The following is a 55628-nucleotide window of genomic DNA, read 5'->3' on the forward strand; positions in this document are numbered from 1 at the left end:
ACCTCCCCAGGCTCTACGGGATACCCTCCGATACCGATTGCGCACGGGCACAGAAAGAGTATGGCGACGGGGTTTACACCTCGCATTCGCCCTCTTTAAATCCTTTTCGCGTCGGTACACAAGTTTGAGGACTTGCTGTTAAGAGGGAATCTCAATTACTGCATAAATATGATGAGCAGAGCGCTCATCCAGAAAGCTTCCAGCGGATTCCCAACTTATCGGGAATCCACACATACGTCAAATGGCAATCTTATTTATACAAAAATGTGCTATACAACATCTAATATAATGATTTTTAAGAAAATAATGGCCTTTTGAATGCTGGTGAGGCGTAGGGAACGACTTGATCGAGTGTGATCTGTCTCACTATATCGACGGCACGGTATTATCGTTCTGTGCTGAACTGTTTATTTATTGCAGTTTTTTAAACTGGTTTTTGTTTAATTAAAAGTGACTAATACTGTTTTATGCCCTGGTAAAGATAATGGCAAATCAGAGGTTATATATAAGGAAAAGTCATTACCATGAAGGTGAATTAAATTGCAGTTATCTTGATTGTTTATGCAATGAGATAAGCGGCCGCGTTGACGATTGATCCAGGTCATCGCCGTCGGTAGCTAAAAATGGCAGGCTTGGCCCCTTTCTTAAGGCCGGTCTATCAGATTATGCAGTTACAAAAATTAGTCAATATGTTTGGTGGGGATCTTATGCGCCGATACGGTGAAAAGGTTCATAAACTGACGCTGCATGGTGGATTTAGCTGCCCAAATCGCGATGGCACCATTGGCCGCGGCGGCTGTACGTTCTGTAATGTCGCCTCTTTTGCTGATGAAGAACAGCAGCACAGCTCGATCGCTGAACAGCTGGCCCATCAGGCGCAGCGGGTTAATCGCGCCAAACGCTACCTGGCCTATTTCCAGGCTTATACCAGCACCTTTGCCGAGGTACAGGTGCTGCGCTCCATGTATCAGCAGGCGGTCAGCCAGGCTAATATCGTCGGGCTCTGCGTGGGCACTCGCCCGGACTGCGTCCCTGGAGCGGTATTGGATCTGCTGTCTGAATATCGGCAGCAGGGTTATGAAGTCTGGCTCGAGTTGGGTTTACAAACCGCGCACGATAAAACGCTGCGCCGAATTAATCGCGGCCACGATTTTGCCTGCTACCAGCGTACAGCCCGCCTGGCGCGCGAGCGGGGCCTCAAAGTGTGCAGCCACCTTATTGTTGGCCTGCCTGGCGAAGGGCAGAGCGAATGCCTTGAGACACTAAAACAGGTGGTAGAGACCGGCGTAGACGGCATTAAGCTACATCCACTTCATATTGTGAAGGGCAGTATTATGGCCAGGGCGTGGCAGGCCGGAAGGTTGAACGGTATTGATCTGGCGGACTATACGGTCACCGCAGGCGAGATGATCCGTCATACCCCGGCAGAGGTGATTTATCACCGTATTTCCGCCAGCGCCCGACGTCCTACGCTGCTGGCGCCGCTGTGGTGTGAGAACCGGTGGACCGGGATGGTTGAGCTGGATAAATATCTCAATGAATATGGCGTCCAGGGGTCAGCTATTGGTCGTTGCTGGAGATCTCCGGCCGCTGCCGAATAACGTCATCGCCAGCTGCATTCCGGCTAACTGCTACCCGCAGGCAGGCGCGTAACTACAATCCTTCCCGCATTTTTCGCACAACTTACAGCGTCTTGCTCAGAATTGAGTATTATTGTGCGAAGTTGTCGCGAAGGAATCCCTTATGAAGCAAATCCGTATGCTGGCGCAGTATTATGTTGATCTGATGATGAAGCTGGGTCTGGTGCGCTTTTCCATGCTGCTGGCCTTTGCGCTGGTGGTGCTGGCGATCGTCGTGCAGATGGCCGTAACTATGGTGCTGCACGGCCAGGTGGAAAGTATTGATGTGATCCGCTCTATCTTCTTTGGCTTGCTGATTACCCCGTGGGCGGTCTATTTCCTGTCGGTGGTGGTTGAGCAACTGGAAGAGTCCCGGCAGCGTCTTTCGCGGCTGGTGGAGAAACTGGAGGAGATGCGCGAGCGCGATCTCAAGCTGAATGTGCAGCTTAAGGACAATATCGCCCAGCTTAACCAGGAAATCGGCGAACGTGAAAAAGCTGAAGCGGAACGTGAAACGACGCTTGAGCAGCTGAAAGTTGAGATGAAGGAACGTGAAGAAACGCAAATTCAGCTTGAACAGCAATCTTCCTTTCTGCGCTCCTTCCTTGACGCTTCACCGGACCTGGTTTTCTATCGTAATGAAGATAAAGAGTTTTCAGGCTGTAACCGCGCCATGGAACTGCTGACCGGTAAAAGCGAAAAACAGCTTATTCATCTGAAGCCACAGGATGTCTACAGCGAAGAGGTGGCGGAGAAGGTGCTGGAGACGGATGAGAAAGTCTTCCGCCATAACGTCTCGCTCACCTACGAGCAGTGGCTGGATTATCCGGACGGGCGCAAGGCCTGCTTTGAAATTCGCAAAGTGCCCTATTATGACCGCGTCGGTAAGCGGCGCGGCCTGATGGGGTTCGGTCGTGATATTACGGAACGTAAGCGCTATCAGGACGCGTTGGAGCGGGCCAGCCGCGATAAGACCACCTTTATCTCAACGATTAGCCACGAGCTGCGTACGCCGCTTAACGGCATTGTTGGGCTGAGCCGAATCCTTCTCGATACCGACCTGACCGACGAACAGGAAAGATACCTGAAAACCATCCACGTCTCAGCGGTAACGCTGGGCAATATCTTCAATGATATTATTGAGATGGATAAGATGGAGCGGCGTAAAATTCAGTTGGATAACCAGCCGGTGGACTTTACCGGCTTCCTGGCCGACCTCGAAAACCTCTCCGGTCTGCAGGCGCAGCAGAAAGGGCTGCGCTTTGTGCTGGATCCTTCGCTTCCGCTGCCGCATAAAGTGATCACCGACGGAACGCGTTTACGCCAGATCTTGTGGAATCTTATCAGTAACGCCGTGAAGTTTACCCCGCAGGGTGGAAACGTGAATGTCCGCGTGCGCTATGACGAAGGAGACATCCTGCACTTTGAAGTGGAGGATTCAGGCATTGGCATCCCTGAAGCGGAACAGGATAAAATTTTCGCCATGTATTACCAGGTGAAAGATAGCCAGGGCGGCAAGCCAGCGACAGGTACCGGCATCGGCCTCGCCGTGTCGCGGCGTCTGGCGCGGAATATGGGCGGCGACATTAGCGTTGCCAGCCTCCCGGGTAAAGGCGCGACTTTTACGCTTACCGTACACGCTCCGGCCGTGGCTGAAGAGGTTGAAGACACGCTGGCGGAAGATGAAATGCCATTACCTGCGCTGAACGTGCTGCTGGTGGAAGATATTGAGCTCAACGTGATCGTGGCGCGCTCGGTACTGGAGAAGCTGGGCAATAGCGTGGATGTGGCGATGACCGGTAAGGCTGCGCTGGAGATGTTTGTACCCGGCGAGTACGATCTGGTTCTGCTTGATATTCAACTGCCGGATATGACTGGACTCGATATTTCTCGTCAGCTGAAACAACGCTTTGCCGCCGATGAGCTCCCGCCGCTGGTGGCGCTTACCGCTAACGTCCTGAAGAACAAGAATGAGTATCTGGAAGCGGGAATGGATGATGTTCTGAGCAAGCCGTTATCGGTTCCGGCATTAACCGCGATTATCAAAAAATTCTGGGATGCGCCGGAAGAGGAGGAGAATGAGATGCCATCTGTAGATATCAGTAAATCGGCTTCCGTACTGGATATTCCGATGCTTGAGCAGTATATCGAACTGGTAGGGCCGAAGCTGATTAATGACGGTCTGGCCGTTTTTGAAAGAATGATGCCGGGCTACCTGGCGGTCCTGGAATCCAATTTAACCGCTCGCGACCAGAAAGGCATTGTCGATGAGGGTCATAAGATTAAAGGGGCTGCGGGCTCAATCGGTTTGCGCCATATCCAGCAGTTAGGGCAGCAGATTCAAACGCCGGATTTACCTGCGTGGTCGGATAACGTGGGTGAATGGGTTGAAGAGATGAAATCAGAGTGGCAAAACGATGTCGCGGTGCTGAAAGCGTGGGTCGCGGCGGCAGATAAAAAATGACCCCGGATAAACCGGGGTGCGCGAATACTGCGCCAACACCAGGGAACTGGTCGTTACGCCAGAATCATTTGAGTGATTTTTTTACACGGCGCAACCTGAGGATTTGGCTTACTCGCTCATTAAGATAGCAAACCTTAAATAGTTTGTTACATGAAACAGTAAAATATGTGAAGCATAGCGAGTAATTCAAAATTTTTGACTGCTTTCATAAACTTGTACTAAGGGGCTGATGTGATGAAGAAAATTGGTGTGGTGCTGAGCGGCTGCGGCGTTTATGACGGAAGCGAAATTCATGAAGCCGTTATTACTCTGCTGGCTATTGCCCGCAGCGGCGCTCAGGCTATCTGCTATGCGCCTGATAAAGCGCAAACCGATGTTATCAATCACCTGACCGGCGAAGCGCAGGCGGAAAGCCGTAATGTGCTCGTGGAAGCGGCGCGTATCGCGCGCGGAGAGATTCAGCCTTTAGCAAACGCACGGGCGGATGCGCTGGACGCGCTGATTGTGCCCGGAGGTTTTGGCGCGGCAAAGAACCTCAGCAGCTTTGCTGCGCAGGGAAGTGAATGTGAAGTGGATAGCGATCTTAAGGCACTGGCGCTGGCGATGCATCAGGCGGGTAAACCGTTGGGCTTTATCTGTATCGCTCCGGCGCTGTTGCCGAAAATATTTTCTATTCCGCTACGAGTAACTATTGGTACCGATCTTGATACCGCCGATGCGGTAGAGGAGATGGGGGCCGAACATGTGCCTTGCCCGGTCGACGACATTGTGGTTGATGAAGACAACAAAGTGGTGACGACTCCCGCGTATATGCTGGCGCAGAACATCGCCGAAGCGGCGAGCGGCATTGAAAAACTCGTTTCTCGCGTATTGGTTCTGACGGCATGACATTTCGCTTTTCGCCGTTGCGCTTGATTAAACGTTTTTTCCTGAGGCTACTGCTGGCTTGCGCGGTGCTATGGGGCGGCGGGGTTGCTCTGTTTAGCATCGTCCCCGTCCCGTTTTCAGCGGTGATGCTGGAGCGGCAGCTCGGCGCATGGCTCTCAGGGAATTTTCATTACATCGCCCATTCCGATTGGGTGGGCATGGATGAAATTTCTCCGTGGATGGGGCTGGCGGTTATTGCCGCGGAAGACCAGAAATTCCCGGAGCACTGGGGGTTTGACGTCCCAGCGATTGAGAAGGCGCTGGCGCACAATGAACGCAATGAGAACCGCATCCGCGGTGCATCAACCCTGTCGCAGCAGACGGCAAAAAACCTGTTCCTGTGGGATGGTCGCAGCTGGCTAAGGAAAGGGCTGGAGGCGGGGCTGACCGTTGGCATTGAGACGGTCTGGAGCAAAAAGCGGATCCTCACCGTTTATCTGAATATTGCTGAGTTTGGTGAAGGGACGTTTGGCGTTGAAGCTGCATCGCAGCGCTATTTTCACAAACCGGCCAGTAGATTAACGGCTGCTGAAGCCGCGCTTTTAGCGGCGGTCTTGCCTAATCCCATTCGCTTTCGCGCTGACGCGCCGTCAGGTTATATTCGCAGCCGCCAGGCGTGGATCCTGCGCCAGATGAGGCAATTAGGTGGGGAAGGGTTTATGCGGGCGAATCAGCTACATTGATGATTTCACGGCTCAGTACCCCGGAAGGCGCGCTGCGACCGGGGGAGTGAAATCTAATCCTCATCAAACCCGGCGTTGAACAGCGCGATAACCGCTGCCAGCGCCTCCACTTCTTGCGGGCCGTTAGCTTCAATCTCAATCTGACGCCCTTTAGCTGAGTCAAGCATCAGCAGGGCAATTACGCTATTCGCTTCAGCTTCAGTTCCTTCATCATTGCGCAGCAGCACTTCAGCATCATAGTTCTGCATTAATTCAAACAGCTTCATCGCCGGGCGAGCGTGCATGCCCAGCTTATTGGTGATTTCAACGGTTTGCTTAACGGTCATGATTTGCGTTTTTCCAGCGTCCGATGACGAGACTGCACGTTCTTGCCGCGCGAGCGGAAGTAGTCAGCCAGCTGTTCGGCGATGTAAACCGAACGGTGTTTACCACCGGTACAACCAATGGCCACCGTCAGATAGCTGCGGTTATTGGTCTCCAGCATAGGTAACCATAGCTCAAGATAGCTGCGGGTCTGGTAGATAAAATTGTGAACTTCCGTGTGCCGGTCGAGGAAGGCGGCAACGGGTTTATCAAGGCCGGTCATGGGACGCAGTTTTGGATCCCAGTGCGGGTTCGGCAGGAAGCGCACGTCAAAAACGTAGTCGGCATCAATAGGAATACCATGCTTAAATCCAAAGGATTCAAACACCATCGTCAGCTCGCGTTCGCGCTTGCCTAACAAACGCGTGCGCAGCATTTCTGCCAGCTCATGTACCGACATTTCTGAGGTATCGACGATCAGGTCAGCGCGGGAACGCAGAGGTTCCAGCAGGTCGCTCTCTTCATCAATGGCGCTCTCCAGCGACAGGTTTTTGCTGGAGAGGGGATGCAAACGACGCGTGTCGCTGTAGCGGCGAATCAAGGTGTTACGATCGGCATCCAGGAACAGCAGCTGAGGTGAAAATTCTGCGGGCAGATTTTTCATCGCCTGCTCGAAGATTTCCGGCGACTCAGGCATGTTTCGCACGTCAATACTGACCGCGGCCGAGATGTTTCTGTCAGCGAGCGAGCGCGCCAGCTCAGGTAAGAGCACAACCGGCAGGTTATCCACGCAGTAAAAACCCATATCTTCCAGCGCTCGCAGGGCGACGGATTTCCCCGACCCTGAACGGCCGCTGACGATCATCAGTACCATGTACCGTTTCTCCTCAGTACGAAAAAGCGTAAGGTGCGGCTTTCGTTACGCCTCATTATTGCTTCCCGCTTCAGTGATGATTTCATACAGCTCTTCATCGCTTTGCGCAGCGCGCAGACGGCGGCAAATTGTTTTATCGGCCAGACGTTTCGCCACCAGCGAGAGCGTATGCAGATGCGTTTTAGTTTGATCGGCCGGGACGAGAAGGGCAAATAACAGATCGACGGGTTGGTTGTCGATAGCATCGAAAGCAATGGGAGTTTCCAGCTGGACAAACACGCCCACGGCCCGCAGCGTATCCTCTTCGAGTTTGCCGTGGGGAATTGCAATGCCGTTGCCAATCCCGGTACTGCCCATTTTCTCACGGGTAAGGATCGCCTCGAACACTATCTGGGACGATAAGCCTAACTGCTTTGCCGCCAGCTCGCTGATGATTTCCAGCGCGCGTTTCTTGCTCTGGCAGTGAACCTGGCTACGGGTACATTCCTGGTTAAGGACATTGCTCAGTTGTAGAGCCGAATCGTTATTTATCATAATTTCACCTGAGCTCTCCTTGCCAACCGCCGGCAGGCGGTTGGCGTAGGCGATTGCCCGGACAATTAGTGTTGTTTCAGTTTATCTTTATGTTTTGTTAACTGTCTTGCCAGCTTATCGATAAGTCCATCGATAGCAGCATACATATCCTGCCCTTCCGCACTGGCATGGATTTCGCCACCGTTGACATGCAGATTGGCGTCCGCAATTTGCGTCACCTTCTCCACTTTTAACACAATATAGACCTGGTTGATCCTGTCGAAAAACTGCTCCAGTTTGCTGAACTTCGTGGTAACGAAATCGCGCATGGCGGGGGTTATCTCGATGTTGTGTCCTGTAATGTTGAGCTGCATAGTGTCTTCCTTATCGGTTGGGTCAAACCAATTGCTTGCGCTGATTTGACGGCGGAATGGATAAAGACTCTCGGTACTTAGCAACGGTTCGCCGTGCCACCATAATACCCTGATCGGATAGCATGGTGGTGAGCTTACTGTCACTCAATGGTTTCGCGGGGTTTTCCGCGGCAATTAATTTCTTCACCAGCGCGCGAATAGCCGTCGACGATGCTTCGCCGCCGCCTTCAGTGTTCACATGGCTGGAGAAGAAATACTTCAGCTCAAAAATACCGCGTGGACTGTGCAGGTATTTTTGCGTAGTAACGCGTGAAATAGTGGATTCATGCATTTCGACGGCCTGAGCGATATCCGCCAGCACCATCGGTTTCATAAACTCTTCGCCTTGTTCAAAAAAAGCCTGCTGCTGTTCGACGATACAGCGGCTGACGCGCAGAAGGGTGTCGTTGCGGCTCTCCAGGCTCTTGATCAGCCAGCGCGCTTCCTGCAGGTTGCTACGGATAAACTGGCCGTCAGCGTCATTGCGCGTGCTGTTACCCATAGCGGCATAGTGCTGATTGATCTTCAGGCGCGGAAGGCTATCTGAATTGAGTTCAACCACCCAACGATCGTTCACTTTACGTACCAGAACGTCAGGAATGACATATTCTGGCTCGCCAGTTTGGATCGACTGCCCCGGGCGCGGATCCAGCGATTGGATCAAATTTACCGCTTCCTTTAACACTTCTTCTTTGAGGCGGGTTACACGCATCAGGCTGCGGAAGTCGTGGTTGGCCAGCAGATCGAGATGATCGCTGATGATCAGACGGGCTTCTTCAATCCACGGCGTCTCTTTGGCAAACTGTGAAAGCTGGACCAGCAGGCAATCGCGCAAATCTTTCGCCGCCACGCCGACGGGGTCGAAACGCTGAATGCGCTTGAGAACCGCCTCAACTTCTTCAAGTCCGATTTCATCGTCGCCAATACTTTCCACGATGTCTTCGATAGAAATCGTCAGGTAGCCGGTATCATCAACGGCATCGACGATAGAGGTCGCGATGGCGCGATCGGTATCAGTGAATGGCGTAAGTTCAACCTGCCACATCAGGTAATCCTGCAGACTTTGCGTGGTCTCACCCTGATAGACGGGCAGTTCGTCATCCTGGTAATCGACGCCGTTGCCTGATGGCGTTCCGGCGGTGTAAATCTCATCCCAGCTGGCATCAAGCGGCAGCTCTTCGGGCATCTCTTTTTGCTCAAGGGCGTCGACGGTATCCAGAGATTCGCGATCCTCAGCCTCTTTGGTTTCTACCTCATCGTGAAGATCGGTTTGCTCCAGCAACGGGTTGCTGTCCAGCGCCTGCTGGAGTTCTTGCTGGAGTTCTAACGTGGACAGCTGCAGTAGACGAATCGCCTGCTGCAGTTGTGGCGTCATGGCAAGCTGTTGGCTTAGCCTTAATTGCAAACCTTGCTTCATATTCAGGGCCAATATCTCCGGCTAAAACGTCTGTAACCTCTACCCTATCAGAGTCTGAAGTCTTCCCCAAGATACACGCGCTTAACCTGCTCGTCTTCAAGGATTTGCTGCGGCGTACCGTGGGCTATCAGGTGGCCCTGGCTGACGATATAGGCACGCTCGCAAACGGCCAGCGTTTCCCTGACGTTATGGTCGGTTATCAGGACGCCAAGGCCGCTGTCGCGCAGGTGTTCAATAATGCGTTTGATATCGATAACGGAGATGGGGTCAACGCCGGCAAAGGGTTCATCCAGCAGGATGAATTTCGGGTTAGCCGCCAACGCGCGGGCGATCTCGACGCGGCGGCGTTCACCACCGGAGAGCGCCTGGCCGAGACTATCGCGCAGGTGCTCAATGTGAAACTCCTCCATCAGCTCTTTCGCGCGATCTTCACGCTGCTCGTTGCTCAGATCGTCGCGAATCTGCAATACCGCCATCAGGTTATCGTAAACGCTGAGACGGCGGAAAATGGAGGCCTCCTGCGGCAAATAGCCGATGCCGCGACGCGCGCGCGCGTGCAGCGGCAGCAGGCTGATGTCTTCATCATCAATGATAATGTTGCCCGCGTCGCGCGGTACGATACCAACAACCATATAGAAGGTAGTGGTTTTACCGGCGCCGTTTGGGCCTAGCAGGCCAACAATCTCGCCCGAATTCACGGTCAGACTGACATCTTCCACGACGCGGCGGCCTTTATAGGCTTTCGCAAGATTCTTTGCAGTTAATGTTGCCATAACGAATTACTTACCCTTCTTTGACTGATCGCTACCTTTATCCTGCAGCTGCGAAGGAACCAGAACCGTGGTCACGCGTCCGCCTTTATTGCTAAAAGCCTGCATTTTTTGTTCTTTCACCAGGTAAGTGATTTTGTCACCCTGGATATTGCTATCGATCTGTTCCAGATGTGCATTGCCGGTCAGCACGACAAAGTCGTTTTGCAGTTCATAATGCATTTTTGACGCGCGGCCTTTTACCGGTTTGCCGTTATCCTGCATCTGGTAGAAGGTGGCCGGGTTACCATAGCCATCGATAACCTCTTTGCCTTTTTCGCCGCCCGGGCGGGTCACGACGACTTTGTCGGCGTTGATTTTGATCGTTCCCTGAGTGACGACGACATTACCCGTAAAGGTGACGACGTTGCCCTGCATATCCAGCGACTGCTGATCGGATTCAATATGAATCGGCTGATCGGTATCACCCGTCTTGGCCTGTGCCGACAGGCTGGCGGCCAGTAAGGCGCTGGCGAGCGCAATCTTAAGGCTGAGTTTGTTTGTTCTGAATTTCATATGAGGTTCTAACCTTTTCAATCAGCTCGGCATTTTTGCTGCGCAGGTTCCCGCGCATTTTCAGGCCGCTGGAATTAAATGTTGTTCCGTACAACGTCACCATGTCATCGGAGGTAACATCCTGCGTCACCAGGTTTATCTGGGCGTTATCCGTCGTAATTTTGCGCAGTTGAGAATCCGCCGTCAGCGCATTAACCTCAACGTGCCCGTAAAGATACAGCATGCGGTCATTCGTCAACTTAGCTTTATCCGCTTTGATAGACCAGGTTGGTACTTTATTCGTATCGAAGGTGGTCATCACCGGTTTTGCGAACCACGAGAGTTGCTGTTCGGAAAAATACTCTACGTGTTCCGCTATTAGCCTGTAGTTAAGCGCCCCTTCGGGACTATAAACGACGGTATCGGTATGCTCGCTGGTATACGTCGGATCGTCAGGATTGATCGCTTGCTGGGTGGCATCGTCCGTACTCGCCAGGTTCAGGCCGATCAGGATCAGCGCGACCAGCGATAGTAAAATGATAACCCAACGTCTGGTTTTACTCATATAGATTGCCCTTTGGCCTCATCCAGCTTGCCCTGCGCCAATAGTAGCAAATCGCACACTTCGCGTACCGCTCCGCGACCGCCGTTGATACGAGTAACGTAATCCGCGCGCGGGAGCAGCAACGGATGCGCATCGGCTACCGCTATGCTTAAACCCACTTCCGCCATCACCGGCCAGTCGATCAGATCGTCGCCAATATAGGCCACTTCAACTGCGCTAACGGCCAGTTTATTGAGTAGCTCATGAAACGCCAGCAGCTTATCAGACTGCCCCTGGTAGAGATGAGTGATGCCGAGCGTCTGGCAGCGATCTTCCACCAGTTTAGCGTTTCGCCCGGTAATTATCGCCACCTCAATCTCTGAAGTCAGGGCGCAGCGGATACCGTAGCCGTCGCGCACGTTAAACGCTTTCAGCTCTTCGCCGTTGTTGCCCATATAGATAAGACCGTCGGACAGAACGCCGTCCACATCAAGTATCAGTAAACGGATCTTCGCTGCCCGGTCAATAAAACCCTGGCTTACCGGACCATAGCAGGTCGCTATCAGGGCATCAGCATTATTCATTATTTTTTCCTTACTTACACTACGCCCGCGCGCAGGAGATCGTGCATATGTATCACACCTACCAGACGGTCGCCATCTGCAACCAGCACGCAGGTGATATGACGGGACTGCATCAGGTTCAGCGCATCAACGGCCAGCGTACCGGGACGGATACGGATACCGCCTCGCGTCATCACTTCGGCGATGCTGGCGTTACGCATATCAATGCCGGTATCAAAGACGCGGCGCAGATCGCCATCGGTGAAAATGCCGATGATATTCATTTCGTCGTCGCAAATAGCGGTCATGCCTAAATTTTTGCGCGTGATTTCCAGCAGCGCATCGCGCAGCGTGGCCCCCAGGCCAACATGCGGAATTTCATCGCCGGTGTGCATAATATCATTGACCCGCAGCAGTAGCTTACGGCCCAGCGCGCCGCCAGGATGCGATAGCGCAAAATCTTCAGCAGTAAAACCGCGGGCTTCCAGCAGCGCTACGGCAAGGGCATCGCCCATGACCAGCGCGGCGGTGGTGCTTGAGGTGGGGGCCAGCCCTAAGGGGCAAGCCTCTTTGGGCACTTTCACGCACAGATGAATATCCGCCGCGCGCGCCATGCTGCTTTCTGGTCGGCTGGTGATACAGATAAGCGACACCTGCAGGCGCTTGAGGACTGGAATCAGGGCGAGAATTTCATTTGATTCCCCGGAGTTAGATAGCGCGATCACTACGTCGCATGGGGTGACCATGCCCAAATCGCCGTGCGCGGCCTCGCCGGGATGGACGAAGAATGATGATGTCCCGGTGCTGGCGAAAGTTGCGGCCATCTTTCGCCCGATATGGCCGGATTTACCCATTCCCATCACCACAACTTTACCGGTACAGCGAAAAATGGTCTCACAGGCACGGGTAAAGTCTTCATTAATATATTGATCGAGCTGGGCCAGACCTTCACGTTCAATGTCCAGCACCTCACGGCCTGCCCGTTGAAAGTCAAAATCCGCTGGCAAATCTATTTGCGACATAATGTTATCCCGAATCATTCAACGAAGAGCGGCGCTGTCCAGTACAGCATCGCTAACCAAAGCATAAAACCACCCAGCAGCAGGGCACCGGCAAGGCGACCGGGCTGTTGTTTACGACGCCAGCACAGCACCGCGAAGATCAGGCTGACCAGCAGCATGACACCATAGTCGCGGCTAAAGGCCTCGGCGGCAAAGGCGCCTGGCGCAATCAGCGCGGGGAGCCCGAGAACCAGTACGATATTAAGAATATTAGCGCCAATGATATTGCCGATGGCGATGTCATTTTCGCCTTTTCGCGCTCCGGCAATGGCGGTGGCCAGCTCGGGCAGGCTGGTGCCGATGGCAACGACCGTTAAGCCGACGGTCAGTTCGCTGATGGCAAAAAAGTTTGCCAGCACCGTGGCGTTATCCACCACCATCCGCGTGGCCATCGGCATCACTATCATCGCGACGCCCAACCAGAGCAGCGCGACGGGAAGCGAGCCTTCCCGCGGCAGCTCCGCCAGCTGTTCACGGGTCAGGCTGTCGTTCCCCTGGCGTTCCGCAAGGCGGGCAATCTTAAGGGTAAACAGCAGCCACAGTACGGCCAGCGCCAGCAAAAAAAGGCCGTCTATCCGCGTGAGCTGCCCGTCATACAGAACGAATCCTGCCAGTAAACTGACCAGCAACATTAGCGGTAATTCGCGGCGCAGGATATCAGAATGCACGGTAAAAGGTTGAAACAGAGCGGTGAGGCCGAGGATCAGCAGAATATTGGTGATATTCGATCCGAGAGCGGTTCCGATCGCCAGATCGGTTTGTCCATGCAGGGAGGCGGCAGCGGAAACAATGACTTCCGGTAAACTGGTACCGATGCTGACCACCGTCATCCCTATAATAAGGGGGGGGATTCCCAGCATACGGCAGAGTATTGAAGCGGCGTAGACCAGACGATCGGCGCTGTAGACAACCAGCAATAAACCAATAATTAACAGAGCCGTCGCTAAGAGCATCTAAAGTCCTTTCTTCAGGTATAATCGTTGCCTCGCTGGCCGTCCGTAGGCAGCGTAACGAATTCTTAATTTTGACTTTATGTGTGCCAAAAGTAAAACAAATGCCAGCTTTCGCTAACCCGGGCGGGTAAGATTCTGTAAAAATGTTGGGTTTGTGGTGAAAGAAAGCGCCATGCTTAGCCCGACGGGTGTCTAGTAAGGATGATTTTATGAGCCAGAGTTCGGCGAATCTAGTCGAAGTGCGCGGTATTCGCTTCTCGAGGGGCGATCGGGTGATCTTCGATGATATCTCGCTATCGGTACCCCGCGGCAAGATCACCGCGATAATGGGGCCATCAGGGATCGGCAAAACCACCCTGTTACGTCTGATCGGCGGTCAGATCCCGCCCGACAAAGGCGAGATCCTGTTTGATGGTGAAAACGTACCGCAGATGTCGCGCTCGCGCCTGTATACCGTCCGCAAGCGTATGAGCATGCTGTTTCAGTCCGGCGCGCTGTTCACCGACCTGAACGTTTTCGATAACGTCGCTTATCCGCTGCGCGAGCATACGCGTCTGCCGGAAGCGCTGCTGCACACTACGGTGATGATGAAGCTGGAGGCCGTCGGACTACGCGGAGCCGCGAAGCTGATGCCTTCTGAGCTTTCCGGCGGCATGGCCCGCCGTGCCGCGCTGGCGAGGGCGATTGCGCTGGAACCTGATTTAATCATGTTCGATGAGCCCTTTGTCGGGCAGGACCCCATTACGATGGGGGTGCTGGTGAAGCTGATTTCTGAACTCAATAGCACCCTGGGTGTCACCTGTATCGTGGTTTCGCATGATGTGCCGGAGGTGCTCAGCATCGCGGACTTCGCATATATCGTGGCGGACAAAAAGGTGGTAGCGCACGGGAGTGCGCAGTCGCTGCGGGAAAATGCCGATCCTCGGGTTCGTCAGTTCATTGATGGTATCGCCGACGGCCCGGTGCCGTTCCGCTATCCGGCGGGTGATTATCATCATGATTTATTGGGCAAAGGGAGTTAAGCGACTCATGTTGTTAAATGCGCTAGCCGCGCTTGGGCATCGCGGTATTAAAACTATCGCGACGTTTGGGCGTGCTGGATTAATGCTCTTCAACGCGGTTGTGGGCAAGCCTGAGTTTCGCAAGCATGCGCCGCTGCTGGTGCGTCAGCTGTACAACGTTGGCGTGCTATCAATGCTGATCATCATTGTATCGGGGCTGTTTATCGGTATGGTGCTGGGTCTGCAGGGCTATCTGGTGTTGACCACCTATAGCGCCGAAACCAGTCTGGGCATGCTGGTGGCGCTATCGCTGCTGCGTGAGCTGGGGCCGGTGGTCGCTGCGCTGTTGTTTGCCGGGCGTGCCGGCTCGGCGCTGACTGCCGAAATTGGCCTTATGCGCGCAACCGAGCAGCTCTCCAGCATGGAGATGATGGCGGTCGACCCGCTTCGCCGCGTGATCTCTCCGCGCTTCTGGGCGGGGGTGATTTCACTGCCGTTGTTAACGATTATTTTTGTGGCGGTCGGCGTTTGGGGCGGCTCGCTGGTCGGTGTCAGCTGGAAGGGCATCGATGGCGGATTCTTCTGGAGCGCGATGCAAAACGCCGTTGATTGGCGGATGGATCTGGTTAACTGCCTGATTAAGAGTCTGGTTTTCGCCATTACGGTAACATGGATCGCGTTATTTAACGGTTATGACGCTATCCCCACTTCCGCCGGGATTAGCCGGGCGACGACGCGTACCGTGGTGCATGCGTCGCTGGCGGTTCTGGGGCTGGATTTTGTGCTGACTGCGCTGATGTTTGGGAATTGAGTTCATGCAAACGAGAAAAAATGAAATCTGGGTAGGGGTGTTTTTACTGGTTGCGCTGCTGGCCGCGCTGTTTGTCTGCCTGAAGGCGGCAAATGTCACCTCTTTACGTACCGAACCGACTTATCGGCTCTATGCCACTTTTGACAATATCGGCGGTCTGAAAGCGCGCTCTCCGGTGCGAATTGGCGGCGTTGTCGTTGGACGCGTGGCGGATATTACGCTTGACCCTAAAACCTACCTGCCTCGCGTCGCTCTCGATATTGATGAGCGCTACAACCATATCCCGGATACCAGCTCGCTGGCGATCCGAACTTCCGGTCTGCTGGGCGAACAGTACCTGGCGATGAACATCGGGTTTGAAGATCCTGAGCTGGGAACCACTATCCTTAAAGATGGCGGTACCATTCAGGACACCAAATCCGCAATGGTGCTGGAAGATTTGATAGGCCAGTTCCTTTATAACAGTAAAGGTAGCGACAATAAGAATTCTGGCGATGAACAGTCTGCCGGGGAGAGTCATACTGACGCTACGCCGCCAGCCGGCACGACGCACTAATTTCAGGAGAGATAAGACATGTTTAAACGCTTACTAATGGTCGCCATGCTGGTGATTGCCCCTTTGACTGCGGCAACCGCCGCGGACCAATCCAATCCTTATAAGCTGATGGACGAAGCGGCGCAGAAAACCTTCGATCGCCTGAAGAACGAGCAGCCTAAGATTCAGGCTAACCCGAACTACCTGCGCGACATCGTCGATCAGGAACTGCTGCCCTATGTTCAGGTGAAATACGCCGGCGCGTTGGTGTTAGGGCGTTATTACAAAGAAGCGACCCCGGCGCAGCGTGAAGCCTATTTCGCCGCTTTCCGCGAATATCTGAAACAGGCCTATGGCCAGGCGCTGGCAATGTATCACGGTCAGACCTATCAGATTGCCCCTGAGCAGCCTCTGGGCAGCGCGACCATTGTTCCTATTCGCGTCACCATCCTCGATCCTAATGGCCGTCCGCCGGTGCGCCTGGATTTCCAGTGGCGTAAAAATACCCAGACCGGTAACTGGCAGGCGTACGACATGATTGCTGAAGGGGTGAGCATGATCACCACTAAACAAAACGAGTGGAGCGACCTGCTGCGTACTAAAGGCGTTGATGGTCTGACGGCGCAGCTGAAGGCAAGCTCAGCGCAGCCGATTACTCTGGAACAGAAAAAATAATGACCGGGCAGCTGAGCTGGACTCGCGATGGTGAGACGCTGGCGCTGCGCGGAGAGCTGGACCAGGATCTTTTGGTCCCGCTGTGGGAAGCGCGCGCTCAGGCGACGGATGGCGTGTCCGCAATCGACCTGAGCGCCGTGACCCGCGTGGACACCGCCGGGCTGGCGCTATTAGTGCATTTTATCGCACTGGTTCGTCGGCAGGGCGGGGAAGCGAAGTTGACCGGTAAGAGTGAAAATCTGCAAACCCTGGTCAGGTTGTATAACCTTCCTGCCGATATGATCCCATAACTTTTTCAGTGCCTTAGTGCTGAAGCTATTCTGAAAGCCCCATCAAACTTTTCGATGGGGCTTTTTGCTTGTTTAAGACAGCGCCACTTTCCTCTAAGATGTTGGGCTGTTTTCACTATCAGATAAATGTAGCCCATGGAAAATCATGAAATTCAGACCGTGCTGATGAGCGCACTCTCCCTTCAGGAAATCCACGTCTCTGGCGATGGCAGCCACTTTCAGGTTATTGCTGTGGGTGAGATGTTCGACGGCATGAGTCGGGTCAAGAAGCAACAGGCTATCTATGCCCCGCTGATGGAATATATTGCCGATAACCGCATCCATGCTCTGTCGATAAAAGCGTTTACCCCGCAGGAGTGGGCGCGAGACCGCAAACTAAATGGCTTATAAGCTGTGGGGATGTTCCCCGCAGCATATGTGAATTCTTAACAGAGAACAGAATCAATGGATAAATTCCGTGTTCAGGGGCCTACTCGCCTGCAGGGCGAGGTCACTATTTCCGGCGCGAAAAACGCCGCCCTGCCAATCCTCTTTTCCGCGCTATTAGCCGAAGAGCCGATTGAGATCCAGAACGTACCGAAGCTGAAAGACATCGATACCACCATGAAACTGCTGAGCCAGCTGGGCGCGAACGTTAAGCGCAACGGCTCCGTATGGATCGATGCCGGCCCGGTCGACGTTTTCTGTGCGCCGTATGATCTCGTCAAAACCATGCGTGCTTCGATTTGGGCGCTGGGTCCGCTGGTGGCGCGTTTTGGTCAGGGACAGGTATCACTTCCCGGCGGCTGCGCCATCGGCGCGCGCCCGGTTGATTTACACATAACCGGTCTTGAGCAACTGGGTGCGGAAATCAAACTGGAAGAAGGTTATGTCAAGGCGTCGGTTAATGGACGCCTGAAAGGCGCGCATATTGTGATGGATAAGGTCAGCGTTGGCGCTACCGTCACCATCATGAGCGCTGCGACGCTGGCGGAAGGCACCACCGTTATCGAAAACGCCGCGCGCGAGCCGGAAATTGTCGATACTGCGAACTTCCTCAACACGCTGGGCGCGAAGATCAAAGGTCAGGGCACCGATCGTATCACCATCGAAGGCGTAGCGCGCCTTGGCGGCGGCGTCTACCGCGTTCTGCCGGATCGTATTGAAACCGGGACGTTCCTGGTGGCGGCGGCGATTTCTGGCGGTAAGATTCTGTGCCGCAATGCCCAGCCGGATACCCTTGATGCGGTTCTGGCCAAGCTACGCGACGCCGGCGCGGACATTGAAACGGGCGAGGACTGGATTAGCCTCGATATGCACGGCAATCGTCCGAAGGCCGTCAACGTTCGTACTGCCCCACACCCGGGTTTCCCGACCGATATGCAGGCCCAGTTCACTTTGCTGAATCTGGTTGCAGAAGGAACCGGCGTGATCACCGAAACGATTTTCGAAAACCGTTTCATGCATATCCCGGAGCTGATCCGTATGGGCGCGCATGCGGAAATCGAGAGCAATACGGCGATTTGCCACGGCGTGAAGCAGCTTTCTGGCGCCCAGGTAATGGCGACCGATCTGCGTGCGTCAGCCAGCCTGGTGCTGGCGGGCTGTATTGCGGAAGGTACGACGATTGTCGATCGTATTTACCACATTGACCGCGGCTACGAACGTATCGAAGACAAACTTCAGGCGCTTGGCGCGAATATCGAACGCGTGAAAGCCGAATAAGCCTATTGCAGCAGCCCTCTGACGTATGTCCGGGGGCTGTTGTCTGCAACCTCGCTTTATTTGTTATTCTTCCTCTGACGCATCATCTGCGTTCTGTCGATAAACTGGTGGGTATGGGGATCGTGATAGCGCGATGGCCATATTACCCAAGGATCGGTTTCCAGCGCGTGAGCGATAATCAGCTCGCCCTTGGGCCAGGGCCGACTCAGCGCATTGGCGAGCGTTGAAGAACTTAAACCATTACGCCGCGATTCAGCTGCCAGCGACGTCCCTTTTTTGCGTAATCCGGCAATAATATCCGCCGGATGCCAGTCGATGAACTTATCCATAAATTCTCCTGGTAATAAACATTCCGTTCGTCCCTTAATGGGCGACAAAATGACTATACCTTGAGTTCCAGTAATGTTCTAACAAGTTCTTTTAATGGCTTTGATATTAAGAATAAATCAAGAAGTGAGGTTGAAAATGACTTTAATGGCGCTTACTGGAACTTTCCCGCGATTCTACGCGGGAAAGTGAGAGGAGGGGTTAATGGTCGCGCTGCACGGCGATGTGGGCAAGACCAATTAGCGCTTCACGCCACGGAGAATCGGGAAGGACCTGGAGGGCGGCAATTGCTTTATCAGCCTCTTCCTCCGCGCGTTTTTGGGTCCATTCCAGCGAGCCACAGGCTGCCATGGTTTCCAGCACGGCTTCGAGTAGATGGCGGCCGTTACCCTGCTCGATCGCTCCGCGGATCATGGCGGACTGTTCTGCGCTGCCGTGTTGCATAGCGTGCAGGAGCGGAAGGGTGGGTTTGCCTTCATTCAGATCATCACCGACGTTTTTACCCAGCCGCTTACCATCCGAACTGTAGTCAAGCAGATCGTCAATCAGCTGGAAAGCGGTACCCAAATAGCGCCCATAGTCCTGTAACGCTTTCTCTTGCTTCATGGTGCAGTCGGCCAGGATCCCGGAGCACTGGGCCGCGGCTTCAAACAAACGGGCGGTCTTGCTGTAAATGACCCGCATATAGTTTTCTTCGGTGATATCCGGGTCGTTCACGTTCATGAGCTGCAGGACTTCGCCTTCAGCAATGACGTTAACGGCTTCCGACATCACTTCCAGCACTCTCAATGAGCCGAGGCTGGTCATCATCTGAAAGGCGCGGGTGTAGATGAAATCGCCAACCAGCACGCTAGCGGCATTGCCAAAAGCGGCGTTTGCGGTGGCTTTGCCCCGGCGCATATCAGACTCATCGACGACGTCATCATGTAGTAGGGTGGCGGTATGGATAAATTCGATCAGCGCAGCAATGGCGACGTGAGCGTTTCCCTGATATCCAACGGCACGCGCGGCCAGCACGGCGATCATCGGGCGAATGCGTTTACCGCCTCCGCTAACGATGTAATAGCCTAACTGGTTGATAAGCTGAACATCCGAGTCGAGTTGCTCAAGAATTGTCGCATTGACGCCCGCCATATCCTGCGCGGTTAACTCATTGATTTTTTCTAAATTCATCGCAAAAGCCGGGCCAAATGTCCTGTTCCCGCGTATCCAATAGGATCACAGAAGGATTAAGATAGAATTAAAAGAAGATGTGATTGTACTGAAAAATTGCCGCAGATAAACGCTGGAGTGAAAGTTGTGTTTTTTTTCTGCGTTGATCGCTGATCGCTCTTGTCAAAGGCTCGCGTTTTGCGTAATATTCGCGCCCTATTGTGAATATTTATAGCGCACTCTGAATCATACGAAGAGGTGCGCGGAAGCGGAGTTCTATATGTACGCGGTTTTCCAAAGTGGTGGTAAACAACACCGAGTAAGCGAAGGTCAAACCATTCGCCTGGAAAAGCTGGACATCGCAACTGGCGAAGCTGTTGAGTTCGCAGAAGTGCTGATGATCGCAAACGGTGAAGAAATTAAAATCGGCGTTCCTTTCGTTGAGGGCGGCGTAATCAAAGCTGAAGTTGTTGCACACGGTCGTGGCGAGAAAGTTAAAATCGTTAAGTTTCGTCGTCGTAAACACTACCGTAAGCAGCAGGGCCATCGTCAGTGGTTCACTGATGTGAAAATTACTGGCATCAGCGCCTAAGACCTGAGGAGAGATTTAAATGGCACATAAAAAGGCTGGCGGCTCAACTCGTAACGGTCGCGATTCAGAAGCTAAACGCCTGGGCGTTAAGCGTTTCGGTGGCGAATCCGTTCTGGCGGGTAGCATCATCGTTCGTCAACGTGGTACCAAATTCCACGCTGGCACTAACGTAGGTTGCGGTCGTGACCACACTCTGTTTGCTAAAGCAGACGGTAAAGTGAAATTCGAAGTTAAAGGCCCGAACAACCGTAAATACATCAGCATCGTTGCTGAGTAAGTTTTTCGTGGTCCGGTAACGGATTAAAGCCCCGCAACGTGTTGCGGGGCTTTTTACATTGAAAACCCGGAAAATTTTCTGCAGGGAAAACGGGCATGAAGCAGCAGGCCGGCATCGGCATTCTTTTAGCGCTCACCACGGCGATGTGTTGGGGGGCCCTGCCGATCGCAATGAAGCAGGTTCTTGAAGTGATGGAGCCGCCGACGGTGGTTTTTTATCGCTTTTTGATGGCAAGTTTTGGTCTTGGCGCCATCCTGGCCATGAAAAGAAAGCTGCCTCCGCTGCGTATTTTTCGTAAGCCGCGGTGGTTGATACTGCTGGTCATTGCGACGGGTGGTTTGTTCGGTAACTTCATTCTGTTTAGTTCTTCCTTGCAATATCTCAGCCCCACCGCTTCTCAGGTGATTGGCCAGCTGTCCCCGGTCGGCATGATGGTGGCCAGCGTTTTTGTCCTTAAAGAAAAAATGCGCGGCACTCAGGTTGTGGGAGCGCTGATGCTGGTGAGCGGTCTGGTGATGTTTTTTAACACCAGCCTGATCGAGATTTTTACTCGCCTGACGGACTACACGTGGGGGGTAATTTTCGGCGTCGGGGCGGCGACGGTATGGGTATGCTACGGCGTCGCGCAAAAGGTGTTATTGCGGCGTCTGGCGTCACAGCAAATCCTTTTTTTGCTGTACACTTTATGTACGATATCGCTATTGCCATTAGCGAAGCCTTCGCAGGTACTGGCATTAAGCGACTGGCAGCTGGCCTGCCTGGTTTTTTGCGGCCTAAACACCCTGGTAGGCTACGGTGCGCTGGCGGAAGCGATGGCGCGCTGGCAGGCAGCGCAGGTGAGCGCGTTGATTACCTTAACACCGTTGTTTACGCTGCTATTTTCAGATTTATTATCACTGGCCTGGCCCGACGTTTTCGCCAGACCGCTGTTGAACCTGATGGGTTATCTCGGTGCGTTTGTCGTGGTTGCGGGCGCGATGTATTCCGCCGTCGGTCATCGTCTTTGGGGACGATGGCGTAAGCGAGAAGCGGTTGTGCCGCTCCCCCGCTCAGGCGAATGATTTACGGAGAGTAAAATGAAGTTTGTTGATGAAGCAACGATCCTGGTCGTAGCAGGTGATGGCGGCAATGGTTGCGTTAGCTTCCGCCGCGAAAAATATATCCCGAGAGGCGGCCCGGACGGCGGTGACGGTGGTGATGGCGGTGACGTCTGGCTTGAAGCGGACGAAAACCTGAACACCCTCATCGACTATCGTTTTGAGAAGTCTTTCCGCGCCGAGCGCGGGCAAAACGGCCAGAGCCGCGACTGTACCGGTAAACGCGGTAAAGACGTGACGGTGAAAGTGCCGGTAGGGACCCGTGTAATCGACCAGGGGACCGGCGAGACGATGGGCGATATGACCAAGCATGGTCAGCGCCTGATGGTCGCCAAAGGCGGCTGGCACGGGCTGGGCAACACCCGTTTCAAATCATCCGTCAACCGTACTCCGCGTCAAAAGACGATGGGGACGCCGGGCGATAAGCGCGATCTGCAGCTGGAGTTAATGCTGCTGGCGGACGTCGGGATGCTGGGGATGCCGAATGCGGGTAAATCGACCTTTATTCGTGCCGTTTCCGCTGCCAAGCCTAAAGTCGCTGACTATCCGTTTACGACGCTGGTGCCAAGCCTCGGCGTGGTGCGTATGGATAACGAGAAGAGCTTTGTGGTGGCGGATATCCCTGGGCTGATTGAAGGCGCAGCGGAAGGCGCAGGCCTCGGTATTCGCTTCCTGAAGCACCTGGAGCGCTGTCGCGTGCTGCTGCATCTCATCGATATCGAGCCGATTGACGGATCCGATCCCGTTGAGAACGCGCGGATTATTATCGGCGAGCTGGAAAAATACAGTGAGAAACTGGCTTCTAAGCCGCGCTGGCTGGTCTTTAACAAGATTGACCTGATGGACAAAGCTGAGGCGGAAGCGAAAGCAAAAGCTATCGCGCAGGCGCTGGGCTGGGAAGATAAGTTCTACCTGATTTCGGCGGCCAGCCAGCAGGGCGTAAAAGACCTGTGCTGGGACGTGATGACCTTTATCATCGAAAACCCGATTGTCCATGCGGAAGAAGCGAAGCCGGCAGAAAAAGTCGAGTTTATGTGGGACGACTATCATCGTCAGCAGCTTGAAGAAGCTGAAGTAGAAGATGATGAAGACTGGGATGATGATTGGGACGAAGACGACGAAGAAGGCGTCGAATTCATCTACAAACGTTAATCCTGAACAAACGAAAGGGCCGCCAATGATGCGGCCCTTTTGCTTTAGTTGTTCTGATAGAGGTCTTTGTATAATCGGCTTTCGAAGCGCACTAGCGGAATGCGGCGATTACGCTGGTCGGCCGGAGGCACGGCGTAGCCAGACAGGTATTGCACGAACGCAATCTTCTGCCCGCTGGCGGTGGTGATGAAACCGGCCAGGTTATACACCCCTTGCAGTGAACCCGTTTTCGCCGAAACTTTGCCATCAACGCCGGCCTGATGCAGACCCGCTCGATATTGCAGAGAACCATCGTGGCCGGCCAGAGGCAGCATCGAAATAAAGTTGAGCTCGTTATCGTGCTGGGCGATGTACTGCAGCACCTGCATCATCGTGGCTGGCGCGATGAGGTTATGGCGCGACAGACCTGAGCCATCGGCAATAATGGTATTCCCGAGATCGACGCCGGCCTGCTGGCGCAGGATCTGCCGTACGGCATCGGATCCGGCTCGCCAGGTACCCGGTACGCTGAAGCGGGCATGTCCAATGGTGCGGAATACCGTATCGGCGATCATGTTGTCCGATTTTTTCAGCATAATACGCAGCAGATCGTGCAGCGGCGCAGATTGGGTGCTCGCCAGGACGGTACCCGGATCGTTCGCCAGCGTCTGACGCAGCAGCGTACCGCTCCAGGTGATGTCAGCATCGGTCAGCTCCGCTTTCAGAATTGCGCCGGCGTAGCTGGCGCCATCCTGGATAGCGAAAGCCAGCGGCAGCGGCTCGCTGCGCTGCGGCAGACAGCCGGTCAGGGTGTATCGGTTCAGATCGCCGGGAACCACGTCAAGCTCACAATACTGTGCTTCAGAAGAGCCGCGCGCCAGCGTTCGTACCTGGCTGAACATGGTCACCGGGTAGTAAGACGCCACGCGAATAAATGCCAGATCGCCCGGTTTTTGCGCGCTATAGAGCGAGATGGAGAAACAGTTTCGATCGACAATAGCCGCCGCCGGCGGGGCGCTAAAGCACTGCGTCATATCGTTCCATGGCCAGCCCGGCGCTTTGTCATGGCTGGCGAAGATGGAGGTATCGATCAGGACATTACCTTCAATTCGTTGGACGCCGGCTTTCTTCAGCGTGGCCACCATATTACGAATATCCTGACGCCGAAGGGTAGGATCGCCGCCAAAGCGCGCAATAAGGTCTCCTTTCAGGACACCGCCATCAAGACTGCCTTTCGTTTCCAGCGTGGTGGTGAAGCGGAAGTCCGGACCCAGCTGCAGCAGCGCAGCAAGCGCGGTTATCACCTTTTGGGTGCTGGCCGGGAGCGCCATCTGCTGGCTATGATAGTCTATCTCCGGCGTTGGGGATCCCACCTTCTGCGCCATAAAGGCAAGGTTTGCGCCCGCAGGAAGCTGGTTGATGTACTCGTCAATATTCGCTGCCTGAGCGCTAAGCGCTATACCGGCAGTCAATCCGATGATAAATCTGGAAAATCGCATAATCTCGCGCTAACAGCCTGAAACCAGTCCGTCATACTACGGTGCATCGCCCTGTAAAGTAAACGATGACCCATAGTGAACTTCAGGGTAAAATACGTATCAAATTGAAAATTGCTGCTGACCTGGGGATGACTTTCCGGGTCGGTTTTCTTTTGCTCCGGCCCTGCTCAAGTCTTGACCGGCTGCGGAGCGGTATTGTCTGCTCCATGAAGGAATGAAAAAGAGGTATAACAAATGCAAGCTATTCCGATGACCTTACGTGGCGCTGAAAAACTGCGCGAAGAACTGGATTTCCTGAAGTCCGTACGCCGCCCTGAAATCATCGCTGCCATCGCTGATGCGCGCGAGCACGGCGATCTGAAAGAAAATGCAGAGTATCATGCTGCCCGCGAACAGCAGGGCTTCTGTGAAGGCCGCATTAAGGATATTGAAGCAAAGCTGTCGAACGCGCAGGTTATCGACATCACTAAAATGCCTAACAATGGCCGGGTGATTTTTGGTTCGACGGTCAGCGTTCTGAATCTCGATACGGATGAAGAGCAAACTTACCGTATCGTCGGCGATGATGAGGCCGATTTTAAGCAAAATCTAATCTCTGTTAACTCACCGATTGCACGTGGTTTAATCGGTAAAGAGCAGGATGATGTTGTGGTAATCCGTACACCGGGCGGTGAAGTCGAATTCGAAATTCTGAAGGTTGAGTACCTTTAATCCGAATTTAACGCTACGATGTTGATGGATTGTAAAGAAAGGAAAAAGGCCGCGTAGCGGCCTTTTATCAGCGTCCGGAGCATGGCATTTTGCTCGTATACCCGCAGAAAACCCTCGATTTACACAAAGTTGTGTCGATAACCAGGATATTCTTAGCGTGGCAGCGAGATTTTACGCTCTTTAGTTGGGCGGTACAGAACCAGCGTTTTACCGATGACCTGTACATTACAGGCGCCGGTTTCGCGCACGATAGCTTCCACGATCAAGGTTTTAGTTTCGCGATCTTCCGAGGCGATCTTCACCTTGATAAGTTCATGGTGCTCTAACGCTTGTTCAATCTCGGCCAGTACCCCTTCGGTCAAACCATTGTTGCCAAGCATAACTACCGGCTTGAGCGGATGTGCCAGACCTTTCAGGTGCTGTTTTTGTTTAGTACTCAGATTCATCGTATTTTTTTGCTTACGTTGGGATTGAAAACGGTTCATTCTACCGCCATCTCCCATATATCGCCAAACTACCGCGTCGATTTTTACGTCGCGAAGTACGATGAACCCGAAATGGGAATGTTAAATGACAGGTAAAAAGCGTTCTGCCAGCTCAAGTCGTTGGCTTCAGGAACACTTTAGCGATAAATATGTTCAGCAGGCACAGAAAAAGGGGTTACGTTCCCGTGCCTGGTTTAAACTTGATGAAATACAGCAAAGTGACAAGATTTTTAAACCGGGGATGACGATAGTTGACCTCGGCGCTGCACCCGGTGGCTGGTCGCAATACGCGGTTACGCAGATCGGTAACAGCGGCCGCATCATTGCTTGCGATCTTTTACCTATGGATCCAATCGTTGGTGTGGACTTCCTTCAGGGCGACTTTCGTGATGAATTAGTCCTGAAAGCGTTACTTGAGCGTGTAGGTGACAGTAAAGTACAAGTTGTCATGTCCGATATGGCGCCAAATATGTGTGGAACACCGGCGGTGGATATTCCCCGGGCCATGTATCTGGTGGAACTGGCGCTTGGAATGGCTCGTGATGTATTAGCGCCAGGTGGTAGTTTTGTAGTGAAGGTGTTCCAGGGCGAAGGTTTCGATGAGTATCTAAGAGAGATTCGCTCCCTGTTTACGAAGGTCAAAGTTCGTAAGCCGGACTCTTCTCGCGCCCGTTCGCGTGAAGTGTATATTGTAGCGACCGGGCGTAAACCATAACCGGCAGATTTCAAACGAAAGTTTGAAAGACGCTGGATATAGAGTATCCTGACGCTGTTTTTAACACAGTTGTAATATGAGGTTAATCCCTTGAGTGACATGGCGAAAAACCTAATACTCTGGCTGGTCATTGCCGTTGTGCTGATGTCAGTATTCCAGAGCTTTGGGCCCAGCGAGTCGAATGGCCGCAAGGTGGATTATTCTACCTTCCTGCAGGAGGTCAATCAGGACCAGGTTCGCGAAGCGCGTATCAACGGACGTGAGATAAACGTTACCAAGAAAGATAGTAACCGTTACACGACCTACATCCCGGTGAACGATCCTAAGCTGCTTGATAACCTTCTGACTAAAAACGTCAAGGTGGTAGGTGAGCCGCCAGAAGAACCGAGCCTGCTGGCTTCTATCTTCATCTCCTGGTTCCCGATGCTGCTTCTTATCGGCGTCTGGATCTTCTTTATGCGCCAGATGCAGGGCGGCGGTGGCAAAGGCGCCATGTCGTTCGGTAAGAGTAAGGCGCGTATGCTGACGGAAGACCAGATCAAAACCACTTTTGCCGATGTCGCCGGTTGTGACGAAGCGAAAGAAGAAGTGGGTGAACTGGTTGAATATCTGCGTGAACCGAGCCGTTTCCAGAAGCTGGGCGGTAAAATCCCGAAAGGCGTCCTGATGGTCGGCCCTCCGGGTACCGGTAAAACCTTGCTGGCAAAAGCCATCGCGGGTGAAGCCAAGGTTCCATTCTTCACGATTTCCGGCTCTGACTTCGTTGAAATGTTCGTTGGTGTCGGTGCATCCCGCGTGCGCGACATGTTCGAACAGGCCAAGAAAGCGGCACCGTGCATCATCTTTATCGATGAAATCGACGCCGTGGGCCGTCAGCGTGGCGCTGGCCTGGGTGGTGGTCACGATGAACGTGAGCAGACGCTGAACCAGATGCTGGTAGAGATGGACGGCTTCGAAGGTAACGAAGGTATTATCGTTATCGCGGCAACCAACCGTCCGGACGTTCTTGACCCTGCGCTGCTGCGTCCAGGCCGCTTTGACCGTCAGGTTGTGGTCGGTCTGCCGGATGTCCGCGGTCGTGAACAGATTCTGAAAGTACATATGCGTCGCGTACCGCTGGCGCCGGATATCGACGCGGCAATTATCGCCCGCGGTACGCCTGGCTTCTCCGGTGCTGACCTGGCAAACCTGGTGAACGAAGCTGCGCTGTTTGCCGCTCGTGGCAACAAGCGCGTTGTATCGATGGTTGAATTCGAGAAAGCGAAAGACAAAATCATGATGGGTGCGGAACGTCGCTCCATGGTGATGACGGAAGCGCAGAAAGAGTCCACCGCGTATCACGAAGCCGGTCACGCAATTATTGGTCGCCTGGTGCCGGAACACGATCCGGTACACAAAGTGACGATTATTCCGCGCGGTCGCGCGCTGGGCGTTACCTTCTTCCTGCCTGAAGGCGACGCGATCAGCGCCAGCCGTCAGAAGCTGGAAAGCCAGATTTCTACCCTTTACGGCGGTCGTCTGGCGGAAGAGATTATCTACGGCGTAGAGCATGTTTCTACCGGTGCGTCGAACGACATCAAAGTCGCGACCAACCTGGCGCGTAACATGGTGACTCAGTGGGGCTTCTCTGACAAACTCGGCCCGCTGCTGTATGCCGAAGAAGAAGGTGAAGTTTTCCTTGGCCGCAGCGTCGCGAAAGCGAAGCATATGTCCGATGAAACGGCGCGCATTATCGACCAGGAAGTGAAGTCACTGATTGAGCGTAACTACAATCGTGCACGCCAGTTGCTGAACGATAACATGGACATCCTGCACGCGATGAAAGATGCGCTCATGAAATATGAAACCATCGACGCCCCGCAGATAGATGACCTGATGGCTCGCCGCGATGTTCGCCCGCCAGCTGGCTGGGAAGAACCGGGCTCGTCCAACAATTCTGACAACAATGGCACGCCGCGTGCGCCGCGTCCGGTCGATGAACCGCGTACGCCAAACCCGGGCAATACCATGTCAGAACAGCTGGGCGACAAATAAGTTAGCCGTTATTGACGCTGTTGTACTTTTTAAAACCCCTGAGCATATGCTCCGGGGTTTTTCTTTTTCAACCTTTCTCTGACTCAGGGATTTAGCGATGAAACTTGTAGCCCAGGGCTCAACCCTCGATCTCTCTCACCCACATGTGATGGGTATTCTTAACGTTACTCCGGATTCTTTCTCTGACGGCGGGACTCACAACACGCTGGTCGAAGCCGTTAAACACGCCAATCTGATGATCAATGCCGGGGCGACTATCATTGATATCGGTGGGGAGTCGACGCGTCCGGGGGCTGCGGATGTCAGCGTCGAGGAAGAGCTGGCGCGAGTCATTCCGACGGTGGAGGCGATTGCCCAGCGCTTTGAAGTCTGGATCTCTGTTGATACCTCAAAACCGGAAGTGATTCGCGAGTCGGCGCGTGTTGGCGCGCATATCATCAATGATATCCGTTCGCTGACCGAACCGGGAGCGCTGGAGGCTGCGGCTGAAACGGGCTTGCCGGTGTGTCTGATGCATATGCAGGGCCAGCCGAAGACAATGCAGGACGCGCCGAAGTACGCGGACGTGTTTGCTGACGTTGAGCGCTTTTTTGTCGAACATATTGTGCGCTGCGAACGTGCCGGTATCGCAAAAGATAAATTGTTGCTCGACCCGGGATTCGGTTTCGGTAAAAATCTTTCTCATAATTATGAACTGCTTGCCCGACTGGGAGAGTTCCATCATTTTGGTCTTCCGCTGCTGGTAGGTATGTCGCGTAAGTCGATGGTAGGTCAGTTGCTCAATGTCGGGCCGACGGAGCGCCTGAGTGGCAGCCTGGCCTGCGCTGTCATTGCTGCAATGCAGGGCGCGCAGATTATTCGCGTCCATGATGTCAAAGAAACGGTAGAAGCGCTGCGCGTGGTGGAAGCTACCCTGGCCGCTAAGGAAAATAAACGTTATGAGTAACCGCAAATATTTTGGTACAGATGGTATTCGTGGCCGCGTAGGCGATGCGCCAATAACGCCAGAATTTGTATTAAAGCTGGGCTGGGCAGCTGGTAAGGTGCTGGCACGTCACGGCTCACGGAAGATTATTATTGGTAAAGATACCCGTATCTCAGGCTATATGCTGGAGTCCGCGCTGGAGGCTGGCCTGGCTGCTGCGGGATTATCCGCTTCTTTTACCGGGCCGATGCCAACGCCGGCAATTGCTTATCTGACGCGCGCCTTCCGCGCGGAAGCCGGGATTGTCATTTCCGCTTCACATAATCCGTTCTATGACAACGGCATCAAATTCTTCTCTATCGAAGGCACCAAGCTGCCGGATGAGGTAGAGGAAGCCATTGAAGCCGAAATGGAAAAAGAGCTGACCTGCGTCGATTCCGCCGAGCTGGGTAAAGCCAGTCGTATCGTCGACGCCGCTGGTCGCTATATCGAGTTTTGCAAAGGCACCTTTCCGAACGAGCTTAGCCTCAATGCTTTGAAGGTGGTGGTCGACTGCGCTCACGGGGCGACTTATCACATTGCGCCGAATGTTTTCCGCGAGCTGGGCGCTCAGGTTATTGCGATGGGCTGTGAGCCTGATGGCCTCAACATCAATGAAGAGGTCGGGGCGACGGATGTTCGTGCCCTGCAGGCGCGTGTACTGGCGGAAAAAGCCGACCTGGGTATTTCTTACGATGGTGATGGCGATCGGGTCATTATGGTGGACCACGAAGGCAACAAAGTTGATGGTGACCAGATCCTCTATATCATTGCCCGTGAGGGCCTGCGTCAGGGGGGGCTGCGGGGCGGCGCTGTTGGGACGCTCATGAGCAACATGGGACTTGAACTGGCGCTTAAACAGCTGGGCATTCCATTCGTTCGCGCGAAGGTAGGCGACCGCTATGTGCTGGAGAAACTGCAGGAGAAAGGTTGGCGCATTGGCGCAGAAAACTCCGGCCATGTGATCTTATTGGATAAAACCACGACGGGGGATGGGATAGTCGCCAGCCTGCAGGTGGTGGCGGCGATGGTGCGTAACCATATGAGTCTGCACGACCTGTGCAGCGGAATGAAAATGTTCCCGCAGCTTCTGGTTAATGTTCGCTTTACTGAAGGTAGCGGCAACCCGCTGGAACATGAGCATGTAAAAGCAGTAACCGCGGAAGTAGAAGCGGCGCTGGGAAATCGGGGTCGCGTACTGCTGCGTAAATCAGGCACAGAGCCGCTGATTCGCGTTATGGTGGAAGGCGAGCATGAAGAGCAGGTGCACGAATTTGCCCATCGTATCGCCGATGCCGTCAAAAGCGTTTAATCTCTTTGTTAAGTGACTAAAAAGGCGACGGCTGCCGCCTTTTTAGTCGATAGAAATCGCTTTTTGCTGTTTTTTTCCGCACTTGATACAATGCACTGAAATTGCCCTTGCGAAGGTCATTCGCTTTGGTTAGTATTCACACCCGCTTCAGTGGGAAACGTTAAAACGTCCCGCTTTATTGGTCGAAGCACTTGGTATGCGGCAAATCCGCAAGGAACAGGTTGATTATGTACGAAGCTCTTTTAGTTGTTTTCCTTATTGTGGCAATTGGCCTTGTGGGTCTGATTATGCTGCAGCAAGGTAAAGGCGCTGATATGGGAGCCTCCTTCGGAGCAGGCGCTTCCGGCACTCTGTTTGGATCCAGCGGTTCTGGTAACTTCATGACCCGTATGACTGGTATCCTGGCTGCGCTGTTCTTCATCATCAGTCTGGCGCTGGGCAATATCAACAGCAACAAGACCAATAAAGGAAGTGAGTGGGATAATCTGAGCGCTCCGAAAACTGAGCAAACTCAGCAGACAGCGCCGGCGCAGCCGAGCAGCGACATCCCGCACTGATAAGTAGTATCCGTACCGAGGTGGTGGAATTGGTAGACACGCTACCTTGAGGTGGTAGTGCCCTAACGGGCTTGTGGGTTCGAGTCCCATCCTCGGTACCAATTTTTGAAAAAAGACGCTGAAAGCGTCTTTTTTCGTTTTTATTTCCCTATCCGTTGTTTATTTATAAACAACACTGCGCTGGTTTTGACCCCTGCTAAATCGCTAAAGTCATCCTCATCAATTTTTAGACGAGGTACAGTGACGCCATGCGTACTTTTCAAATAGTTATCATTGCCAGCATATTAGGCCTGGCTGGATGTAGTCGTCATTCATCTCCAGAAACGGTTGATACCCTGAATACTATCCTTGTACCGGTGATCGCGAATTCGGAACCCGCGCAGGCGTCGGCAAAGGTAGTCAGCTGTTTTCAGGATAACAGTATGCTAATCGGCAAGCTCAGCCAGTCGCTTAAAGACAACTATTTACAGGATGCGGATAATCGAGATATCTTTAATAAAGACGGTGAAGCGTACCAGGTCTACGGTGCGTTAACCAAACTGGAGCAAATATCTTCAATGAATGATGTCTACCGTAAAGAGAACAATATCGCGGGCTTGCAGGAGATTAACAAATTGCTGAAGTCTGTCCCTTCGGTTGCATGAACCAGGGATTGCCGATTGGCAACCCCTGGTTAAACGATTAGAAGCGGAAATTGAAACCTGCATAGGCGCCATCCGCAAGTTTATTATCGCGATGGTCATGCTTGCCTGTCATATTGATGTAGCGATAACCCGCTTCAATGTTCATAGACTTAATGATATTTATCCTGACACCGGCATTCGCTTCGAGGTAATCATTTACGCCGCTGGACATGGAATCAGGTGAATAATAAGACTCGCCGAACAGAGTAACGAAGTCGCCAAGCGGTAACTGCGCGCCTCCTCCGAGCGCGATAGCGTAGCCCTCATCCCCATCTTTCGGATTCAGGTATAGCGCTTTTCCGCCAGCGGTTAACAGAAACGGGCCGAGATTAAAATTGTAACCCAGCCCTAATCCAGCCGTATCACCATCATTATCGCTGTGCGCCCAGTTACCGCTAACGGCCATGCCGGGGTGCTCCGCGCCAAAGCTTGCCGACAGATTGGTAAACTCTGAACCGGCTTCGCCGTGGAGGTTGAGGGAGGCGAAGGCGGTACTGCTGGTACAGAGAGTAGCGATTAGCAGGATAGGCTTTGCTGTAAACATGCGCATTTTCATATTCCTTCGGGTAAAAAAATGCCCGATACGATTGTTCGGGCAAAATTAACGGGATTCTGGATTAAGCTTTTTCGCTGTTACCCAGCGCCGATGCTATACATACGGTGCAGGTATCCGCATTCAGGCCAACCGATGAATGACGCTATTGAATAATTAATTTATCCAGCTGTCGATTGACACGGACTCCCAGCATAAAAGTATTTATCGTTCGCCGTTATCGTTTATACGTTTAAATTTAAACGATAGCGGGAGACGACAAAGGAACGGGGGAAGGCGTTAAAATTTCTCAGGCAGGGAGGCGATACTTTGTAAATAACCGCCGCGGGCATACTCGATATAGGCCCCTTTTTTCAAGGCTGATAGCACATTGAGAATGCTGCTACGGGAGAGGTGTGTTCGGTCCTGAATGTATTCCAGAATAGATACCCGCAGCCGGGTTTCCTCTGATAACAGGATCATTTCCATTAAGTGATTGCGAATCACGGAATAAGTACGCTGCTGTAAGACTAGATCGTCACGATACACTAAATAAGAAGTATGATAGGCCAGCAGTCTGGTGACTTCTTCCCACATGCTGTGCTGACTGAATAACTGCATCGCGATGTCGCTGTCAATCCGCAATATCTCTGAGTCAATTTCCGCGCGTAGACCATGGCTACGGCTCGGTTGTAGCATCTCAGCCACGCCAAACAAGTGCGGTTCATACACCGTGACCATCAGTAACCTATCCGATGAACGAAAAATGGATAGCCCGCCTTTCTTGAAAAGATAGAGCTGGATTTTTCCTTTATATTCCCAGCTTAGCCTTTTGCGAGCGACAACATTCAGCGGTGTGGCATGCGGTTCCAGCATGGCCATTAGACGATCGATATGGGCTTGTGGCCTGACGGGAGGCTTAATATTCATCATGATCCTCTCGGAATAACTATAAAGGCGTTCACCAATTATAGGCTGTGATTATTGAAAGTTTCTATATCATCAGTTATAGCAATTAATTGGTTATGTTATTTAGGATTTATTGCGAGAGTAAAAAAGCCGGCGGGTTAAGGCCGGCTGGAACGTTTTTGCGGATTATTTATCGCGATTCTCCAGATTTTCCACCTGCGGTAAACCGGTGGCGGAAGAGGCGGTCAGCAGTCCGGACTGCGCGTAGCCAAACAGCTTATCGCGAGTATCGGTGATATCCAGATTGCGCATCGTCAGCTGGCCGATACGGTCCTCAGCGGAGAACATCGAGTCACCTTTTTCCATCGTCAGACGCTCTGCTTTATAGGTCAGATTATCAGAGACAGTATTCAGAATGGAGTAATCGTTGCCGCGACGCAGTTCTAACGTGACTTCGCCAGTGATTTGACTTGCTACCCAGCGCTGCAGGCCGTCGCGAAGCATCAGCGCCTGGGAATCGAACCAGCGCCCTTGATACAGCAGACGACCCAGTTGACGACCGTGCGCATGGTACTGCTCAATGGTATCTTCGTTATGAATACCGGTCAGCAGACGCTCATAGGCAATATGCAGCAGCGCCATGCCCGGGGCTTCATAAATGCCGCGGCTCTTCGCTTCGATGATACGGTTTTCGATCTGATCGCTCATACCCAGACCATGGCGGCCGCCGATGCGGTTAGCTTCCAGCATCATCTCAACGTCATCGCTAAAGATTTGTCCGTTTAACGCAACCGGGTGGCCTTGTTCAAAGCGAACGGTGACTTCTTCCGCCGGGATTTTGACGCTTTCGTCCCAGAACTTGACGCCCATAATCGGGTTCACAATCTTGACGCTGGAGTTCAGGAACTCAAGATCTTTAGCTTCGTGCGTGGCGCCCAGCATATTGGAGTCGGTTGAGTAGGCTTTTTCAACGGACATTTTATAGTCAAACCCGCAGGAGATCATAAACTCTGACATCTCCTGGCGGCCGCCTAACTCATCGATAAAGTCGCTATCCAGCCAAGGTTTGTAAATTTTCAGCTCAGCGTTGGTCAGCAGGCCGTAACGATAGAAACGTTCGATATCGTTGCCTTTATAGGTACTCCCGTCGCCCCAAATGTTAACACCGTCTTCCTTCATGGCCGCGACCAGCATGGTACCGGTCACTGCGCGGCCCAGCGGAGTGGTATTAAAGTAGGTCAATCCGCCGGTGGTGTTATGAAATGCGCCGCACTGGATCGCGGCGATGCCTTCCGCAACCAGTTGCTTACGGCAGTCGATCAGACGAGCCCCTTCAGCACCATACTCTTTGGCACGACGAGGAATGGCCTCGTAATCGTCTTCGTCTGGCTGTCCCAGATTGGCGGTATATGCATAAGGGACTGCTCCCTTTTTACGCATCCACAGCAGCGCGGCGCTGGTATCCAGCCCACCAGAAAAAGCAATACCAATACGTTGGCCAACCGGGAGATGCTTGAGAATCGTCGTCATAAAATAAAACCCTGCTAGATAGACTGTGGTGAGTTTGACTCAACAATCTTTATTGCATGTTTATGCATTAATTGTGAGTTTTCATTTAATCATTTTTTGCTGGCGACAGGAAGAGGCTGAGCCGCTTTTTGCCAAAAAACCCAGAAATACCAGCATGAACCGAAACCTGGCAATGTGAAATTCATGTTGACAAAATATATGAAGTATCAATACAATTCACTACGATTTTATGTCCCGTCTCTCGGTACCAAATCCCAGCAGTATTTGCGTCTTTTACTCAAAACGAGTAAAATATGCCACGTTTCAGGCGCGGGGTGGAGCAGCCTGGTAGCTCGTCGGGCTCATAACCCGAAGGTCGTCGGTTCAAATCCGGCCCCCGCAACCACTTTCCCATTAAGTACTTTTTCAAATATACTGTGAGGACCGGGTCCTTCGTAGATGAATTTGAAAGAATTCTTCTGGAAAGTGTTCCAGATCGCAGTTGCGATCTCAGGGTTCAGTTATCTAAAGCCCCGATTTATCGGGGTTTTTTGTTATCTGACTTCAGAATAACTGGGCTATATGCCCTTTTTTTATGTCTTGGGGGTGGGTTTGTCCACATTAGAGCAAAAATTAACAGAGATGCTCACTGCGCCAGTTGAAGCGCTTGGCTTTGAGCTGGTCGGCATCGAATTTATTCGCGGTCGCACGTCCACACTGCGCATCTATATTGATAGTGAAGATGGCATCAATGTTGATGATTGTGCTGATGTGAGCCACCAGGTCAGTGCTGTTATGGACGTAGAAGACCCAATTACAGTCGCTTATAACCTGGAAGTTTCTTCCCCTGGTCTCGATCGTCCTATGTTTACCGCCGAGCACTATGAGCGTTTCATTGGCGAAGAAGTTTCGCTGGTTTTGCGTATGGCGGTGCAGAACCGACGCAAATGGCAGGGCCTTATCAAAGCGGTAGACGGTGAGATGATCACGGTAACCGTCGAAGGCAAAGATGAAGTGTTCGCGCTGAGTAACATCCAGAAGGCGAACCTGGTTCCCCACTTTTAACAGTCTGGATTGAGGTGAAAGGCCCCGATGAACAAAGAAATTTTGGCTGTTGTTGAAGCCGTTTCCAACGAAAAGGCGCTGCCGCGTGAGAAAATTTTCGAAGCGTTGGAAAGTGCGCTAGCAACGGCTACCAAGAAAAAATATGAGCAAGAGATCGACGTTCGCGTAGAAATCGATCGTAAAAGCGGTGATTTCGACACATTCCGTCGCTGGCTGGTTGTGGAAGAAGTGACCCAGCCGACGCGCGAAATCACGCTGGAAGCTGCGCGCTACGAAGATGAAAGCATGAATCCTGGCGATTACGTCGAAGACCAGATTGAATCTGTTACCTTTGACCGTATCACTACGCAGACCGCCAAGCAGGTTATCGTACAAAAAGTACGTGAAGCCGAACGCGCGATGGTGGTCGATCAGTTCCGTGAGCACGAAGGTGAAATCATCACGGGCGTAGTGAAGAAAGTGAACCGCGACAACATTACGCTGGATCTGGGCAACAATGCTGAAGCCGTGATCCTGCGCGAAGACATGTTGCCTCGTGAGAACTTCCGTCCGGGTGACCGTATCCGCGGCGTACTGTACGCAGTTCGTCCGGAAGCGCGCGGCGCGCAGCTGTTCGTGACTCGCTCCAAGCCGGAAATGCTGGTTGAACTGTTCCGCATTGAAGTACCGGAAATTGGTGAAGAAGTTCTCGAAATTAAAGCGGCTGCACGCGATCCTGGCTCTCGTGCCAAAATCGCTGTTAAAACTAACGACAAGCGTATCGATCCGGTTGGCGCCTGCGTCGGTATGCGCGGTGCGCGCGTTCAGGCTGTCTCGACTGAACTGGGCGGCGAGCGTATTGATATTGTGCTTTGGGACGATAACCCGGCTCAGTTCGTGATTAATGCCATGGCTCCGGCTGACGTCGCATCTATCGTGGTAGATGAAGACAAGCACACCATGGATATCGCAGTAGAAGCGGGCAACCTGGCGCAGGCCATTGGCCGTAACGGTCAGAACGTACGTCTGGCATCTCAGCTCAGCGGCTGGGAGCTCAACGTCATGACCGTTGACGACCTCCAGGCTAAGCATCAGGCCGAAGCCCATGCAGCGATTGATACCTTCACTAAATATCTTGATATTGATGAAGATTTCGCCACGCTGCTGGTTGAAGAAGGTTTCGCCACTCTGGAAGAACTGGCCTATGTGCCAATGAAGGAACTGCTGGAAATCGACGGTCTGGATGAAGCGACCGTTGAAGCACTTCGTGAGCGGGCGAAAAACGCGCTGACCACGCTGGCGCTGGCCAAAGAAGAGAGCCTGGGAGATAGCAAACCTGCCGACGATCTGTTGAATCTCGAAGGTATGGATCGCGCTCTGGCATTCACCCTGGCCGCCCGTGGTGTTTGTACGCTGGAAGATCTCGCCGAGCAGGGCATTGATGATCTGGCTGATATCGAAGGCTTGACCGACGAGAAAGCCGGAGAACTTATCATGGCCGCTCGTAATATTTGTTGGTTCGGCGACGAAGCGTAATAAACTGTAGCAGGAAGGAACAGCATGACAGATGTGACCATTAAAGCGCTGGCCTCAGAGATTCAGACCTCTGTGGATCGCCTGATACAGCAGTTTGCTGATGCAGGGATCCGCAAATCGGCTGATGATTCTGTGACCGCGCAAGAGAAGCAAACCTTGTTGACGCACCTGAACCGTGAACACGGCTCGGCGCCCGACAAGCTGACGCTGCAGCGCAAAACGCGCAGCACGTTAAATATTCCGGGTACCGGTGGAAAGAGCAAATCGGTACAAATCGAAGTCCGCAAGAAACGCACCTTTGTGAAACGCGATCCGCAAGAGGCCGAACGCCTTGCCGCGGAAGAGCAGGCGCAGCGTGAAGCGGAAGAGCAAGCCCGTCGTGAAGCTGAAGAATCAGCCAAACGCGAGGCGCAATTAAAAGCTGAACGTGAGGCCGCAGAACAAGCGAAACGTGAACTCGCCGATAAAGCGAAACGTGAAGCCGCGGAAAAAGACAAAGTGAGCAATCAACAAACCGACGATATGACCAAAACCGCCCAGGCTGAAAAGCAACGCCGCGAAAACGAAGCTGCGGAGCTCAAGCGCAAATCGGAAGAAGAAGCACGCCGCAAACTTGAAGAAGAAGCGCGCCGTGTAGCGGAAGAAGCACGCCGTATGGCTCAAGAAAATGAAAAGAACTGGACTGAAGCGCCAGAAACTCCTGAAGAGACCACTGACTATCACGTAACGACTTCTCAGCATGCGCGTCAGGCTGAAGACGACAACGATCGTGAAGTTGAAGGCGGTCGTGGCCGTGGACGTAATGCGAAAGCAGCGCGCCCGGCTAAGAAAGGCAACAAACACGCTGAATCGAAAGCCGATCGTGAAGAAGCCCGTGCGGCCGTTCGCGGCGGTAAAGGCGGTAAGCATCGTAAAGGTTCTGCTCTACAGCAAGGCTTCCAGAAGCCGGCTCAGGCGGTTAACCGTGATGTTATCATCGGCGAAACCATCACCGTTGGCGATCTGGCCAACAAGATGGCCGTCAAAGGTTCTCAGGTCATCAAAGCGATGATGAAGCTGGGCGCCATGGCGACGATTAACCAGGTCATCGACCAGGAAACCGCGCAGTTGGTTGCCGAAGAGATGGGCCACAAAGTTATCCTGCGTCGTGAAAACGAGCTGGAAGAAGCGGTAATGAGTGACCGTGACACCGGCGCTGCGGCTGAACCGCGCGCACCGGTTGTGACCATCATGGGTCACGTTGACCACGGTAAAACCTCTCTGCTGGACTACATTCGTTCAACGAAAGTGGCCTCTGGCGAAGCGGGCGGCATTACCCAGCACATCGGTGCGTACCACGTTGAAACCGACAACGGTATGATCACCTTCCTGGATACCCCGGGTCACGCCGCGTTTACTTCTATGCGTGCTCGTGGTGCGCAGGCGACGGATATCGTGGTTCTGGTCGTGGCGGCAGACGACGGCGTGATGCCGCAGACTATCGAAGCTATCCAGCACGCGAAAGCGGCGCAGGTACCTCTGGTCGTTGCGGTGAACAAAATCGATAAGCCGGAAGCGGACCTTGATCGCGTTAAAAACGAGCTCTCTCAGTACGGCGTTATGCCTGAAGAGTGGGGCGGCGAAGCGCAGTTCATCCCTGTATCCGCTAAAGCCGGTACCGGTATTGACGATCTGCTGAATGCTATCCTGCTGCAGGCTGAAGTTCTGGAGCTGAAAGCGGTTCGCAACGGTATGGCGAGCGGCGCGGTGATCGAATCCTTCCTCGATAAAGGTCGTGGTCCGGTTGCAACCGTTCTGGTACGCGAAGGTACGCTGCATAAAGGCGACATCGTCCTGTGCGGTTTCGAATACGGTCGCGTTCGTGCGATGCGTAACGAACTGGGTCTGGAAGTGCTGGAAGCGGGTCCATCCATTCCGGTGGAAATCCTCGGCCTGTCTGGCGTACCGGCTGCTGGCGACGAAGTGACCGTCGTGCGTGACGAGAAGAAAGCGCGTGAAGTTGCGCTGTATCGTCAGGGCAAATTCCGTGAAGTTAAACTGGCTCGTCAGCAGAAATCTAAGCTGGAGAACATGTTCGCCAACATGACCGAAGGCGAAGTTCACGAAGTGAACATCGTCCTCAAGGCGGACGTTCAGGGTTCTGTGGAAGCGATCTCCGACTCCTTGCTGAAACTGTCTACCGACGAAGTGAAAGTGAAGATCATCGGTTCCGGCGTAGGTGGTATTACCGAAACCGACGCAACCCTGGCGGCCGCATCCAACGCGATTCTGGTTGGCTTTAACGTTCGTGCTGATGCATCTGCGCGTAAAGTTATCGACGCGGAAAGCCTGGATCTGCGCTACTACTCCGTCATTTACCATCTGATCGACGAAGTGAAAGCTGCGATGAGCGGCATGCTGTCTCCGGAACTGAAACAGCAGATCATCGGTCTGGCTGAAGTGCGTGATGTGTTCAAATCGCCGAAATTCGGCGCCATCGCGGGCTGTATGGTCACCGAAGGTACGATTAAGCGTCACAACCCAATCCGCGTTCTGCGCGACAACGTGGTTATCTATGAAGGCGAGCTGGAATCCCTGCGCCGCTTCAAAGATGACGTAAACGAAGTCCGTAACGGCATGGAATGTGGTATCGGCGTTAAGAACTACAACGACGTTCGCGTCGGCGATATGATCGAAGTGTTCGAAATCATCGAGATTCAACGTACCATCGATTAATCGTTTAGTAGGCCGGGGAAGCGCAGCGCCACCCGGTTATACAAAATTAAAGGGGGCCGCGTGGCCCCCTTATTTGTCTGGAGAATTTATTATGGCGAAAGAATTTGGTCGCCCGCAGCGCGTGGCCCAGGAGATGCAAAAAGAGATCGCAATCATCCTGCAGCGCGAAATTAAAGACCCGCGTCTGGGCATGATGACGACGGTTTCAGGCGTTGAAATGTCCCGCGACCTGGCCTATGCCAAAGTGTTTGTGACCTTCCTGAACGATAAAGACGAAGCCGCCGTGAAAGCGGGCATCAAGGCTTTGCAGGAAGCGTCTGGTTTTATTCGCTCGCTGCTGGGCAAAGCGATGCGCCTGCGTATCGTGCCGGAACTGACGTTTTTCTACGATAATTCGTTAGTCGAAGGGATGCGCATGTCGAATCTGGTGACCAGCGTGGTGAAACATGACGATGAGCGTCGTGTGAACCCGGACGACAGCAAGGAGGACTAATGAGTCGTCCTCGTCGTCGCGGCCGCGATGTGCACGGCGTTCTGTTGCTGGATAAACCGCAAGGCGCATCCAGCAATGACGTGTTGCAGAAAGTCAAACGGCTTTATAATGCCAACCGGGCAGGGCACACGGGGGCGCTGGATCCGCTGGCGACCGGTATGCTGCCGATTTGCCTCGGGGAAGCGACAAAGTTTTCCCAGTATCTGCTCGATTCTGACAAGCGCTACCGCGTGATTGCAAAGCTCGGACAGCGCACCGATACCTCTGATGCCGATGGCCAGGTGGTGGAAGAGCGTCCGCTGACTTTTAGCCCAGAGCAGCTGGCAGCCGCGCTTGACGGCTTCCGCGGCGAAACTCAGCAGATACCCTCGATGTATTCGGCGCTGAAATACCAGGGGAAAAAGCTGTACGAATATGCCCGACAGGGGATTGAAGTACCGCGTGAATCCCGGCCGATTACGGTATACGAACTGCTATTTATTCGTCATGAGGGTAGCGAGCTTGAGCTGGAAATCCACTGCTCGAAAGGCACCTACATTCGCACGATTATTGATGATTTAGGCGAGAAACTAGGATGCGGCGCGCACGTCACTTTCCTCCGTCGCCTGGCGGTCAGTAAATATCCTGTCGAACGAATGGTGACGCTGGAGCAGCTGCAGGCGCTGGTCGAACAGGCCAATGCGCAGGATATTCCCGCCGCCCAGCTGCTGGACCCGCTGCTGATGCCGATGGACAGTCCGGCTTCGGATTACCCGTTGATTAATATTCCGGAAACCTCAGCCGTCTACTTTAAATACGGTAACCCGATTCGTACATCGGGCGCGCCGCTGCAGGGACTGGTTCGCGTCACGGAAGGTGCGGAAGAGAAGTTTCTTGGTATGGGGGAAATTGATGATGAAGGCCGCGTTGCGCCTCGTCGTCTGGTGGTTGAATACCCTGCCTGAGCGCTTTCCTTGCGATAAAAGGCTGCTGCGAGTAGAATATCGCCGCTTAACGCTCGCCAAAGTGATTTAACATTTGCGGGCGTTATATCAGGGGTTGCTGAATTAGAGATCGGCACCCTTTCTTTCTTTTAATTTTGGAGTTCGAAAATGTCTCTAAGCGTTGAAGCTAAAGCAAAAATCGTTTCTGAGTTCGGTCGTGGCGAAAACGACAGTGGTTCTACTGAAGTTCAGGTTGCACTGCTGACTGCACAGATCAACCACCTGCAGGGTCACTTTGCAGAGCACAAAAAAGATCACCACAGCCGTCGTGGTCTGCTGCGCATGGTTTCTCAGCGTCGTAAACTGCTCGACTACCTGAAACGTAAAGATGTTGCACGTTACTCTGCGCTGATCGAGCGTCTGGGTCTGCGTCGCTAATTCTGCGAGTTTCAGAAGAAGGGGCCTCACGGCCCCTTTTTTCGACCGGGCGGCAGCAATTCATTAAAAACTCATGTATTGTTGCTATTAATGATCTTCATGCAGAGGTTCGCGCGGCTAATGAGAGGCTTGACTCGCAGGGGCGGGTAAAGGTTGTCATTAGTCGCGAGGATGCAGAAGATCGGGTCATACGATGTCTTATCGTGGATTTGACATCATCTATAGATATAAGGATAGAATTTTGCTTAATCCGATCGTTCGTAAATTCCAGTACGGCCAACATACCGTAACCCTGGAGACCGGCATGATGGCGCGCCAGGCAACTGCCGCCGTTATGGTTAGCATGGATGACACCGCGGTATTCGTTACCGTTGTGGGCCAGAAAAAAGCGAAACCAGGCCAGGATTTCTTCCCGCTGACCGTTAACTATCAAGAGCGTACCTACGCTGCAGGTAAAATCCCGGGTGGTTTCTTCCGTCGTGAAGGCCGTCCGAGCGAAGGCGAAACCCTGATCGCGCGTCTGATTGACCGTCCGGTTCGCCCGCTGTTCCCGGAAGGTTTTGTCAACGAAGTTCAGGTTATTGCGACCGTGGTTTCCGTTAACCCGCAGGTTAACCCGGATATCGTCGCGATGATTGGTGCTTCCGCAGCCCTGTCCCTGTCTGGTATTCCGTTCAACGGCCCAATTGGCGCCGCTCGCGTTGGTTATATTAATGACCAGTACGTGCTGAACCCGACCCAGGAAGAGCTGAAGTCCAGCAAACTGGATCTGGTTGTTGCAGGCACCGAAGCCGCAGTACTGATGGTTGAATCCGAAGCTGAACTGCTGAGCGAAGACCAGATGCTGGGCGCGGTTGTGTTTGGTCACGACCAGCAGCAGGTTGTTATTCAGAACATCAACGACCTGGTGAAAGAAGCCGGTAAACCGCGTTGGGACTGGCAGCCGGAAGTGGTTGATGCGGCGCTGAACGCGTGCGTTGCCGCGCTGGCTGAATCTCGCCTGAGCGATGCTTACCGTATCACCGACAAACAAGAGCGTTATGCTCAGGTTGACGTGATCAAATCTGAAACTATCGCAACCCTGGTTGCGGAAGATGAATCCCTGGACGCTAACGAACTGGGTGAAATCCTGCACGCAATCGAGAAAAACGTGGTTCGTAGCCGCGTACTGGCCGGTGAGCCGCGTATCGATGGTCGTGAAAAAGATATGATTCGTGGTCTGGACGTTCGTACCGGCGTTCTGCCGCGTACCCACGGTTCCGCACTGTTTACCCGTGGCGAAACTCAGGCGCTGGTTACCGCGACGCTGGGTACCGCACGTGATGCGCAGAACATCGATGAGCTGATGGGCGAGCGCACGGATTCCTTCCTGTTCCACTATAACTTCCCTCCGTACTCCGTAGGCGAAACGGGAATGGTTGGTTCTCCGAAGCGTCGTGAAATCGGTCACGGTCGTCTGGCTAAACGCGGCGTCCTGGCCGTTATGCCGACTATCGAAGAGTTCCCGTATACCGTTCGCGTGGTTTCTGAAATCACCGAATCTAACGGATCCTCCTCCATGGCTTCCGTCTGTGGCGCTTCTCTGGCGCTGATGGACGCAGGCGTGCCGGTGAAAGCCGCCGTTGCGGGTATCGCAATGGGTCTGGTGAAGGAAGGCGACAACTTCGTCGTACTGTCTGACATTCTGGGCGATGAAGATCACCTGGGCGATATGGACTTCAAAGTAGCGGGTTCCCGCGAAGGTATCTCTGCTCTGCAGATGGATATCAAAATTGAAGGTATCACCAAAGAGATCATGCAGGTTGCTCTGAACCAGGCTAAAGGTGCGCGTCTGCACATCCTGGGCGTGATGGAACAGGCGATTAACGCGCCGCGCGGCGATATCTCTGAATTCGCACCGCGTATCCACACGATCAAAATCAGCCCGGACAAAATTAAAGACGTCATCGGTAAGGGCGGTTCCGTTATTCGTGCGCTGACCGAAGAAACCGGCACCACTATCGAAATCGAAGACGACGGTACCGTGAAGATCGCGGCAACCGACGGCGACAAAGCGCAGCACGCGATTCGTCGTATCGAAGAGATCACCGCTGAGATCGAAGTTGGCCGTATCTATAACGGTAAAGTGACCCGCATCGTTGACTTTGGTGCGTTTGTTGCCATTGGCGGCGGTAAAGAAGGTCTGGTCCACATCTCTCAAATCGCCGACAAGCGCGTTGAGAAAGTGACCGACTATCTGCAGATGGGTCAGGAAGTGCCGGTTAAGGTACTGGAAGTTGACCGTCAGGGCCGTGTCCGTCTGAGCATCAAAGAAGCAACTGAACAAACTCAGCCTGCGGCTGCGCCGGAAGCTCCGGCTGCCGAACAGCAGGGCGAGTAAGGTTGCCGTTTGCCCTCCGCATAGCGGAGGGCGCATTACGGGCAGGACGCCCTGTTTGCAGCCGGGGAACTGGACGTTCATCCAATCGTTGTCTTCGGGAGTGGGAAATGAAGCCTTTTTTGCGCTGGTGTTTCGTGGCGACAGCTCTCACGCTGGCAGGATGCAGCAACTCTGCCTGGCGTAAGGACGCAGTCCTCGCGGTGCCATTGCAACCGACTTTGCAGCAAGAAGTGATTCTGGCGCGCATGGAACAAATTCTTGCCAGTCGGGCTTTAACCGATGACGAACGCGCACAGCTTTTATATGAGCGCGGAGTGTTGTATGATAGTCTCGGTCTGAGGGCATTAGCGCGAAATGATTTTTCACAAGCGCTGGCAATCCGACCGGATATGCCTGAAGTATTCAACTACTTAGGCATTTATTTAACGCAGGCAGGCAATTTTGATGCTGCCTATGAAGCGTTTGATTCTGTACTTGAGCTTGATCCAACTTACAACTACGCGCACTTAAATCGCGGCATCGCCCTGTATTACGGCGGTCGTGCTAAGTTAGCGCAAGATGATCTGCTGGCGTTTTATCAAGACGATCCCAATGATCCTTTCCGAAGCCTGTGGCTTTATCTCGCTGAGCGTCAGCTCAATGAGAAGCAGGCGCTTGAAGCACTGAGACAGCGCTTAGACAAGTCGGATAAAGAACAATGGGGATGGAACATTGTCGGGTTCTACCTTGGCGACATTAGCGAAAAAGAGCTAATGACCCGCCTGAAGGCAGACGCAACGGATAACACCTCGCTCGCTGAGCATCTCAGTGAAACCAACTTCTATTTAGGTAAGTACTACCTAAGTCTGGGGGACAAGGACAGCGCTACGGCACTGTTCAAACTGGCGGTCGCAAACAACGTTCATAACTACGTTGAGCACCGATACGCATTGTTGGAATTATCGCTCTTGGGCCAGGAGCAAGATGACCTGGCAGAATCGGACCAGCAATAGCTGACGAACACATCAGCCCTTTTTTGATTGCCATCACCTTTGCGGGTGAGGGCGTTGTTGTTCGTTAATACACCTACTTTGAGCCGGTTCACACTTTTCAATGAAAATTACCGTAAATTTTCACGATGAGTTATGTAGACTGGCCGCCATTAATTTTGAGGCACACGTACTACATGGCTGAATTCGAAACCACTTTTGCAGATCTGGGCCTGAAGGCTCCCATCCTTGAAGCGCTTAACGATCTGGGTTACGAAAAACCATCTCCGATCCAGGCTGAGTGCATTCCGCATCTGCTGGGCGGCCGCGACGTTCTGGGTATGGCCCAGACGGGTAGCGGTAAAACCGCAGCGTTCTCTTTACCGCTGCTGAACAACATTGATCCTGAGCTGAGAGCACCGCAGATTCTGGTGCTGGCGCCGACCCGCGAACTGGCGGTACAGGTTGCTGAAGCAATGACGGAATTTTCTAAACATATGCGCGGCGTAAACGTGGTTGCCCTCTACGGCGGCCAGCGTTATGACGTGCAGCTGCGCGCGCTGCGTCAGGGACCGCAAATTGTTGTCGGTACCCCGGGTCGTCTGCTGGACCACCTGAAACGCGGTACGCTGGATCTCTCTAAGCTGAGCGGTCTGGTTCTGGATGAAGCTGACGAAATGCTGCGCATGGGCTTCATCGAAGACGTAGAAACGATTATGGCGCAGATCCCGGAAGGTCATCAGACCGCTCTGTTCTCCGCTACCATGCCGGAAGCGATTCGTCGTATTACCCGCCGCTTTATGAAAGAGCCGCAGGAAGTGCGCATCCAGTCGAGCGTAACGACTCGCCCGGACATCAGCCAGAGCTACTGGACTGCTTACGGTATGCGTAAAAACGAAGCGCTGGTGCGTTTCCTGGAAGCGGAAGATTTTGATGCGGCGATTATCTTCGTTCGTACCAAAAACGCGACCCTGGAAGTTGCCGAAGCGCTGGAGCGTAGCGGCTATAGCAGCGCTGCGCTGAATGGCGACATGAACCAGTCCCTGCGTGAGCAGACCCTGGAGCGTCTGAAAGACGGTCGTCTGGATATCCTGATTGCGACCGACGTTGCGGCCCGTGGCCTGGACGTTGAGCGTATCAGCCTGGTGGTTAACTACGATATCCCGATGGATTCTGAGTCTTACGTTCACCGTATCGGCCGTACCGGTCGTGCGGGTCGTGCTGGCCGCGCGCTGCTGTTCGTTGAGAACCGCGAGCGTCGTCTGCTGCGCAACATCGAACGCACGATGAAGCTGACCATTCCGGAAGTTGAACTGCCGAACGCAGAACTGCTGGGCAAACGTCGCCTGGAAAAATTTGCCGCGAAAGTTCAGCAGCAGCTGGAAAGCAGCGATCTGGATCAGTACCGTGCGCTGCTGGCGAAAATCCAGCCGTCTGCCGAAGGTGAAGAGCTGGACGTGGAAACGCTGGCCGCAGCGCTGCTGAAAATGGCTCAGGGCGAACGTCCGCTGATCCTGCCGCCGGATGCGCCTATGCGTCCTAAGCGCGAGTTCCGCGACCGTGACGATCGTTTTGAGCGTCGTGGCGACCGTAACGACCGTGGCCCGCGCGGCGATCGTCCTGAACGCAGCGGCGAAGATCGTCCTAAGCGTGAACGTCGTGACGTTGGCGATATGGAACTGTACCGGATTGAAGTGGGCCGTGATGACGGTGTTGAAGTTCGTCATATCGTTGGCGCAATCGCCAACGAAGGCGACATCAGCAGCCGTTACATCGGTAACATCAAACTGTTTGGTTCTCACTCCACCATCGAACTGCCGAAAGGTATGCCGGGCGAAGTGCTGCAGCACTTTACTCGTACCCGCATCCTGAACAAGCCGATGAACATGCAGCTGCTGGGTGATGCTCAGCCGCGTCCTGAGCGCAGCGGCGAACGTCGTGGCGGCGGAGAGCGTCGTGAAGGCGGTCGTAGCTTCGGCGGCGGTGAACGTCGTGAAGGCCGTGGTTTTGGCGGCGAGCGTCGCGAAGGCGGTCGTAGTGAAGGTCGTCGTTTCAGCGGCGAACGTCGTGAAGGCGGCCGCGCGCCGCGCCGCGATGATGCTTCAGCTCCGCGTCGCGATGACTCCGCAGGTCGTCGTCGTTTCGGTGGCGATGCATAATTAGCGTTTCCGCTAACGTAAAGTAAACGATACAGCCCCGATCTCAACGATTGGGGCTTTTTTTATTTTCTTTGTACTCGTGTACTGGTACAGTGCGTCACGTTGATAACAACAAAAGTATTTTCGACTGGAGATTTCGGCAAATGGCGACACTTACCACTACGGCAACCCGACCGTCCTTGTTTGGCGGCGTAGTGATTATTGGCGGGACGATTATTGGGGCGGGTATGTTCTCACTGCCGGTTGTGATGTCCGGCGCGTGGTTCTTCTGGTCTCTGGCTGCGCTGGTTTTTACCTGGTTTTGTATGCTTCACTCCGGGTTAATGATCCTCGAAGCGAACCTGAATTACCGGATTGGCTCGAGCTTCGATACCATTACGAAAGATCTGCTCGGCAAAGGCTGGAATCTGCTTAACGGCGTGTCGATCGCCTTTGTACTTTATATTCTGACTTACGCCTATATCTCTGCCAGCGGCTCGATCCTGCACCATACGTTTAGCGAAATGTCGCTGAACATACCGGCAAGGGCGGCAGGTTTTGGTTTTGCCCTGCTGTTGGCGTTTATTGTCTGGCTGAGTACCAAAGCGGTGAGCCGCATGACGGCCATTGTGCTGGGAGCTAAGGTCATTACCTTCTTTCTGACCTTTGGCAGCCTGTTGGGACACGTCCAGCCGAGCACCCTGTTTAACGTGGCTGAACAAAATGCCTCGTATATGCCCTATCTGCTGATGACGCTGCCGTTCTGCCTCGCGTCCTTCGGTTATCACGGCAACGTGCCGAGTCTGATGAAGTACTACGGTAAGGATCCGCGCACTATCGTTAAATGCCTGGTTTACGGCACGCTGCTGGCGCTGGGTCTGTACGTGGTGTGGCTGCTGGTGACGATGGGCAATATCCCTCGTCCGGAGTTTATCGGTATCGCGCAGAAGGGAGGCAATATTGATGTCCTGGTCCAGGCGCTCAGCGGGGTACTGAATAGCCGGAGTCTGGATCTGCTGTTAGTGATCTTCTCAAACTTTGCCGTAGCCAGCTCATTCCTTGGCGTGACGCTCGGCCTGTTTGATTATCTGGCGGATCTGTTCGGGTTCGACGACTCCGCGCTGGGACGCTTTAAAACTGCGATTCTCACCTTTTTCCCGCCAATGGTGGGCGGCCTGCTGTGGCCGAACGGGTTCCTCTACGCGATCGGTTATGCGGGTCTGGCAGCGACCATCTGGGCGGCAATCGTACCAGCGCTGCTGGCTCGCGCATCGCGTAAACGTTTTGGTAGCCCATTGTTTCGCGTTTGGGGCGGAAAGCCGATGATTGCTTTGGTCCTGCTGTTTGGTCTGGGTAACGTGATTGTGCATTTCCTGTCGAGCTTTAATGTATTACCCACCTATCAATAATTGAATTTTCCGCTGAGCCAGATTTAACGATCTGGCTCAAAAAATATTTTCTTTATTTCTCTTACTATAAATATTGTCTTGAATAAGGGAATATTTATATGCTGAATAACGATATTACTCTGCGGAAGCTCGAGATTTTCCTTAGCTATATGGAGTCGATGAACATATCAAAAACTGCAGAGCTAATGAACATTTCATCCGTTAGCGTTCATCGCGCGCTTCATTCGCTGGAAGATAATTTACGCTGTCCTTTGTTTACCCATAATGGCCGCAATCTTTATCCTTTACCTGGCGCATGGGTTATGCAAAAGGAAGCGCGGGAAGTCATTAATGCATTGGAACGCTGTATTTATCTTACTCGCAAGGCTTCGGGGTACCATTCTCAGGTTTTACGGTTAGGGCTACTTTATTCGTTAGTGTTAAAAACTGCACCGCAAATTGTTCAGGGTTTGAAAAAACGCTGCCCGGAACTGACCATTGAATTTATCATGAATTCTAATAAAAAATTATTAGAAGCGCTTAATGAAGAGAAGATTGATGCGGTTCTGATATCGACTCCCGATGATTACAACATCCAGTTATTTGAGACATGGACCATATTCTCTGATTCCATCTACCTTGCGGTTCCGGTAACCGAAGCGGATAGCTTATCGACCCCCGTAGATTTACGGCATCTGCAAAATAAAAAGTTTATTGCCTTGAGCGAAGGCTTCGCGACCTGGAGAGGATTTCAGGAGGCCTTTCAGATTGCTGGATTTACGCCCGACATCACCGTCCGGGTACATGATGTTTTTTCACTGATGAGTATGGTGAACGCCGGCATGGGCTATACCTTAATCCCGGGGCGGATGAGCGGCCTGTTTAGTAACGGCATTCGTCTGCTGCCGCTGCAGGAGCCCTATAGAATGGAACAGGAAATTTCGCTGGTTTTCCCACGTAGTCAGGAAAATCATCCGGGTCTGCTGTCTTTGCTAGCCGAGTGCCGTATGTACGCCAGACAGCTTATGATGGAGAAATGGACTGACCCCGCCCCGGTAGACGATCCTGCCCTATAGTTGGACTGACCCCGCCCCGGTAGACGATCCTGCCCTATAGTTTGAGCATAGGAGGAGCGTATGGGCACACCACGATTTACACCTGAATTTAAGGAAGAAGCCGTCCGTCAGATAACGGAACGCGGTTATTCCGTCGCCGAAGTTTCTGACCGGCTGGGCGTTTCAGCACACAGTCTCTATAAGTGGTTACGGGCTATTAAACCCGATAACAGCGAGCAGCATGCCCGTGATTTACTGGAAGCGAAAAGCGAGATCCTGAAGCTCAGGGCCCAACTGAAGCGCACTGAGGAAGAACGGGACATACTGAAAAAGGCCGCGCGGTACTTTGCAAGGGAGCCCGACTGAAGTACCGCTTTATCAATGAGCACCGCTCTGTATGGGGTGTCATGACGATGTGTCGGGTGTTGTGCGTTGCCCGGGCCGGGTTTTATGCGTGGCTGCATAACCCGGTCTCCGCGCGGGATAAAGATAACCAGCGTCTGCTGACGCTTATCCGTGACTCCTATTCACTGAGCGGAGGCGTATACGGTTACCGCCGGGTTCATGGCGACCTGAACGAAATCGGGGAAATCTGCGGTAAAAACCGGGTGGGCCGCATTATGCAACTGAACCGGATTAAAGCCGTGCGCGGCTATAAAGCTCCGCGTCGTATCGCTGGCCGACCTTCAGTGGTTGCGCCTAATCGTGTGCAGCGGCAGTTTACCGTTGTCCGGGCCAATCAGGTCTGGGTCACCGATATTACTTATATCCGCACCTGGCAGGGCTGGCTGTATCTGGCGGTGGTTATCGATCTCTTCGCCCGTAATGTGGTCGGTTGGTCGATGAAACCCACTCTCTCACGCGAACTGGCGCTCGACGCGCTGATGATGGCCGTGTGGCGTCGAAAACCGGACGGCGAGGTTATCGTACATAGCGATCAGGGCAGCCAGTACGGTAGTGACGACTGGCAGCGCTTCTGCCGGGCCAATAACCTGGCGCCGAGCATGAGCAGGCGTGGCAACTGCTGGGATAATGCGGTGGCCGAATCGTTCTTCAGTTCGCTGAAAAAAGAACGGATCAGAAAACGCATATATAAAACCAGGGATCTGGCCCGGGCGGATATCTTCGATTACATTGAAGTGTTCTACAACCGGACCCGGCGTCACAGCCACCTCGGCGGCGTCAGTCCGGAGGCCTTTGAACAGGCCTCGTCGTGAGGACAGGAAATGTCTACTGTTGTGGGGTCAGTCCAAAAAGCGAGACAGAGAAAACCCCATAAGCTCATGACTCAATCGCTGATAGACCACGCTTTCGCCGTAGATAGCGACGGCAAGCCACTTTGGATTACTGACTAAGGCTATCTTGATTCTCATCCGGTCGCCGTTGATGCTGTTTGCTAAAGCATGGGTCAGTGCCTGGTGGCTGACCTGGCATAACGTAAAAATGGCCGACTCCTGGCGCGTAATTATCTGATGCTTAAACGCGCAGCCGATGATACAGCGCTGTAGCTTATTTTTTAATTCATCCGACGTCCCGGTCATAAAAACAAAACCCACCTTATGTTCGGGCTTATCCGCTAACAGCTTCTGGCGAAAATTATCTTCGTCTTCTTGCGTACAAAGTGAGGCCAGAAGCGCGATTTGCCCTGGTTTCATGCGCTGAAATGAATACATTGAACATCCCTTGCGCCTGCTGCATAACAGCAGGCGATCGTCATTAAAAGAAGGGGGTTAAAGAGAGATAGAGGGCCGAAGGGGCCAGCAGACAGCCAAGGCCGGTATAAAAGGTTGCCGTCATTGCGCCATAGGGAACGAGTTTCGGATCCGTGGCCGCCAGACCCGCGGCGACCCCGCTGGTGGAACCCATTAGCCCGCCGTAGACTATAGCGGCGGCAGGCGAGTTCAGGCCTGCGGCTTTCGCTACCAGCGGCGTTAAGATCATGACGGCAATAGACTTAATCACGCCAGCGGCGATGCTCAGCGCGATAACATCCGAGCTTGCGCCAAGCGCTGCGCCGGTTACCGGGCCGACGATAAAGGTTACGGCCCCCGCGCCAATGGTCGCCATGCTGATGGCGTCGGTATAGCCAAAAGCCCAGGCGACAATTGCTCCGAGATAAAAAGAGAGCACCGTCGAGATAACCAGCGCCAGCGCGCCGGCCATACCGGCTTTTTTCAGCTCTTCAAGCTTGACGCCGAAGGCGGTGGAAATGATGGCGAAATCGCGGAACATACCGCCGCCCATCAGCGCAATACCGCTGAACAGGCTGATATCGGCCAGACCTTTTTTACCGCCGGTCAATTCCCCGCCAAGCCAGGCCAGCAGCAATCCGGCGACGATGGCAATAGCTGAGCTGTGTATCTTGCCGCGAAGCAGATGTGTTGAGATCCCGCTTGCGGCCCAGCATACGATACCCACCACGACAAAAGCGGTAATCAAACCGTTGCTGGTGAAGCTACCGGTTAAAATCTTTGTCAGCTGTTCCATTACTTACACTCCTCGCTAACGGTGGAGCTTTCCTGATGGCCGTGACCGCCGATTTTGCTCAAAGGTTTAATCAGCAGAAAACCAATAAAAACGGCGCCAACGCCGGCAATCAATGCGACCGGACCGCCTTTAAGGGCGGCGATAACGTTCTGGTTTGCCGACATGGCGACGACAATCGGGATATACATTGCATTCCAGAAACCTACTCCCTGTTCTGCAGGCTTTGAGAGCAATCCTTTATCCACTAATTTTTGTGACACGATAACTAAAAACAGCATCGCGAAGCCGATGCCGCCGATATTGGCGGAAATACCCAACGCCAGGCCAAGAAGATCGCCAACGATTAGCCCGGCGAACATGCACAGTCCCATTAACATCAATCCGTAAATAATCATGATGTTTCTCTTTGTCTATCCATACTAAAAGCGAATTACACAAAGCGGGTTGATAATGCCCGCGTTGGAGAAATGACAAAAAATAAATCAGCGGCTTTTAGCATAGCGCGTTTTTATTTGCGGACATTCGTAAGAACACAGGTTTGCTCAGTCACTATGATTTATCATATCAGCAAGCAAAATGCTTACTGATATGACATTAACATAGAAATAATCTCACAATAGAATGTCGCATTGTTTTTTTAATTAAATGCGTGTTAACTCACTTTACTCTGCAATAATTTCAAATAACACCATGCCTGGGTTGACGCGGTCTCCGGTATTGAGCGCCAGAGTTTTTATTATACCCGCCTCCGGCGAGGCGACCGGCATTTTCATTTTCATGGCTTCGAGCACAATCACCACCTGGCCTTTTTCAATTTTATCTCCGGCAGAGGCTTTTACTTCATCGACCACACCCGGAACTTTTGATTTAACTTCAGACATATTAGATTCCTTTTTGATATATTAAACAGAGTTATGTTCTCATTGCTGCCGTGACCTGCAGTCGCGATCTTAATTGAACATCATTCTCACCTTTAGCCAGCAGAGTTGCGCTTCCGCTGAACCACTCTTTGATATTGATTGCGTATCCATCAGCTAAACTAATCTCGCCATCAATACGTAACTGAAATTGCTCTTCGGTATGACGTAAACAGGCCCAGCATGCGTTGAGTTCGCCTGGCGCGGTGGGAATAACGCGAATATCCAGATCTGAGTGGGTATCGCTCCACTGCCACGGCGTGACCATTTCCAGCGCCACCGAACCCCAGACCCCGAGCCGGAGCCCGTGCCAGCGCCATGCCTGTCGCAAGGCATGGAATGCGCGTATCGCATTAGTACGCTCTGCAATGGAGAGCGATGCCGTTTGCTCTGGCGTTGAGTAACGGGTTATCGCTGATAACGCCGCTTCAGTGGCCAGACGCACTCGCTGACCTTGCCAGCGCAGTGGGAAACAGAACCCAAGGGGAACACGATTCTCACTCCGCAAGCCGCGACGTACGATGCCCGGTAGCGATCCGCTGAGCAGATATTCCCACGTTTGTTGCCGCAGTACGGCAGGAAGGTGGCTGAATTCACACTCCAGCTGCGCCGCGATTTCATTCAGCGCCGAAGGCTCCAGCCAGCACAGGGTATGTCGTTGCAGGGCGGTCATCGCGCTTTACACCAGGCAGGATCGTTTTTCGCCTGCTGCTGTAAATCCCGTTGGGACTGCAGCAGAGCGTCAAACTGGGCCGTTGCCTGCGGACCGATAATATCGATGGGCGCAACGCCTGCGGTACATTCGCCGGGAACCGACTTTGGCCAGAGGCGGATATGGGTGGCCGTGGCCTTGGTTATCAGCTGCGTTGACACGTGGCAAACGCGTCCCTTAATACGCAAAATCGTCCGGGCGGTGCGCTCCACGATCTCCCGATGCCGCGCGGTGGTCGCCATGACCACCATGTCGTATTCCGGCGTGGTGCGCTGGCGCTTCCAGGTCTGGATTTTGCCCTGCGGATTGCAGAGATGTCCGCTGGCGGCGACGGGAAAGCTGTCGCCGGTTGGTAAACCGCCGACGATCGCTTCCCGCCAGTCTCCGCCCTGTGGAGCGGGAACCAGCGAAATATCTTCGCGTAGCGGGATGCCATCAAGCGTCAGCCAGCCGAATTCCTGACAGCCATACATATCGTGCAGTGCATAACCCAGCGAAGCTGCCAGCGGAACCAGCGCTTCATCCAGCGGCGTACCCGCCACGATCAGCGTCAGCTTTTTCGCTAGCCTGTGCTCCAGGCCCATCTTCAGCGCCTGCTCCAGGGTGGCGCGTAAAAAAGAGGACTCACCCACCACCGCGTCCGGCGGCTGCCGGCACAGGGCGATCAGCAGCGCATCCCGGCAGGAGCGGGATAAAAACGACCAGCGAAGGCCGCTCTCATCCAGCGCCTGGCGGGTAAACACGTTGACCAGCGGCGCGTAGGTCACCAGCACCAGCTGCCCTGCGGTTACGCCACATGCTGCCAGCGCTCGCTTTCCGGCGGCGGTGCGCAGCGCCAGTTCGTTGTGCGTGACGCCGACGATATTCTGAAACGCGCTACTGCCGGTGGTAAAGGTCACCAGCGCCAGGTTGAGCGGCGTATGGATCTCTTCAATCACGTGCGCAGCCGTGGGGCCGGCAATGCCTTTATCATCCAGCGTCCGGCACGGCATCTCCTCCAGAGAGGGAATGCCGGGCTGGGCCTCAAGCAGCCATTCAAGCGTGGCGATGGGATCGTTCATTTTGCTCTTCTCCCTGGCTCAGCCGGGCTGATAACGCGCCGCGACGTGCTGGTACTCTTCGCACATTTGCGCCAGAATGACGCCACGCGCTTTTCTGCCGCCTCGCTCTTCGCCGGAGACTCCACGACCTTGTGGGCCAGTCGATGGGATACCCGCTGCCGCTTTTTGCCGGCGCACTTCAGCTATGTGTCGGGCGATGGTCTCTTTCATTGCCGGGATGGTTTTCACCAGCT

At 53.4% G+C, this 55628-nt stretch carries 60 protein-coding genes and 2 tRNA genes (1 of these 62 only partly in view); 37 read left to right on the forward strand and 25 right to left on the reverse strand.

The features are described from left to right. Positions 1–665 precede the first annotated feature (665 nt). From mnmL to mtgA, 4 genes are all read left to right on the forward strand, one after another. A complete protein-coding gene (gene mnmL / locus K7H21_RS02675; protein WP_032741965.1) occupies positions 666–1601 on the forward strand; it encodes a tRNA modification radical SAM protein MnmL/YtqA in 936 nt (311 codons plus the stop codon). 142 nt (positions 1602–1743) lie between these two features. Next, positions 1744–4083, forward strand: coding sequence for an aerobic respiration two-component sensor histidine kinase ArcB (arcB, locus tag K7H21_RS02680; protein WP_123828723.1), 2340 nt, complete (start codon positions 1744–1746; stop codon positions 4081–4083). A 234-nt stretch (positions 4084–4317) separates the two neighbouring features. Beyond that, positions 4318–4971, forward strand: coding sequence for an isoprenoid biosynthesis glyoxalase ElbB (gene elbB / locus K7H21_RS02685; protein WP_223035549.1), 654 nt, complete (start codon positions 4318–4320; stop codon positions 4969–4971). After that, a complete protein-coding gene (mtgA, locus tag K7H21_RS02690; RefSeq protein ID WP_123828724.1) occupies positions 4968–5693 on the forward strand; it encodes a monofunctional biosynthetic peptidoglycan transglycosylase in 726 nt (241 codons plus the stop codon). The genes elbB and mtgA overlap by 4 nt, the downstream gene beginning before the upstream one ends. Before the next feature lie 53 nt (positions 5694–5746). On the opposite strand, the gene npr is transcribed toward mtgA, so the two are convergent. The 11 genes from npr to K7H21_RS02745 all read right to left on the reverse strand — a co-directional run bounded on the left by npr (position 5747) and on the right by K7H21_RS02745 (position 13638). Continuing rightward, a complete protein-coding gene (gene npr, locus K7H21_RS02695; RefSeq protein WP_004106170.1) occupies positions 5747–6019 on the reverse strand; it encodes a PTS phosphocarrier protein NPr in 273 nt (90 codons plus the stop codon). Further along, a complete protein-coding gene (gene rapZ, locus K7H21_RS02700) occupies positions 6016–6870 on the reverse strand; it encodes an RNase adapter RapZ (RefSeq protein WP_004106169.1) in 855 nt (284 codons plus the stop codon). Before rapZ ends, npr begins: the two co-directional genes overlap by 4 nt. Positions 6871–6915: 45 nt before the next feature. Then, positions 6916–7404, reverse strand: coding sequence for a PTS IIA-like nitrogen regulatory protein PtsN (gene ptsN / locus K7H21_RS02705; protein WP_004125714.1), 489 nt, complete (start codon positions 7402–7404; stop codon positions 6916–6918). A 65-nt stretch (positions 7405–7469) separates the two neighbouring features. Continuing rightward, positions 7470–7757, reverse strand: coding sequence for a ribosome hibernation promoting factor (hpf, locus tag K7H21_RS02710; protein ID WP_223035550.1), 288 nt, complete (start codon positions 7755–7757; stop codon positions 7470–7472). Positions 7758–7779: 22 nt separating this feature from the next. Beyond that, positions 7780–9213, reverse strand: coding sequence for an RNA polymerase factor sigma-54 (rpoN, locus tag K7H21_RS02715; RefSeq protein WP_004125708.1), 1434 nt, complete (start codon positions 9211–9213; stop codon positions 7780–7782). 47 nt (positions 9214–9260) lie between these two features. Further along, a complete protein-coding gene (gene lptB, locus K7H21_RS02720; RefSeq protein WP_004125705.1) occupies positions 9261–9986 on the reverse strand; it encodes an LPS export ABC transporter ATP-binding protein in 726 nt (241 codons plus the stop codon). A 6-nt stretch (positions 9987–9992) separates the two neighbouring features. Continuing rightward, complete coding sequence (lptA, locus tag K7H21_RS02725) at positions 9993–10538, reverse strand: lipopolysaccharide ABC transporter substrate-binding protein LptA (protein WP_004125703.1); 546 nt, start codon at positions 10536–10538, stop codon at positions 9993–9995. Continuing rightward, positions 10507–11082 (reverse strand): LPS export ABC transporter periplasmic protein LptC, encoded by a 576-nt coding sequence (gene lptC / locus K7H21_RS02730; protein WP_004125700.1) that lies wholly within the window; start codon positions 11080–11082, stop codon positions 10507–10509. The genes lptA and lptC overlap by 32 nt, the downstream gene beginning before the upstream one ends. After that, a complete protein-coding gene (gene kdsC, locus K7H21_RS02735; RefSeq protein WP_142445285.1) occupies positions 11079–11645 on the reverse strand; it encodes a 3-deoxy-manno-octulosonate-8-phosphatase KdsC in 567 nt (188 codons plus the stop codon). Before kdsC ends, lptC begins: the two co-directional genes overlap by 4 nt. Positions 11646–11659: 14 nt before the next feature. Continuing rightward, on the reverse strand, positions 11660–12664 hold the full coding sequence (kdsD, locus tag K7H21_RS02740; RefSeq protein ID WP_004125696.1) for an arabinose-5-phosphate isomerase KdsD: 1005 nt from the start codon (positions 12662–12664) through the stop codon (positions 11660–11662). After that, positions 12661–13638: a calcium/sodium antiporter gene (locus K7H21_RS02745; protein ID WP_223035551.1), complete on the reverse strand. Its 978-nt coding sequence runs from the start codon at positions 13636–13638 to the stop codon at positions 12661–12663. Before K7H21_RS02745 ends, kdsD begins: the two co-directional genes overlap by 4 nt. Positions 13639–13847: 209 nt before the next feature. On the opposite strand from K7H21_RS02745, the gene mlaF reads away from it, so the two are divergent. The 7 genes from mlaF (at position 13848) to murA (ending at position 18654) form a co-directional block, all read left to right on the forward strand. Further along, positions 13848–14660 carry a phospholipid ABC transporter ATP-binding protein MlaF gene (gene mlaF / locus K7H21_RS02750; protein ID WP_004125691.1) on the forward strand — a complete coding sequence of 271 codons (813 nt, stop codon included), beginning with the start codon at positions 13848–13850 and terminating at the stop codon, positions 14658–14660. A 7-nt stretch (positions 14661–14667) separates the two neighbouring features. Then, positions 14668–15450, forward strand: a complete 783-nt coding sequence (mlaE, locus tag K7H21_RS02755; protein ID WP_004125690.1) for a lipid asymmetry maintenance ABC transporter permease subunit MlaE — start codon at positions 14668–14670, stop codon at positions 15448–15450. 4 nt (positions 15451–15454) lie between these two features. Next, positions 15455–16006 carry an outer membrane lipid asymmetry maintenance protein MlaD gene (gene mlaD, locus K7H21_RS02760; RefSeq protein WP_004125689.1) on the forward strand — a complete coding sequence of 184 codons (552 nt, stop codon included), beginning with the start codon at positions 15455–15457 and terminating at the stop codon, positions 16004–16006. Between the two features lie 18 nt (positions 16007–16024). Beyond that, positions 16025–16660: a phospholipid-binding protein MlaC gene (gene mlaC, locus K7H21_RS02765; protein ID WP_004125682.1), complete on the forward strand. Its 636-nt coding sequence runs from the start codon at positions 16025–16027 to the stop codon at positions 16658–16660. Further along, positions 16660–16950 carry a lipid asymmetry maintenance protein MlaB gene (gene mlaB / locus K7H21_RS02770; RefSeq protein ID WP_004125681.1) on the forward strand — a complete coding sequence of 97 codons (291 nt, stop codon included), beginning with the start codon at positions 16660–16662 and terminating at the stop codon, positions 16948–16950. Before mlaC ends, mlaB begins: the two co-directional genes overlap by 1 nt. Positions 16951–17085: 135 nt before the next feature. Further along, complete coding sequence (gene ibaG, locus K7H21_RS02775) at positions 17086–17340, forward strand: BolA family iron metabolism protein IbaG (protein ID WP_087828333.1); 255 nt, start codon at positions 17086–17088, stop codon at positions 17338–17340. 54 nt (positions 17341–17394) lie between these two features. Then, on the forward strand, positions 17395–18654 hold the full coding sequence (murA, locus tag K7H21_RS02780; RefSeq protein ID WP_004125680.1) for a UDP-N-acetylglucosamine 1-carboxyvinyltransferase: 1260 nt from the start codon (positions 17395–17397) through the stop codon (positions 18652–18654). A gap of 56 nt (positions 18655–18710) precedes the next feature. On the opposite strand, the gene sfsB is transcribed toward murA, so the two are convergent. Further along, the gene (sfsB, locus tag K7H21_RS02785; RefSeq protein WP_004125679.1) at positions 18711–18983 is read right to left on the reverse strand and encodes a DNA-binding transcriptional regulator SfsB; all 273 of its coding nucleotides are present in this window, start codon (positions 18981–18983) and stop codon (positions 18711–18713) included. A 199-nt stretch (positions 18984–19182) separates the two neighbouring features. Continuing rightward, positions 19183–20154, reverse strand: coding sequence for an octaprenyl diphosphate synthase (ispB, locus tag K7H21_RS02790; RefSeq protein ID WP_223035552.1), 972 nt, complete (start codon positions 20152–20154; stop codon positions 19183–19185). 259 nt (positions 20155–20413) lie between these two features. Here ispB and rplU point away from each other — a divergent pair, with 259 nt between their 5' ends. From rplU to cgtA, 4 genes are all read left to right on the forward strand, one after another. Next, a complete protein-coding gene (gene rplU, locus K7H21_RS02795; protein ID WP_004106123.1) occupies positions 20414–20725 on the forward strand; it encodes a 50S ribosomal protein L21 in 312 nt (103 codons plus the stop codon). Between the two features lie 19 nt (positions 20726–20744). Beyond that, the gene (gene rpmA / locus K7H21_RS02800) at positions 20745–21002 is read left to right on the forward strand and encodes a 50S ribosomal protein L27 (protein ID WP_003861831.1); all 258 of its coding nucleotides are present in this window, start codon (positions 20745–20747) and stop codon (positions 21000–21002) included. Between the two features lie 95 nt (positions 21003–21097). Next, positions 21098–22063 carry a DMT family transporter gene (locus K7H21_RS02805; RefSeq protein WP_004125677.1) on the forward strand — a complete coding sequence of 322 codons (966 nt, stop codon included), beginning with the start codon at positions 21098–21100 and terminating at the stop codon, positions 22061–22063. 15 nt (positions 22064–22078) lie between these two features. Then, entirely contained in the window at positions 22079–23251 is a 1173-nt protein-coding gene (gene cgtA, locus K7H21_RS02810) for an Obg family GTPase CgtA (RefSeq protein WP_004125676.1), read from the forward strand. A gap of 44 nt (positions 23252–23295) precedes the next feature. On the opposite strand, the gene dacB is transcribed toward cgtA, so the two are convergent. Further along, positions 23296–24729, reverse strand: a complete 1434-nt coding sequence (dacB, locus tag K7H21_RS02815; RefSeq protein WP_049114420.1) for a serine-type D-Ala-D-Ala carboxypeptidase — start codon at positions 24727–24729, stop codon at positions 23296–23298. 234 nt (positions 24730–24963) lie between these two features. On the opposite strand from dacB, the gene greA reads away from it, so the two are divergent. Next, positions 24964–25440, forward strand: a complete 477-nt coding sequence (gene greA / locus K7H21_RS02820) for a transcription elongation factor GreA (RefSeq protein ID WP_004125674.1) — start codon at positions 24964–24966, stop codon at positions 25438–25440. A 152-nt stretch (positions 25441–25592) separates the two neighbouring features. Here the strand turns inward: greA and yhbY are convergent, their stop codons facing one another. Continuing rightward, the gene (gene yhbY / locus K7H21_RS02825; protein WP_004139797.1) at positions 25593–25886 is read right to left on the reverse strand and encodes a ribosome assembly RNA-binding protein YhbY; all 294 of its coding nucleotides are present in this window, start codon (positions 25884–25886) and stop codon (positions 25593–25595) included. A 124-nt stretch (positions 25887–26010) separates the two neighbouring features. Here yhbY and rlmE point away from each other — a divergent pair, with 124 nt between their 5' ends. From rlmE to K7H21_RS02860, 7 genes are all read left to right on the forward strand, one after another. Next, positions 26011–26640, forward strand: a complete 630-nt coding sequence (gene rlmE / locus K7H21_RS02830; RefSeq protein ID WP_004106110.1) for a 23S rRNA (uridine(2552)-2'-O)-methyltransferase RlmE — start codon at positions 26011–26013, stop codon at positions 26638–26640. 99 nt (positions 26641–26739) lie between these two features. Next, positions 26740–28674, forward strand: coding sequence for an ATP-dependent zinc metalloprotease FtsH (ftsH, locus tag K7H21_RS02835; RefSeq protein WP_004854549.1), 1935 nt, complete (start codon positions 26740–26742; stop codon positions 28672–28674). A gap of 97 nt (positions 28675–28771) precedes the next feature. Then, on the forward strand, positions 28772–29620 hold the full coding sequence (gene folP / locus K7H21_RS02840; RefSeq protein ID WP_004125673.1) for a dihydropteroate synthase: 849 nt from the start codon (positions 28772–28774) through the stop codon (positions 29618–29620). Beyond that, the gene (glmM, locus tag K7H21_RS02845) at positions 29613–30950 is read left to right on the forward strand and encodes a phosphoglucosamine mutase (RefSeq protein ID WP_004125671.1); all 1338 of its coding nucleotides are present in this window, start codon (positions 29613–29615) and stop codon (positions 30948–30950) included. The genes folP and glmM overlap by 8 nt, the downstream gene beginning before the upstream one ends. A gap of 227 nt (positions 30951–31177) precedes the next feature. Next, the gene (gene secG / locus K7H21_RS02850) at positions 31178–31507 is read left to right on the forward strand and encodes a preprotein translocase subunit SecG (RefSeq protein WP_004125669.1); all 330 of its coding nucleotides are present in this window, start codon (positions 31178–31180) and stop codon (positions 31505–31507) included. Positions 31508–31521: 14 nt separating this feature from the next. After that, a tRNA-Leu gene (locus tag K7H21_RS02855) sits at positions 31522–31608 on the forward strand. 147 nt (positions 31609–31755) lie between these two features. Further along, positions 31756–32151: a hypothetical protein gene (locus K7H21_RS02860; RefSeq protein ID WP_223035553.1), complete on the forward strand. Its 396-nt coding sequence runs from the start codon at positions 31756–31758 to the stop codon at positions 32149–32151. A 37-nt stretch (positions 32152–32188) separates the two neighbouring features. Here K7H21_RS02860 and K7H21_RS02865 read toward each other — a convergent pair whose 3' ends face one another. The 3 genes from K7H21_RS02865 to argG form a co-directional block, all read right to left on the reverse strand. After that, entirely contained in the window at positions 32189–32740 is a 552-nt protein-coding gene (locus K7H21_RS02865; protein ID WP_004125665.1) for a YfaZ family outer membrane protein, read from the reverse strand. Between the two features lie 282 nt (positions 32741–33022). Further along, positions 33023–33652 (reverse strand): winged helix-turn-helix transcriptional regulator, encoded by a 630-nt coding sequence (locus tag K7H21_RS02870; protein ID WP_004125663.1) that lies wholly within the window; start codon positions 33650–33652, stop codon positions 33023–33025. A 165-nt stretch (positions 33653–33817) separates the two neighbouring features. Next, complete coding sequence (gene argG, locus K7H21_RS02875) at positions 33818–35161, reverse strand: argininosuccinate synthase (RefSeq protein ID WP_004125661.1); 1344 nt, start codon at positions 35159–35161, stop codon at positions 33818–33820. A gap of 308 nt (positions 35162–35469) precedes the next feature. Here argG and K7H21_RS02880 point away from each other — a divergent pair. From K7H21_RS02880 to K7H21_RS02945, 14 genes are all read left to right on the forward strand, one after another. Then, positions 35470–35546, forward strand: a tRNA-Met gene (locus tag K7H21_RS02880). A 206-nt stretch (positions 35547–35752) separates the two neighbouring features. Continuing rightward, on the forward strand, positions 35753–36205 hold the full coding sequence (rimP, locus tag K7H21_RS02885; protein WP_004125659.1) for a ribosome maturation factor RimP: 453 nt from the start codon (positions 35753–35755) through the stop codon (positions 36203–36205). 27 nt (positions 36206–36232) lie between these two features. Next, the gene (gene nusA, locus K7H21_RS02890) at positions 36233–37720 is read left to right on the forward strand and encodes a transcription termination factor NusA (RefSeq protein WP_004125657.1); all 1488 of its coding nucleotides are present in this window, start codon (positions 36233–36235) and stop codon (positions 37718–37720) included. Positions 37721–37744: 24 nt separating this feature from the next. Further along, a complete protein-coding gene (gene infB, locus K7H21_RS02895; RefSeq protein ID WP_004125655.1) occupies positions 37745–40435 on the forward strand; it encodes a translation initiation factor IF-2 in 2691 nt (896 codons plus the stop codon). A 91-nt stretch (positions 40436–40526) separates the two neighbouring features. Then, on the forward strand, positions 40527–40928 hold the full coding sequence (gene rbfA, locus K7H21_RS02900) for a 30S ribosome-binding factor RbfA (RefSeq protein WP_004106092.1): 402 nt from the start codon (positions 40527–40529) through the stop codon (positions 40926–40928). Continuing rightward, positions 40928–41872, forward strand: a complete 945-nt coding sequence (truB, locus tag K7H21_RS02905) for a tRNA pseudouridine(55) synthase TruB (protein WP_223035554.1) — start codon at positions 40928–40930, stop codon at positions 41870–41872. The genes rbfA and truB overlap by 1 nt, the downstream gene beginning before the upstream one ends. 147 nt (positions 41873–42019) lie before the next feature. After that, positions 42020–42289 carry a 30S ribosomal protein S15 gene (gene rpsO / locus K7H21_RS02910; RefSeq protein WP_002918244.1) on the forward strand — a complete coding sequence of 90 codons (270 nt, stop codon included), beginning with the start codon at positions 42020–42022 and terminating at the stop codon, positions 42287–42289. 241 nt (positions 42290–42530) lie between these two features. Next, positions 42531–44669, forward strand: a complete 2139-nt coding sequence (gene pnp, locus K7H21_RS02915; RefSeq protein ID WP_223035555.1) for a polyribonucleotide nucleotidyltransferase — start codon at positions 42531–42533, stop codon at positions 44667–44669. 107 nt (positions 44670–44776) lie between these two features. Then, complete coding sequence (gene nlpI / locus K7H21_RS02920; RefSeq protein WP_004125647.1) at positions 44777–45661, forward strand: lipoprotein NlpI; 885 nt, start codon at positions 44777–44779, stop codon at positions 45659–45661. Between the two features lie 100 nt (positions 45662–45761). Then, positions 45762–45842: a protein YrbN gene (yrbN, locus tag K7H21_RS02925; protein ID WP_085903200.1), complete on the forward strand. Its 81-nt coding sequence runs from the start codon at positions 45762–45764 to the stop codon at positions 45840–45842. Then, positions 45835–47796, forward strand: a complete 1962-nt coding sequence (locus K7H21_RS02930; RefSeq protein ID WP_004125646.1) for a DEAD/DEAH family ATP-dependent RNA helicase — start codon at positions 45835–45837, stop codon at positions 47794–47796. Before yrbN ends, K7H21_RS02930 begins: the two co-directional genes overlap by 8 nt. Positions 47797–47939: 143 nt before the next feature. Then, the gene (mtr, locus tag K7H21_RS02935) at positions 47940–49184 is read left to right on the forward strand and encodes a tryptophan permease (protein WP_223035556.1); all 1245 of its coding nucleotides are present in this window, start codon (positions 47940–47942) and stop codon (positions 49182–49184) included. Between the two features lie 98 nt (positions 49185–49282). Continuing rightward, on the forward strand, positions 49283–50239 hold the full coding sequence (locus K7H21_RS02940; protein ID WP_223035557.1) for a LysR family transcriptional regulator: 957 nt from the start codon (positions 49283–49285) through the stop codon (positions 50237–50239). Between the two features lie 60 nt (positions 50240–50299). Further along, positions 50300–51435, forward strand: a protein-coding gene (locus K7H21_RS02945) for an IS3 family transposase (RefSeq protein WP_208431119.1) whose coding sequence is annotated in 2 segments (ribosomal slippage) — positions 50300–50546 and positions 50546–51435 — 1137 coding nt in all. Because the reading frame shifts where the segments join, the coding sequence is not laid out codon by codon here. A gap of 27 nt (positions 51436–51462) precedes the next feature. On the opposite strand, the gene K7H21_RS02950 is transcribed toward K7H21_RS02945, so the two are convergent. The 7 genes from K7H21_RS02950 to mdcE form a co-directional block, all read right to left on the reverse strand. Further along, the gene (locus tag K7H21_RS02950) at positions 51463–51891 is read right to left on the reverse strand and encodes a HutP family protein (RefSeq protein ID WP_223035558.1); all 429 of its coding nucleotides are present in this window, start codon (positions 51889–51891) and stop codon (positions 51463–51465) included. A 43-nt stretch (positions 51892–51934) separates the two neighbouring features. Next, entirely contained in the window at positions 51935–52705 is a 771-nt protein-coding gene (gene madM, locus K7H21_RS02955) for a malonate transporter subunit MadM (RefSeq protein WP_195322357.1), read from the reverse strand. After that, a complete protein-coding gene (madL, locus tag K7H21_RS02960; RefSeq protein WP_223035559.1) occupies positions 52705–53100 on the reverse strand; it encodes a malonate transporter subunit MadL in 396 nt (131 codons plus the stop codon). The genes madM and madL overlap by 1 nt, the downstream gene beginning before the upstream one ends. A 267-nt stretch (positions 53101–53367) precedes the next feature. After that, on the reverse strand, positions 53368–53586 hold the full coding sequence (locus K7H21_RS02965) for an acyl-CoA carboxylase biotin carboxyl carrier protein subunit (protein ID WP_004125634.1): 219 nt from the start codon (positions 53584–53586) through the stop codon (positions 53368–53370). Positions 53587–53617: 31 nt separating this feature from the next. Beyond that, a complete protein-coding gene (gene mdcG / locus K7H21_RS02970; RefSeq protein ID WP_223035560.1) occupies positions 53618–54295 on the reverse strand; it encodes a malonate decarboxylase holo-[acyl-carrier-protein] synthase in 678 nt (225 codons plus the stop codon). Then, positions 54292–55395, reverse strand: a complete 1104-nt coding sequence (locus tag K7H21_RS02975) for an acyl carrier protein (protein WP_195322360.1) — start codon at positions 55393–55395, stop codon at positions 54292–54294. Before K7H21_RS02975 ends, mdcG begins: the two co-directional genes overlap by 4 nt. An 18-nt stretch (positions 55396–55413) precedes the next feature. Then, on the reverse strand, positions 55414–55628 hold the 3' end of the coding sequence (mdcE, locus tag K7H21_RS02980) for a biotin-independent malonate decarboxylase subunit gamma (protein ID WP_223035561.1). It continues 667 nt past the right edge of the window; the window shows 215 of its 882 coding nt (coding positions 668–882); the start codon falls outside the window, past its right edge; it ends in the stop codon at positions 55414–55416.

This window comes from Klebsiella sp. CTHL.F3a (genome assembly GCF_019890895.1).
Taxonomy (GTDB): domain Bacteria; phylum Pseudomonadota; class Gammaproteobacteria; order Enterobacterales; family Enterobacteriaceae; genus Klebsiella; species Klebsiella grimontii.

Bases quoted from the DNA above. Each gene is read 5' to 3' on its own strand.
- mnmL (WP_032741965.1), top strand. From the start codon at position 666: ATGCAGTTACAAAAATTAGTCAATATGTTTGGTGGGGATCTTATGCGC.
- arcB (WP_123828723.1), top strand. From the start codon at position 1,744: ATGAAGCAAATCCGTATGCTGGCGCAGTATTATGTTGATCTGATGATG.
- elbB (WP_223035549.1), top strand. From the start codon at position 4,318: ATGAAGAAAATTGGTGTGGTGCTGAGCGGCTGCGGCGTTTATGACGGA.
- mtgA (WP_123828724.1), top strand. From the start codon at position 4,968: ATGACATTTCGCTTTTCGCCGTTGCGCTTGATTAAACGTTTTTTCCTG.
- npr (WP_004106170.1), bottom strand. From the start codon at position 6,019: ATGACCGTTAAGCAAACCGTTGAAATCACCAATAAGCTGGGCATGCAC.
- rapZ (WP_004106169.1), bottom strand. From the start codon at position 6,870: ATGGTACTGATGATCGTCAGCGGCCGTTCAGGGTCGGGGAAATCCGTC.
- ptsN (WP_004125714.1), bottom strand. From the start codon at position 7,404: ATGATAAATAACGATTCGGCTCTACAACTGAGCAATGTCCTTAACCAG.
- hpf (WP_223035550.1), bottom strand. From the start codon at position 7,757: ATGCAGCTCAACATTACAGGACACAACATCGAGATAACCCCCGCCATG.
- rpoN (WP_004125708.1), bottom strand. From the start codon at position 9,213: ATGAAGCAAGGTTTGCAATTAAGGCTAAGCCAACAGCTTGCCATGACG.
- lptB (WP_004125705.1), bottom strand. From the start codon at position 9,986: ATGGCAACATTAACTGCAAAGAATCTTGCGAAAGCCTATAAAGGCCGC.
- lptA (WP_004125703.1), bottom strand. From the start codon at position 10,538: ATGAAATTCAGAACAAACAAACTCAGCCTTAAGATTGCGCTCGCCAGC.
- lptC (WP_004125700.1), bottom strand. From the start codon at position 11,082: ATGAGTAAAACCAGACGTTGGGTTATCATTTTACTATCGCTGGTCGCG.
- kdsC (WP_142445285.1), bottom strand. From the start codon at position 11,645: ATGAATAATGCTGATGCCCTGATAGCGACCTGCTATGGTCCGGTAAGC.
- kdsD (WP_004125696.1), bottom strand. From the start codon at position 12,664: ATGATTCGGGATAACATTATGTCGCAAATAGATTTGCCAGCGGATTTT.
- K7H21_RS02745 (WP_223035551.1), bottom strand. From the start codon at position 13,638: ATGCTCTTAGCGACGGCTCTGTTAATTATTGGTTTATTGCTGGTTGTC.
- mlaF (WP_004125691.1), top strand. From the start codon at position 13,848: ATGAGCCAGAGTTCGGCGAATCTAGTCGAAGTGCGCGGTATTCGCTTC.
- mlaE (WP_004125690.1), top strand. From the start codon at position 14,668: ATGTTGTTAAATGCGCTAGCCGCGCTTGGGCATCGCGGTATTAAAACT.
- mlaD (WP_004125689.1), top strand. From the start codon at position 15,455: ATGCAAACGAGAAAAAATGAAATCTGGGTAGGGGTGTTTTTACTGGTT.
- mlaC (WP_004125682.1), top strand. From the start codon at position 16,025: ATGTTTAAACGCTTACTAATGGTCGCCATGCTGGTGATTGCCCCTTTG.
- mlaB (WP_004125681.1), top strand. From the start codon at position 16,660: ATGACCGGGCAGCTGAGCTGGACTCGCGATGGTGAGACGCTGGCGCTG.
- ibaG (WP_087828333.1), top strand. From the start codon at position 17,086: ATGGAAAATCATGAAATTCAGACCGTGCTGATGAGCGCACTCTCCCTT.
- murA (WP_004125680.1), top strand. From the start codon at position 17,395: ATGGATAAATTCCGTGTTCAGGGGCCTACTCGCCTGCAGGGCGAGGTC.
- sfsB (WP_004125679.1), bottom strand. From the start codon at position 18,983: ATGGATAAGTTCATCGACTGGCATCCGGCGGATATTATTGCCGGATTA.
- ispB (WP_223035552.1), bottom strand. From the start codon at position 20,154: ATGAATTTAGAAAAAATCAATGAGTTAACCGCGCAGGATATGGCGGGC.
- rplU (WP_004106123.1), top strand. From the start codon at position 20,414: ATGTACGCGGTTTTCCAAAGTGGTGGTAAACAACACCGAGTAAGCGAA.
- rpmA (WP_003861831.1), top strand. From the start codon at position 20,745: ATGGCACATAAAAAGGCTGGCGGCTCAACTCGTAACGGTCGCGATTCA.
- K7H21_RS02805 (WP_004125677.1), top strand. From the start codon at position 21,098: ATGAAGCAGCAGGCCGGCATCGGCATTCTTTTAGCGCTCACCACGGCG.
- cgtA (WP_004125676.1), top strand. From the start codon at position 22,079: ATGAAGTTTGTTGATGAAGCAACGATCCTGGTCGTAGCAGGTGATGGC.
- dacB (WP_049114420.1), bottom strand. From the start codon at position 24,729: ATGCGATTTTCCAGATTTATCATCGGATTGACTGCCGGTATAGCGCTT.
- greA (WP_004125674.1), top strand. From the start codon at position 24,964: ATGCAAGCTATTCCGATGACCTTACGTGGCGCTGAAAAACTGCGCGAA.
- yhbY (WP_004139797.1), bottom strand. From the start codon at position 25,886: ATGAATCTGAGTACTAAACAAAAACAGCACCTGAAAGGTCTGGCACAT.
- rlmE (WP_004106110.1), top strand. From the start codon at position 26,011: ATGACAGGTAAAAAGCGTTCTGCCAGCTCAAGTCGTTGGCTTCAGGAA.
- ftsH (WP_004854549.1), top strand. From the start codon at position 26,740: ATGGCGAAAAACCTAATACTCTGGCTGGTCATTGCCGTTGTGCTGATG.
- folP (WP_004125673.1), top strand. From the start codon at position 28,772: ATGAAACTTGTAGCCCAGGGCTCAACCCTCGATCTCTCTCACCCACAT.
- glmM (WP_004125671.1), top strand. From the start codon at position 29,613: ATGAGTAACCGCAAATATTTTGGTACAGATGGTATTCGTGGCCGCGTA.
- secG (WP_004125669.1), top strand. From the start codon at position 31,178: ATGTACGAAGCTCTTTTAGTTGTTTTCCTTATTGTGGCAATTGGCCTT.
- K7H21_RS02860 (WP_223035553.1), top strand. From the start codon at position 31,756: ATGCGTACTTTTCAAATAGTTATCATTGCCAGCATATTAGGCCTGGCT.
- K7H21_RS02865 (WP_004125665.1), bottom strand. From the start codon at position 32,740: ATGCGCATGTTTACAGCAAAGCCTATCCTGCTAATCGCTACTCTCTGT.
- K7H21_RS02870 (WP_004125663.1), bottom strand. From the start codon at position 33,652: ATGAATATTAAGCCTCCCGTCAGGCCACAAGCCCATATCGATCGTCTA.
- argG (WP_004125661.1), bottom strand. From the start codon at position 35,161: ATGACGACGATTCTCAAGCATCTCCCGGTTGGCCAACGTATTGGTATT.
- nusA (WP_004125657.1), top strand. From the start codon at position 36,233: ATGAACAAAGAAATTTTGGCTGTTGTTGAAGCCGTTTCCAACGAAAAG.
- infB (WP_004125655.1), top strand. From the start codon at position 37,745: ATGACAGATGTGACCATTAAAGCGCTGGCCTCAGAGATTCAGACCTCT.
- rbfA (WP_004106092.1), top strand. From the start codon at position 40,527: ATGGCGAAAGAATTTGGTCGCCCGCAGCGCGTGGCCCAGGAGATGCAA.
- truB (WP_223035554.1), top strand. From the start codon at position 40,928: ATGAGTCGTCCTCGTCGTCGCGGCCGCGATGTGCACGGCGTTCTGTTG.
- rpsO (WP_002918244.1), top strand. From the start codon at position 42,020: ATGTCTCTAAGCGTTGAAGCTAAAGCAAAAATCGTTTCTGAGTTCGGT.
- nlpI (WP_004125647.1), top strand. From the start codon at position 44,777: ATGAAGCCTTTTTTGCGCTGGTGTTTCGTGGCGACAGCTCTCACGCTG.
- yrbN (WP_085903200.1), top strand. From the start codon at position 45,762: ATGAAAATTACCGTAAATTTTCACGATGAGTTATGTAGACTGGCCGCC.
- K7H21_RS02930 (WP_004125646.1), top strand. From the start codon at position 45,835: ATGGCTGAATTCGAAACCACTTTTGCAGATCTGGGCCTGAAGGCTCCC.
- mtr (WP_223035556.1), top strand. From the start codon at position 47,940: ATGGCGACACTTACCACTACGGCAACCCGACCGTCCTTGTTTGGCGGC.
- K7H21_RS02940 (WP_223035557.1), top strand. From the start codon at position 49,283: ATGCTGAATAACGATATTACTCTGCGGAAGCTCGAGATTTTCCTTAGC.
- K7H21_RS02950 (WP_223035558.1), bottom strand. From the start codon at position 51,891: ATGTATTCATTTCAGCGCATGAAACCAGGGCAAATCGCGCTTCTGGCC.
- madM (WP_195322357.1), bottom strand. From the start codon at position 52,705: ATGGAACAGCTGACAAAGATTTTAACCGGTAGCTTCACCAGCAACGGT.
- madL (WP_223035559.1), bottom strand. From the start codon at position 53,100: ATGATTATTTACGGATTGATGTTAATGGGACTGTGCATGTTCGCCGGG.
- K7H21_RS02965 (WP_004125634.1), bottom strand. From the start codon at position 53,586: ATGTCTGAAGTTAAATCAAAAGTTCCGGGTGTGGTCGATGAAGTAAAA.
- mdcG (WP_223035560.1), bottom strand. From the start codon at position 54,295: ATGACCGCCCTGCAACGACATACCCTGTGCTGGCTGGAGCCTTCGGCG.
- K7H21_RS02975 (WP_195322360.1), bottom strand. From the start codon at position 55,395: ATGAACGATCCCATCGCCACGCTTGAATGGCTGCTTGAGGCCCAGCCC.